53 protein-coding genes, 1 tRNA gene and 1 pseudogene (2 of these 55 cut by a window edge) are annotated in these 55925 nt (G+C 59.4%); 38 read left to right on the forward strand and 17 right to left on the reverse strand.

Annotation, left to right across the window (positions count from 1 at the left end):
• The 10 genes from KGA88_RS00560 to KGA88_RS00605 all read left to right on the forward strand — a co-directional run.
• Positions 1-226, forward strand: the end of a protein-coding gene (locus tag KGA88_RS00560; RefSeq protein WP_223588192.1) for a long-chain-acyl-CoA synthetase. The gene continues 1613 nt to the left of window position 1, outside the view; the window shows 226 of its 1839 coding nt (coding positions 1614-1839); its start codon lies off the left edge, out of view; the stop codon is at positions 224-226.
• Between the two features lie 97 nt (positions 227-323).
• On the forward strand, positions 324-842 hold the full coding sequence (locus KGA88_RS00565; protein WP_110659513.1) for an ankyrin repeat domain-containing protein: 519 nt from the start codon (positions 324-326) through the stop codon (positions 840-842).
• A gap of 221 nt (positions 843-1063) precedes the next feature.
• Positions 1064-1594, forward strand: coding sequence for a hypothetical protein (locus KGA88_RS00570; protein WP_223588194.1), 531 nt, complete (start codon positions 1064-1066; stop codon positions 1592-1594).
• 82 nt (positions 1595-1676) lie between these two features.
• Positions 1677-1868, forward strand: coding sequence for a PLDc N-terminal domain-containing protein (locus tag KGA88_RS00575; protein ID WP_103394878.1), 192 nt, complete (start codon positions 1677-1679; stop codon positions 1866-1868).
• A gap of 237 nt (positions 1869-2105) precedes the next feature.
• Positions 2106-2981, forward strand: a complete 876-nt coding sequence (speE, locus tag KGA88_RS00580; protein WP_223588197.1) for a polyamine aminopropyltransferase — start codon at positions 2106-2108, stop codon at positions 2979-2981.
• 216 nt (positions 2982-3197) lie between these two features.
• The gene (locus KGA88_RS00585) at positions 3198-3431 is read left to right on the forward strand and encodes a hypothetical protein (RefSeq protein ID WP_110659516.1); all 234 of its coding nucleotides are present in this window, start codon (positions 3198-3200) and stop codon (positions 3429-3431) included.
• Between the two features lie 210 nt (positions 3432-3641).
• A complete protein-coding gene (locus KGA88_RS00590; RefSeq protein ID WP_007971898.1) occupies positions 3642-3986 on the forward strand; it encodes a ribonuclease E inhibitor RraB in 345 nt (114 codons plus the stop codon).
• 357 nt (positions 3987-4343) lie between these two features.
• Complete coding sequence (locus KGA88_RS00595) at positions 4344-5753, forward strand: circularly permuted type 2 ATP-grasp protein (protein ID WP_110659517.1); 1410 nt, start codon at positions 4344-4346, stop codon at positions 5751-5753.
• A 12-nt stretch (positions 5754-5765) separates the two neighbouring features.
• Positions 5766-6716 carry an alpha-E domain-containing protein gene (locus KGA88_RS00600; protein WP_007971901.1) on the forward strand — a complete coding sequence of 317 codons (951 nt, stop codon included), beginning with the start codon at positions 5766-5768 and terminating at the stop codon, positions 6714-6716.
• Entirely contained in the window at positions 6713-7522 is an 810-nt protein-coding gene (locus KGA88_RS00605; protein ID WP_223588199.1) for a transglutaminase domain-containing protein, read from the forward strand. Before KGA88_RS00600 ends, KGA88_RS00605 begins: the two co-directional genes overlap by 4 nt.
• Before the next feature lie 118 nt (positions 7523-7640).
• On the opposite strand, the gene KGA88_RS00610 is transcribed toward KGA88_RS00605, so the two are convergent.
• The gene (locus KGA88_RS00610) at positions 7641-8462 is read right to left on the reverse strand and encodes a c-type cytochrome (RefSeq protein WP_223588202.1); all 822 of its coding nucleotides are present in this window, start codon (positions 8460-8462) and stop codon (positions 7641-7643) included.
• A gap of 604 nt (positions 8463-9066) precedes the next feature.
• Here KGA88_RS00610 and KGA88_RS00615 point away from each other — a divergent pair.
• From KGA88_RS00615 to KGA88_RS00625, 3 genes are all read left to right on the forward strand, one after another.
• A complete protein-coding gene (locus KGA88_RS00615) occupies positions 9067-10272 on the forward strand; it encodes an acetyl-CoA C-acetyltransferase (protein ID WP_223588204.1) in 1206 nt (401 codons plus the stop codon).
• Between the two features lie 24 nt (positions 10273-10296).
• A complete protein-coding gene (locus tag KGA88_RS00620) occupies positions 10297-12441 on the forward strand; it encodes a 3-hydroxyacyl-CoA dehydrogenase NAD-binding domain-containing protein (protein ID WP_223588206.1) in 2145 nt (714 codons plus the stop codon).
• 96 nt (positions 12442-12537) lie between these two features.
• Entirely contained in the window at positions 12538-13266 is a 729-nt protein-coding gene (locus KGA88_RS00625; RefSeq protein WP_110659492.1) for an amidotransferase, read from the forward strand.
• Between the two features lie 121 nt (positions 13267-13387).
• On the opposite strand, the gene KGA88_RS00630 is transcribed toward KGA88_RS00625, so the two are convergent.
• The 3 genes from KGA88_RS00630 to KGA88_RS00640 form a co-directional block, all read right to left on the reverse strand.
• Complete coding sequence (locus tag KGA88_RS00630) at positions 13388-14359, reverse strand: magnesium and cobalt transport protein CorA (protein ID WP_110659490.1); 972 nt, start codon at positions 14357-14359, stop codon at positions 13388-13390.
• A 161-nt stretch (positions 14360-14520) separates the two neighbouring features.
• Positions 14521-15243 carry a lysophospholipid acyltransferase family protein gene (locus KGA88_RS00635; protein WP_223588208.1) on the reverse strand — a complete coding sequence of 241 codons (723 nt, stop codon included), beginning with the start codon at positions 15241-15243 and terminating at the stop codon, positions 14521-14523.
• Between the two features lie 214 nt (positions 15244-15457).
• The gene (locus tag KGA88_RS00640) at positions 15458-16147 is read right to left on the reverse strand and encodes a crotonase/enoyl-CoA hydratase family protein (protein ID WP_110659488.1); all 690 of its coding nucleotides are present in this window, start codon (positions 16145-16147) and stop codon (positions 15458-15460) included.
• A 308-nt stretch (positions 16148-16455) separates the two neighbouring features.
• Between KGA88_RS00640 and KGA88_RS00645 the strand changes: the two genes are divergently transcribed.
• Positions 16456-16545, forward strand: a tRNA-Ser gene (locus KGA88_RS00645).
• A gap of 404 nt (positions 16546-16949) precedes the next feature.
• Positions 16950-17603 (forward strand): hypothetical protein, encoded by a 654-nt coding sequence (locus KGA88_RS00650; RefSeq protein ID WP_223588210.1) that lies wholly within the window; start codon positions 16950-16952, stop codon positions 17601-17603.
• Positions 17604-17645: 42 nt separating this feature from the next.
• On the opposite strand, the gene KGA88_RS00655 is transcribed toward KGA88_RS00650, so the two are convergent.
• A complete protein-coding gene (locus tag KGA88_RS00655) occupies positions 17646-18227 on the reverse strand; it encodes a hypothetical protein (protein WP_223588212.1) in 582 nt (193 codons plus the stop codon).
• A gap of 351 nt (positions 18228-18578) precedes the next feature.
• Between KGA88_RS00655 and KGA88_RS00660 the strand changes: the two genes are divergently transcribed.
• From KGA88_RS00660 to KGA88_RS00690, 7 genes are all read left to right on the forward strand, one after another.
• Positions 18579-19856, forward strand: coding sequence for a serine hydrolase domain-containing protein (locus KGA88_RS00660; protein WP_411740824.1), 1278 nt, complete (start codon positions 18579-18581; stop codon positions 19854-19856).
• Positions 19853-20173 (forward strand): YbjQ family protein, encoded by a 321-nt coding sequence (locus KGA88_RS00665; protein ID WP_085723181.1) that lies wholly within the window; start codon positions 19853-19855, stop codon positions 20171-20173. Before KGA88_RS00660 ends, KGA88_RS00665 begins: the two co-directional genes overlap by 4 nt.
• 148 nt (positions 20174-20321) lie before the next feature.
• Positions 20322-20510 (forward strand): hypothetical protein, encoded by a 189-nt coding sequence (locus KGA88_RS00670; protein WP_110659496.1) that lies wholly within the window; start codon positions 20322-20324, stop codon positions 20508-20510.
• Between the two features lie 310 nt (positions 20511-20820).
• On the forward strand, positions 20821-21189 hold the full coding sequence (locus tag KGA88_RS00675) for a bacteriocin (protein WP_110659484.1): 369 nt from the start codon (positions 20821-20823) through the stop codon (positions 21187-21189).
• A gap of 113 nt (positions 21190-21302) precedes the next feature.
• Complete coding sequence (locus tag KGA88_RS00680; protein WP_110659483.1) at positions 21303-21770, forward strand: glycine zipper domain-containing protein; 468 nt, start codon at positions 21303-21305, stop codon at positions 21768-21770.
• A 16-nt stretch (positions 21771-21786) separates the two neighbouring features.
• Complete coding sequence (locus tag KGA88_RS00685; protein WP_181432032.1) at positions 21787-21963, forward strand: hypothetical protein; 177 nt, start codon at positions 21787-21789, stop codon at positions 21961-21963.
• Between the two features lie 107 nt (positions 21964-22070).
• The gene (locus KGA88_RS00690) at positions 22071-22286 is read left to right on the forward strand and encodes a hypothetical protein (protein WP_110659482.1); all 216 of its coding nucleotides are present in this window, start codon (positions 22071-22073) and stop codon (positions 22284-22286) included.
• A gap of 89 nt (positions 22287-22375) precedes the next feature.
• Here the strand turns inward: KGA88_RS00690 and KGA88_RS00695 are convergent, their stop codons facing one another.
• On the reverse strand, positions 22376-25633 hold the full coding sequence (locus KGA88_RS00695) for an RHS repeat-associated core domain-containing protein (protein ID WP_223588216.1): 3258 nt from the start codon (positions 25631-25633) through the stop codon (positions 22376-22378).
• A 248-nt stretch (positions 25634-25881) separates the two neighbouring features.
• On the opposite strand from KGA88_RS00695, the gene KGA88_RS00700 reads away from it, so the two are divergent.
• Entirely contained in the window at positions 25882-26577 is a 696-nt protein-coding gene (locus tag KGA88_RS00700; protein WP_223588218.1) for an HAD-IA family hydrolase, read from the forward strand.
• A 122-nt stretch (positions 26578-26699) separates the two neighbouring features.
• On the opposite strand, the gene KGA88_RS00705 is transcribed toward KGA88_RS00700, so the two are convergent.
• On the reverse strand, positions 26700-27446 hold the full coding sequence (locus KGA88_RS00705; protein ID WP_110659479.1) for a 3-oxoacyl-ACP reductase family protein: 747 nt from the start codon (positions 27444-27446) through the stop codon (positions 26700-26702).
• A 124-nt stretch (positions 27447-27570) separates the two neighbouring features.
• Here KGA88_RS00705 and KGA88_RS00710 point away from each other — a divergent pair, with 124 nt between their 5' ends.
• Entirely contained in the window at positions 27571-28494 is a 924-nt protein-coding gene (locus tag KGA88_RS00710) for a LysR family transcriptional regulator (protein WP_223588220.1), read from the forward strand.
• Between the two features lie 131 nt (positions 28495-28625).
• Here the strand turns inward: KGA88_RS00710 and KGA88_RS00715 are convergent, their stop codons facing one another.
• The 3 genes and pseudogenes from KGA88_RS00715 to KGA88_RS00725 form a co-directional block, all read right to left on the reverse strand.
• Entirely contained in the window at positions 28626-29354 is a 729-nt protein-coding gene (locus KGA88_RS00715; RefSeq protein ID WP_110662053.1) for an aspartate/glutamate racemase family protein, read from the reverse strand.
• Positions 29355-29410: 56 nt separating this feature from the next.
• Positions 29411-30116 (reverse strand): annotated as a pseudogene (locus tag KGA88_RS00720) (cytosine permease).
• 582 nt (positions 30117-30698) lie between these two features.
• Positions 30699-31433, reverse strand: coding sequence for a phosphoadenylyl-sulfate reductase (locus KGA88_RS00725; protein ID WP_223588222.1), 735 nt, complete (start codon positions 31431-31433; stop codon positions 30699-30701).
• A 172-nt stretch (positions 31434-31605) separates the two neighbouring features.
• Between KGA88_RS00725 and thrH the strand changes: the two genes are divergently transcribed.
• Positions 31606-32223 (forward strand): bifunctional phosphoserine phosphatase/homoserine phosphotransferase ThrH, encoded by a 618-nt coding sequence (gene thrH / locus KGA88_RS00730; RefSeq protein ID WP_102702772.1) that lies wholly within the window; start codon positions 31606-31608, stop codon positions 32221-32223.
• A gap of 153 nt (positions 32224-32376) precedes the next feature.
• On the opposite strand, the gene pabB is transcribed toward thrH, so the two are convergent.
• From pabB to KGA88_RS00750, 4 genes are all read right to left on the reverse strand, one after another.
• Complete coding sequence (pabB, locus tag KGA88_RS00735; protein ID WP_223588225.1) at positions 32377-33720, reverse strand: aminodeoxychorismate synthase component I; 1344 nt, start codon at positions 33718-33720, stop codon at positions 32377-32379.
• Positions 33721-33946: 226 nt separating this feature from the next.
• Entirely contained in the window at positions 33947-34933 is a 987-nt protein-coding gene (locus tag KGA88_RS00740) for an alpha-L-glutamate ligase-like protein (protein ID WP_110661523.1), read from the reverse strand.
• On the reverse strand, positions 34933-36468 hold the full coding sequence (locus KGA88_RS00745; protein WP_110661525.1) for an inactive transglutaminase family protein: 1536 nt from the start codon (positions 36466-36468) through the stop codon (positions 34933-34935). The genes KGA88_RS00740 and KGA88_RS00745 overlap by 1 nt, the downstream gene beginning before the upstream one ends.
• 5 nt (positions 36469-36473) lie before the next feature.
• Entirely contained in the window at positions 36474-37010 is a 537-nt protein-coding gene (locus KGA88_RS00750) for an ATP-dependent zinc protease (RefSeq protein ID WP_110661527.1), read from the reverse strand.
• 297 nt (positions 37011-37307) lie between these two features.
• Here KGA88_RS00750 and KGA88_RS00755 point away from each other — a divergent pair, with 297 nt between their 5' ends.
• The 5 genes from KGA88_RS00755 to prpF all read left to right on the forward strand — a co-directional run bounded on the left by KGA88_RS00755 (position 37308) and on the right by prpF (position 44264).
• Positions 37308-38027 carry a GntR family transcriptional regulator gene (locus KGA88_RS00755; RefSeq protein WP_008048579.1) on the forward strand — a complete coding sequence of 240 codons (720 nt, stop codon included), beginning with the start codon at positions 37308-37310 and terminating at the stop codon, positions 38025-38027.
• Positions 38024-38914 (forward strand): methylisocitrate lyase, encoded by an 891-nt coding sequence (gene prpB / locus KGA88_RS00760; protein WP_007971535.1) that lies wholly within the window; start codon positions 38024-38026, stop codon positions 38912-38914. The genes KGA88_RS00755 and prpB overlap by 4 nt, the downstream gene beginning before the upstream one ends.
• Positions 38915-39079: 165 nt before the next feature.
• Complete coding sequence (prpC, locus tag KGA88_RS00765) at positions 39080-40207, forward strand: 2-methylcitrate synthase (protein WP_046042905.1); 1128 nt, start codon at positions 39080-39082, stop codon at positions 40205-40207.
• A gap of 205 nt (positions 40208-40412) precedes the next feature.
• On the forward strand, positions 40413-43007 hold the full coding sequence (gene acnD, locus KGA88_RS00770) for a Fe/S-dependent 2-methylisocitrate dehydratase AcnD (protein ID WP_110658864.1): 2595 nt from the start codon (positions 40413-40415) through the stop codon (positions 43005-43007).
• 66 nt (positions 43008-43073) lie between these two features.
• A complete protein-coding gene (prpF, locus tag KGA88_RS00775; protein WP_223588228.1) occupies positions 43074-44264 on the forward strand; it encodes a 2-methylaconitate cis-trans isomerase PrpF in 1191 nt (396 codons plus the stop codon).
• 116 nt (positions 44265-44380) lie between these two features.
• Here the strand turns inward: prpF and KGA88_RS00780 are convergent, their stop codons facing one another.
• Positions 44381-45199, reverse strand: coding sequence for a pyruvate, water dikinase regulatory protein (locus tag KGA88_RS00780; RefSeq protein WP_223588231.1), 819 nt, complete (start codon positions 45197-45199; stop codon positions 44381-44383).
• A gap of 174 nt (positions 45200-45373) precedes the next feature.
• Between KGA88_RS00780 and ppsA the strand changes: the two genes are divergently transcribed.
• The 8 genes from ppsA (at position 45374) to KGA88_RS00820 (ending at position 53557) form a co-directional block, all read left to right on the forward strand.
• Positions 45374-47749, forward strand: a complete 2376-nt coding sequence (gene ppsA / locus KGA88_RS00785; protein ID WP_110658868.1) for a phosphoenolpyruvate synthase — start codon at positions 45374-45376, stop codon at positions 47747-47749.
• 197 nt (positions 47750-47946) lie between these two features.
• Positions 47947-48936: an alpha/beta fold hydrolase gene (locus tag KGA88_RS00790; RefSeq protein WP_110658869.1), complete on the forward strand. Its 990-nt coding sequence runs from the start codon at positions 47947-47949 to the stop codon at positions 48934-48936.
• Positions 48937-49076: 140 nt separating this feature from the next.
• The gene (rraA, locus tag KGA88_RS00795; RefSeq protein ID WP_172435379.1) at positions 49077-49565 is read left to right on the forward strand and encodes a ribonuclease E activity regulator RraA; all 489 of its coding nucleotides are present in this window, start codon (positions 49077-49079) and stop codon (positions 49563-49565) included.
• A 26-nt stretch (positions 49566-49591) separates the two neighbouring features.
• The gene (locus KGA88_RS00800) at positions 49592-50587 is read left to right on the forward strand and encodes a zinc transporter ZntB (RefSeq protein ID WP_110658871.1); all 996 of its coding nucleotides are present in this window, start codon (positions 49592-49594) and stop codon (positions 50585-50587) included.
• 62 nt (positions 50588-50649) lie between these two features.
• On the forward strand, positions 50650-50898 hold the full coding sequence (locus KGA88_RS00805; RefSeq protein ID WP_103394917.1) for a CrfX protein: 249 nt from the start codon (positions 50650-50652) through the stop codon (positions 50896-50898).
• 2 nt (positions 50899-50900) lie between these two features.
• Positions 50901-51725, forward strand: coding sequence for a mechanosensitive ion channel family protein (locus KGA88_RS00810; RefSeq protein ID WP_007916401.1), 825 nt, complete (start codon positions 50901-50903; stop codon positions 51723-51725).
• Between the two features lie 90 nt (positions 51726-51815).
• Entirely contained in the window at positions 51816-52406 is a 591-nt protein-coding gene (gene sigX, locus KGA88_RS00815; RefSeq protein WP_095945166.1) for an RNA polymerase sigma factor SigX, read from the forward strand.
• Positions 52407-52513: 107 nt separating this feature from the next.
• Positions 52514-53557 carry an OmpA family protein gene (locus KGA88_RS00820; protein ID WP_110658873.1) on the forward strand — a complete coding sequence of 348 codons (1044 nt, stop codon included), beginning with the start codon at positions 52514-52516 and terminating at the stop codon, positions 53555-53557.
• Between the two features lie 75 nt (positions 53558-53632).
• Here the strand turns inward: KGA88_RS00820 and cobA are convergent, their stop codons facing one another.
• Together cobA and KGA88_RS00830 are read right to left on the reverse strand one after the other, a co-directional pair.
• Positions 53633-54397 (reverse strand): uroporphyrinogen-III C-methyltransferase, encoded by a 765-nt coding sequence (gene cobA / locus KGA88_RS00825; RefSeq protein WP_223588234.1) that lies wholly within the window; start codon positions 54395-54397, stop codon positions 53633-53635.
• 10 nt (positions 54398-54407) lie between these two features.
• Positions 54408-55925: the 3' portion of a nitrate reductase gene (locus KGA88_RS00830; RefSeq protein ID WP_223588283.1), read on the reverse strand. Its footprint extends 1200 nt past the window's final position; only the last 1518 of its 2718 coding nucleotides appear in the window; its start codon lies beyond the right edge, outside the window — the gene reads right to left on this strand; its stop codon occupies positions 54408-54410.

Genomic DNA, 55925 nt, shown 5'->3' on the forward strand with positions numbered 1-55925 from the left:
TGAGCAAATGCCGGCCTATGCGGTGCCGTTGTTCCTGCGGGTGAAAGTGAAAATGGAAACCACCGGGACGTTCAAATATCAGAAGACCCGACTCAAGGACGAAGCTTTCGACCCGGGTAGAACGGGAGATGACCCGATCTATGCCTGGCTGCCGGGGACCCAGACTTACGTGCAGGTCACGGAACAATTGTTGACTGATATTCACGGTGGCAAGTACCGCTATTGAATCTGGCTATGGTGGCCCATGAGAAAAAACAAGTGACAGTGCGGGGGGCGCTCGGGAAACTGTCGGCTTTTACGAATGACAGAAAAGGGAGTGCCCAATGTCAGACAAAAGCCGCCAGATGACCCCCGAAGAAGCCGCCGAATTTGCCGAACAGGTATTCAACAAGGCACGGGAGGGCGATGCGGCAATGATGGCCGCGCTGCTGACCAAGGGTTTGCCGCCGAACCTGCGTAACCACAAGGGCGATACCTTGTTGATGCTGGCCGCGTACCACGGTCATGTGGACACGGTAAAAGTCCTGCTGGAGCACAAGGCCGACCCGGAGATCCGCAACGACAACGGTCAGAGCCCGATTGCCGGCGCCGCCTTCAAGGGCGACCTGGCGGTGATCAAGGCCTTGGTCGAGGGTGGCGCGCAGGTTGAAGGTTCGTCCTTCGATGGCCGCACGGCGCTGATGATGGCGGCGATGTTCAACCGCGTCGAAGTGGTCGATTACCTGATCAGCAAGGGCGCCGACCCGAAAGCCAAGGACGCCAATGGCATCACCGCGCTGGACGCGGCCAAGACCATGGGGGCTTCCGATACCGTTGCGCAGCTGGAAAAACTGCTGGGCTGATGCGTCATCCTGTGGTGTGGGTGCTTTTGTGGCGAGGGGGCTTGCCCCCGTTGGGTCGCGAAGCGGCCCCAATGGCGGAATTCAGATAAACCGCGTCTGCCGGGTTTACGACTGCTGCGCAGCCGAACGGGGGCAAGCCCCCTCGCCACAGGTCCGCATTTCACTCAGTAATGCGCTATCCTTCGCGCCCTCAAAACTCCCCTCGCTACAGGATCCGCCCCATGAAAGCCGCACTCGTCGAACTCATCAGCAAAATCAGCTCCGGGTGCATGGGCGATGACGAAATCCTCAAGGTCGCGGATGAAGCAGCCCAGGCCTACGCCGATCCGCAGGCTTTTCTGAGCGCCAACGCGGACATCAACTACGATGACACTTTCCCGATCCCGCTCGGGGAGTGGGTGGTAGTCGGCAGCCTGCCGGAAACGGTACTGTTCCAGGCTGACACCTACATGGACCTGTTCGCTCAGGTCGTTGCCTCGTTCGGCCCGGGCGTGGAGTTCAATCTCAAGCCCAAGCAACTGGCCAAGACCGAAGCCCTGACCGCGCTCAACCGCATCCAGGTGCAGATGAGCAGCCTGAGCAAGGAAAACGGCGGCTACACGCTGATGAACTTCAGCCAGTTGCTCGATGACGAGTTGCAGGTGGTCCTGGTCTACGGCAATGACGTGCCACGCGTGCTGCAATTGTGCGCAGAAGTCGGCATCGCCGCCGCGCCATCCCTGGAAGCCCTGAAAGTAGCGATCCACGTCTGATAGCCAAATACTGTCAATAAAAGGGAACCCTCGCGACGACCGTCTATCCTAAGAGGGCAAATCACTCTTCAGGAGCGTCACCATGGGTTCCACGTTCAACAGTCTGGTTGCCTTGATCATTTTTGCCCTGGATATCTGGGCCATCATCAACGTATTCAAAAGCAGCGTCGGGACCGGGGCCAAAGTCCTCTGGGTACTGTTGATCGCGCTGTTGCCAGTGCTGGGACTGATCATCTGGGCCATCGCCGGGCCGCGGGGCAATGTCAAACTCTGACGGATTTCCCACTAACAACCCTGACCCTGTGGGAGCGGGCTTGCTCGCGAAAGCGGTGGATCAGTCAACCTTGATAGCGACTGACACCACGCCTTCGCGAGCAAGCCCGCTCCCACATTCGACCTGTCATGTTCCGCGACGTAGAATGCGCGCCTTTCCCGGTCAATCGAGACATTCGAATGGCCATCATGGGCGGGTAACCGTCCGTTGCCACCCGCATTCATCGGAGCACTTCCCATGAGCAACATCCCCACCAGCGACTACCTGGAAACCCTCTACGAAGGCTATGGCCAGCGTTTTCGCATGGAAAAACTGCTGCACGAAGTGCGCACCGAACACCAGCACCTGGTGATCTTCGAAAACCCGCGCATGGGCCGGGTGATGGCGCTGGACGGCGTGATCCAGACCACCGAAGCCGACGAATTCATCTATCACGAAATGCTCACCCACGTGCCGATCCTCGCCCATGGCACCGCCAAGCGCGTGTTGATCATCGGCGGCGGTGACGGCGGCATGTTGCGTGAAGTGGCCAAGCACCGCAGTGTCGAGCACATCACCATGGTCGAAATCGACGGCACCGTGGTCGACATGTGCAAGGAATTCCTGCCGAACCACTCCAAGGGTGCATTCGATGATCCACGCCTGAACCTGGTGATCGACGACGGCATGCGTTTCGTCGCCACCACCACTGAAAAATTCGACGTGATCATTTCCGACTCCACCGACCCGATCGGGCCGGGCGAAGTGCTGTTCTCGGAAAACTTCTACCAGGCCTGCCGCCGCTGCCTGAACGAAGGCGGCATCCTGGTGACCCAGAACGGCACGCCGTTCATGCAGATCGAAGAAGTGAAGACCACCGCCGGTCGCCTGCGCAGCCTGTTCCCGGACTGGCACTTCTACCAGGCCGCCGTGCCGACCTACATCGGCGGCTCGATGACCTTTGCCTGGGGCGCGACCAATACCGCTTATCGCAAGTTGTCCCGCGAAACCCTGCAACAGCGTTTCACGGGCAGCGGCATCATCACCCGCTACTACAATCCAGAAATCCACATCGGTGCGTTCGCCTTGCCGCAATACGTGTTGCAGGCAGTGAACAAGCCAAGCAACGACTGATGGGTTGAAACACAGACCTGTAGGAGCGAGCCTGCTCGCGATGGACGTGAACGATGACGCGGGATGTCTGATTTAACGCGGCGTTCTCAAGTTTTTCGCGAGCAGGCTCGCTCCTACAGAGATCTGCGATGGGTGCAGATCCACCGGAACAATTAGCCAGCTAACAAGGTCGAGATAGAGGTAAGCCCATCCATGGGTTTTATCGAGGAGGCACCAATGCAAAAGTGGAGAATCACTTTCGTGGATGATCATGGCGAGACCATCAACGAAGTCTTTGAGTGCGACGAGTGCCCAGATAAAGAGCAGGCTGCCAAGCTCATCAAGGCCCGGCTTCTTCCTGTCGCCGCCGAACTGGATCTGAACGATTTGGAGGGGCGGACCAGCGACGCGAGCGTCAAAGAACTCAAGTCCCAGAACAGCATTCAAATCCTCGGCATTACTCCAATCTGAACGACAGCTGTCGCATTCACATCCAGACCTTGGCAGAGGCTCTATCTTGGGGCTACTCTGCAAGCGAGATCAGCGAATGGATCGCTAAGGTCTGGTCTTGTCAGCTCCATGCTTGTTTCCCGCCGGCACATCGGTTGCCGTCGCTCGCGCTGTTCGGTTGCGGGTGAGGGAGTACGGAAAGTCTATCCATCGTTTTGAGGAGGACGTTTCATGAGCACAGCCTATCAAGAAGACATCAGCAGCAGCGTTCTGCGCCGCATGAAAGAAGGCGGTTTTGACTTTTCACGTTTTCATCCCATCGAGTTCTACGCCATTTTCCCGGACGAGGAGCGGGCGCGCAGGGCGGCAGGTCATTTCCACCGTGGTGAATCCCTGGATGCCCAAGTCAGTGTGCGTGACGACGGTGCCTGGGCGCTGGAATTATGCAAAGTCATGTATGCCACCTACGACGACATCGGCGATTTCGAACAGGGTTTCGAGGCTGTCGTTGAGCCGCTGGGCGGAATCATCGAAGGCTGGGGTGTGAAACAGGAGGTACGAGGGCGACTCGCATAACATTATGATCAGTGACAAACAGCGTTGACGGCTGACCCTCGGGTTGGCCGTTTTCATTATTACCGCCAATTAATTCAACACGACCTGGTAGGAGCTGGCTTGCCAGCGATGGCGTCCTCGAAGAACAACACATGACTTAACGGCCCTTCGCCAGCAAGCCGGCTCCTACGGACTATGCTGGTGACAGGCGTCTATCACGCCTTGCAATGAAGCGGGGGCAATCAGGTTGGGGCATTTGTCGCACAGGATTGGTGCGGCGCCTGCGCATTGATTATCCAACCGATTGAAATATAAGCGTTTATGCCGATGGCACGGGCCTTGCGAAGGTCTGGACGTCCGAGTGACAAGGAGTACGGCATGATCCGCACCTGTTTTGATGAGATGTACGATGCCGGCGGCCAGGTCCGCCCGCATTATCGGGAGTTTGCCCGTTGGCTGGCCGAGACGCCTGACGAGCTTCTGGCACAACGGCGACGCGAGGCCGATCTGTTGTTTCATCGCGCCGGGATTACCTTCACGCTCTACGGGGACGAGCAGGGCACAGAGCGCCTGATTCCCTTCGACACCATCCCCCGCAGCATCCCCGCCAGCGAATGGCGGATTGTCGAGCGCGGCTGCATCCAGCGGGTCAAGGCGTTGAACATGTTCCTCGCCGACCTCTACCATGAGCAGCGCATCATCAAGGCCGGCATCATTCCGGCCGAACAGGTGCTGGCCAACGAGCAGTATCAGTTGGCGATGCAAGGGCTGGATCTGCACCGCGATATCTATTCGCACATCTCCGGCGTCGATCTGGTGCGTGACGGCGATGGCACCTATTACGTGCTCGAAGACAATCTGCGTACGCCCAGCGGCGTCAGCTACATGCTCGAAGACCGCAAGATGATGATGCGCCTGTTCCCCGAACTGTTCGCGGCGCAACGCATTGCGCCTATCGACCATTACCCGAACCTGCTGCTCGACACCCTGAAAAGCTCCAGCCCGATCGATAACCCGAGCGTGGTGGTGCTGACGCCTGGCCGATTCAACAGTGCGTTCTTCGAGCATGCGTTTCTCGCACGGGAAATGGGTGTGGAACTGGTGGAAGGCGCGGACTTGTTCGTGCGTGACGACAAGGTCTACATGCGCACCACTGACGGGCCAAAAGCGGTCGACGTGATTTATCGTCGCCTCGACGACGCCTTCCTCGATCCGCTGGCGTTCAATCCGGAATCGATGCTCGGCGTGCCGGGGCTGCTGTCGTCCTACCGTTCCGGCAACGTGGTGCTGGCCAATGCGATCGGCACAGGGGTGGCGGACGACAAGTCGGTGTACCCGTTCGTTACCGACATGATCCGTTTCTACCTCGATGAAGAACCAATCCTGAAGAACGTGCCGACCTGGCAGTGCCGTAATCCGTCTGAACTTTCCCACGTGCTGGCCAATCTTCCAGAACTGGTAGTCAAGGAAACCCAAGGCTCCGGCGGGTACGGAATGCTGGTGGGGCCGGCGGCGACGGCGGCGGAAATCGAAGCCTTTCGCGCGCGCATCATCGCCAAGCCCCATGCGTATATCGCGCAACCGACGCTGTCGCTGTCGACCTGTCCGACTTTTGTCGAAAACGGCATCGCGCCACGCCACATCGACTTGCGGCCGTTTGTCCTGTCGGGTCGTGAAACCCGGGTTGTGCCCGGCGGCTTGACCCGTGTCGCCCTGCGTGAAGGCTCCCTGGTGGTCAATTCGTCCCAGGGTGGCGGAACCAAGGACACCTGGGTGGTCGAGGATTAAAGGAAGCCTGCCATGTTAAGTAGAACTGCCTCGGATTTGTATTGGATGTCGCGTTACCTGGAGCGGGCGGAAAACCTCGCACGGATGCTCGACATCAGTTATTCGCTGTCGTTGATGCCACAGGATGGCCGTGGCGACGGTTTGCACGAGCTGGCCATGCCGCTGTTGATCACCGGCACCCTTGACGATTACCTGGAGCGCCATGGCGAATTGCATGCCGAACGGCTGCTGCATTTCTTCGCCCTGGATGCGGCCAACCCGGCGAGCATCTACAGCTGCCTCGGGGCCGCGCGGGCCAGCGCCCATGCGGTGCGTGGGCGCATCACCGCCGACATGTGGGAAAACATCAATGCCACCTGGCTGGAGATTCGCGGCATTGCCGAACAGGGCTTGAGTCGCTACGGCATGAGCCGTTTCTGCGAGTGGATCAAGGAACGTTCCCACCTGTTCCGGGGCGCGTCCTACGGCACCATCATGCGTAACGATGCGTTTCGCTTCATCCGTCTGGGGACCTTTATCGAACGGGCGGACAACACTTTGCGGCTGCTCGATGCCCGCTACGAAATGGCCGGCGATCAGGCCGAGGCGGTCAGCGATGGCACCGCTCACGCGTATTACCAATGGAGCGCGTTGTTGCGGGCGTTGTCGTCGTTCGAGGCCTACACGGAAATCTACCGCGATGCCCCTGGTGCCCGGCATGTCGCCGAATTGCTGTTACTGCGGGCCGATGTACCGCGATCCTTGCGTGCCTGCACCGAAGAGATCGACCAGATTCTCGCGCAATTGCCGGGAGCCAACGGTCGTCCCGCACAGCGCCTGGCGGCAGAAATGGACGCGCGCCTGCGCTACACCGGCATCCATGAAATTCTCGAAGAAGGCCTGCACGCCTGGCTGACCGAGTTCATCCCGCTGGTGCGTCAGTTGGGTAACGCGATTCACAGTTCTTATCTGGAGGCCGCATGAGACTTTCCATTAGCCACGAAACCACCTATCACTACGAAGACAAGGTGCGGGCGAGCATCCAGTACCTGCGACTGACTCCTCACGACAGCGAGCGCCAGCACGTGCTCAGCTGGCAGCTCGACTTGCCGCGCCCGGTGCGCGCGCAACTCGATCCGTTTGGCAACATCCTGCACGTGTTGACCATGGACGAGCCGCACGAAGCAATCATCATCGGCGCCCGTGGCCAGGTGGATATCGACGAATTGCGCGAGGCCGAACACGAGAGCCAGTCGGCACTGCCGTTTCTGCGTTTCACTCGCCTGACCGAAGCAGACGCCGGCCTGCGTGCATTCGCCGAGAAGGCGTGCAAGCAACGCCGCGACCGCACGGCGCTGATCGATCTGATGCATGGTCTCAACCAGCACATGACCTATACGCCGGGCTCCACGGAAGTGGACACCAGCGCGGCCCAGGCCTTTGCCGGACGTTCCGGCGTGTGCCAGGACCACACCCACGCGTTTCTCGCCTGCACCCGCAGCCTGGGCATTCCCGCGCGTTATGTGTCGGGTTATCTGTACAGCGAAAACTGCGAACACCTGGCCAGCCACGCTTGGGCCGAAGCCTGGCTGGATGATGCCTGGTACAGCTTTGACGTGACCAACGAACTGGCCCGGCCGGAACGTCACCTGAAACTGGCGGTGGGCCTGGATTACCTGGATGCCTGCCCGGTGCGCGGAATGCGTCGGGGCGGCGGGTGTGAGCAGATGCATGCCAAGGTGCGGGTTTCACCGACACCGGCGCCGGTGATCTTGGTGCAGCAACAGTAGAATCGGGGATACCGCTTCGCGAGCAAGCCCGCTCCCACATTTGATCTGCGGCATGCACAGCAATTCCAATGTGGGAGCGGGCTTGCTCGCGAAGAGGCCAGTCCATGCAGCACAAGTCTCAGGGCTTAACCTTGCGCCCAACCATATGCTGCAAATACCCCACCAGCATCCCCAGATCCCCATCTGGCAACACTTCGGCTGAAAACCCGGGCATTTTCGCCTGTGGCCACTGACGCAAACTCTGTGGGTCGCGGATGTAGCGTTTGAGGAAGTCCGCGCCGAAATACTCGGTCGGGTTGTACGGAATATTCAGGTCCGGCCCGAACTGCGCGTCCCCGGCGCCATTGAGTCGATGACAGGCCAGGCAATTCTTCTGGAACAAGGCAAAACCCTTGTTCACTGGATCATCCGCCTTCAGGGCCGGATCGGGCAGCAGGGCGGGAAAGCGTTCGGCCACGGGCGCCAGGCGCTTGATGCTCGCTACCTGGAACGGCCATTGTTCAGGGCTGATGTTGCCGGCCTGCGGGTTGGTCCAGACCAGATAGAACGGCCCGGCCCCCGGCTTGTCTGCGGACAGCGGTGGCCAGGGTTTGGCCGGGTCTTCAATCGCCAGCCACGCCCGTGCGCCCTGGGTATTGAGCAGCGGCGCAGCGCTCATTTCGGCGGCAAAGCCATCCAGGGCCACGGCTTGCAGGTGGTCGTCAGGCTTTATACCGGTCAGCAGTGCGGACAGCGGCACGGCGCGGTAGCTCATGTCCCGTTTGTAGGAAACGTCGTTGCTGATGCTGATGGTTTGAGCCTGAGGGTGCTTGAGCAATTCCTCGGTCTGCCAGGTGCGATTGTTCGCGCCCAGCTCCAGGTTCAGCTGTGCGGCATACAGGGGCGAGCCGAACAGCAGGGCCCCGAGCAGAATGAGCATTTTCAAGTGATTGCCGTCCATGTCGTGGAAGTGCCATCAAGGTTGGCACAGCCACGCTGGCCCGGGTAGCGGGCCAGTCACATTTTGATAGTGGCAATTGAAAAAACTGTGACGCCGTATCTTTTAGACGCGACTAGCCGATGACCTTGGTCAGGTTCGGCAATATCAACAACAGCGTGGTGGCAAAAAGGATGAGCCCGGCTTGACGTACTTTCGATTGTTTGAACATGGCTTGACCGCCTTTATTGTTATTTCCTGATGCCTGCCTGCATAGCTCCATGTCGGCAGCGCGTTGCACTTCCTGTAGTGACGAGCGCCTCGGCAAAACCCGACGACAACTTCGTACAAGTTCACCTTAGAGCCCGCGCTGCGCTTGGTTTAGATCCATTTAGTATGGTGTCCTTGCGATTTGCTTTAAAAAAGGCATGAGGCCTATTGCCAGCTTCTTTGCCGCCCTTTGGCTAGACAGCTTGGTGTCCTGAAACGGTTAAACCGGTAGCTGACTACCGTCCGTCTGAGCGTGTGCGTCAACGTCTGTGAGCGCTGCGGTCATTGAATCAAACCCGGCTCGGGCCAACAGTGGGCACTCGGTATTTACCCACCTGCACTGCGGTTCGAGGATGTCATGACCCAAGCATTGATTTTCGACGCGTTACGCACGCCCCGTGGCAAAGGCAAGGCCGATGGCGCCTTGCACAGTGTCAAACCGGTGAACCTGGTTGCCGGGTTGCTGACCGCGCTGCAACAGCGCACGGCGCTGGACACCAGCCAGGTCGATGACGTGGTGCTCGGCTGCGTGACGCCGATCGGCGATCAAGGTTCTGACATCGCCAAGACGGCCGCTCAGGTGGCCGACTGGGATGTCAGTGTGGCGGGCGTACAGATCAACCGTTTCTGCGCTTCGGGGCTTGAGGCAGTCAACCTCGGCGCGATGAAGGTGCGCTCAGGCTTCGAAGACCTGGTGGTGGTCGGTGGCGTCGAGTCGATGTCCCGGGTGCCGATGGGCAGCGACGGCGGTGCCTGGGCGCTGGATCCGGCGACCAATCTGCACAGTCACTTCACACCACAGGGCGTGGGCGCCGACCTGATCGCCACCCTTGAAGGCTTCAGCCGCCAGGATGTCGATGCCTACGCGCTGCATTCCCAGCAAAAGGCTGCGCGGGCACGGGCCGACGGCTCGTTCAACAAGTCGCTGGTGCCGGTGCAGGACCAGAACGGCATCATCCTGCTCGATCACGATGAGTTCATCCGCGCCGAATCAACCCTGGAAGGCCTGGGCAAGCTCAAACCGAGTTTCGAGATGATGGGGCAGATGGGCTTCGATGCCACCGCACTGCGGGTCTACAGCCATGTGGAGCGGATCAATCATGTGCACACACCCGGCAACAGTTCCGGGATTGTCGATGGCGCGGCGCTGATGCTCATCGGCTCCGAAGCCAAGGGGCGGGCGCTGGGCTTGCAGCCACGGGCGCGGATTGTCGCCACGGCGGTCACCAGCACCGACCCGACCATCATGCTCACCGGCCCCGCGCCGGCGACCCGCAAGGCGTTGGCCAAGGCCGGGCTGCGGGTCGAAGACATCGATCTGTTCGAGGTCAACGAGGCGTTCGCTTCGGTGGTGTTGAAATTCATCAAGGACATGGCCATCGATCCGGACAAGGTCAATGTCAACGGCGGTTCCATCGCCATGGGCCATCCGCTGGGCGCCACCGGTTGCGCCATTCTCGGCACGCTGCTCGATGAACTGGAGGCCCGACACCTGCGCTACGGTCTCGCGACCCTGTGTGTCGGCGGCGGCATGGGTATTGCCAGCATCATCGAACGCCTCTGAGTCCGGACTTCAAGGAACCTAGATATGAGCGAAGCCATTCGTTACGAAAAAGGCCAGGACCAGATCGTTGTCCTGACCATCGACATGCCGGGCCAGAGCGCCAACACCATGAACGCGGTGTACCGCGAGGCCATGGCTGACTGTGTTGCGCGCCTGGTGGCCGATAAAGACAGCATCGCCGGGGTGATCATTACCTCGGCCAAGAAAACCTTCTTTGCCGGCGGCGACCTCAATGAACTGATCAAGGTCGGCAAGCCTGAAGCCAAAGCCTTCTACGACATGGTGCTGACCCTCAAGGGGCAGTTGCGCACCCTGGAAACCCTCGGCAAGCCTGTGGTCGCGGCGATCAACGGCGCGGCACTCGGCGGCGGCTGGGAAATCTGCCTGGCCTGCCATCATCGCGTGGCACTGGACAATCCATCGGTGCAACTCGGCCTGCCGGAAGTCACCCTCGGCCTGCTGCCGGGCGGCGGTGGCGTGGTGCGCATGGTGCGCATGCTCGGGATCGAAAAGGCCCTGCCGTATTTGCTCGAAGGCAAGAAAGTTCGTCCGCAACAGGCGTTGCAGGCTGGGTTGATCGACGAATTGGCGACCGATCACGAAGACCTGCTGGCCAAGGCGCGGGCGTGGATTCACGCCAACCCGGTGGTGGTGCAGCGCTGGGATGTGAAGGGCTACCAGATTCCGGGCGGCACACCGTCAAGCCCGAAAGTCGCGCAGATGCTGGCGATTGCGCCGTCGATCCTGCGCAGCAAAACCCAGGGCACGATGCCCGCGCCGGAGAAAATCCTCTGTGCGGCGGTCGAGGGCGCCCAGGTGGATTTCGACACGGCGCACCTGATCGAAACCCGTTATTTCACCGAACTGACCACCGGCCAGGTCTCGAAGAACCTGATTGGCACGTTCTGGTTCCAGCTCAACGAAATCAATGCCGGTGGCTCGCGGCCTAAAGGGTTTACGCCTTATGTCACCCGCAAGGTCGGCGTGCTCGGTGCCGGGATGATGGGCGCCGGTATTGCATTTGTCAGCGCATCGGCCGGTATCGAGGTGGTGCTCAAGGACATCAACCTCGCCGCGGCGCAGAAGGGCAAGGCGCATTCGGCGGCGCTGCTGGACAAGAAAGTCGCTCGCGGACAAATGAGCATCGAGCAACGCGACACCGTGCTGTCACGCATTCAACCCAGCGAAAGCGATGCCGATCTCGCCGGTTGCGACCTGATCATCGAGGCCGTGTTCGAAGATCGTGAGTTGAAGGCCAAGGTCTCGCTGGCCGCCCAGAAAGTCGTCGGCGCGCACGCGGTGATCGCCTCCAACACCTCGACCTTGCCGATCAGCGGCCTGGCTTGCGCCGTGCCCGACCAGAGCAAGTTCATCGGCCTGCATTTCTTCAGCCCCGTGGAAAAAATGCCGCTGGTGGAGATCATCAAGGGCGCCAATACCAGCGATGAAACCCTGGCCCGCGGGTTCGATTTCGTCCTGCAAATCAAGAAAACCCCGATTGTGGTCAACGACAGCCGTGGTTTCTTCACCTCAAGGGTGTTCGGTACCTTTACCAATGAAGGCATCGCCATGCTGGGCGAAGGCGTGAACGCGGCGATGATCGAGACTGAAGCGCGCAAGGCCGGCATGCCTGTAGGACCGCTGGCGATCTCTGACGAAGTTTCCCTCAGCCTGATGAGCCATATCCGCCTGCAAACCGCCAAGGACCTGCACGCAGAAGGCAAACCGCTGATAGAACATCCGGCATTCGCCGTGATTGACTTGCTGCTCAACGAATACAAGCGTCCGGGCAAGGCTGCCGGTGGCGGTTTCTACGAGTACCCGGCGGGCGCCCAGAAACATCTGTGGCCTGAGTTGAACACGCGTTTCGAAAAAGTCGACGGGCAGATTTCGCCGAAGGATGTACGTGATCGCCTGCTGTTCGTGCAGGCCATCGAAACCGTGCGCTGTGTGGAAGAGGGCGTGTTGACCTCGACGGCGGATGCCAACATTGGCTCAATCTTCGGCATCGGTTTCGCCGCCTGGACCGGCGGTGCGCTGCAGTTCATCAACCAGTACGGCGTGCGGGACTTTGTTGCCCGCGCCGAATATCTGGCCAAGCAGTATGGCGAGCGGTTCGCGCCGCCCGCATTGCTGCTGGAGAAGGCGGCCAAAGGGGAGGCGTTCTAAGGGCCCGATGACACATTTCGGGGCTTGCCTTGTCACCGTGTTTCAAGGCAGGCTCTGGGGGTGTGCATTATTCCCATCACGTGTCAGGTATTTTTTATGTCGTTACGCATCTGCATTCTGGAAACCGACCACCTGCGTCCGGAATTGGTTGACCAATATCAGGGCTACGGGCAGATGTTCAAACACCTGTTTTCGCAGCAACCGATTGCCGCCGAGTTCACGGTCTACAACGTGGTGCAGGGTGAATACCCAAGCGACGACCTGACATTCGACGCTTACCTGGTGACGGGCAGCAAGGCCGACTCCTTCGGCACCGACCCGTGGATCGAAACCCTCAGGAAATATCTGCTGACTCGCTACGAGCGTGGCGACAAGCTGTTGGGCGTCTGCTTCGGTCATCAGTTGCTGGCGCTGCTGCTCGGTGGCAAGAGCGAGCGTGCAACCCAGGGCTGGGGTGTCGGCACCCACAACTACAAGCTGGCCGCCAAGGCTCCGTGGATGAACCCGGTGCGCGAGGAACTGACACTGCTGATCAGCCACCAGGATCAGGTCACGTCGCTGCCGGAGAACGCCACGGTCATCGCATCCAGCGATTTCTGCCCATATGCCGCCTACCACATCAATGATCAGGTGCTGTGCTTCCAGGGGCATCCGGAATTCATCCACGACTACTCCCGCGCCCTGCTGGAGATTCGTCAGGAGGCTCTGGGCGAACACATTTACTCAAAAGGCATTTCGAGCCTTGAGCACGAGCACCACGGCGCGACGGTTGCCGAGTGGATGATGCGGTTTGTTGCGCACAAGCCAGAAGCCAAAGCGGTTTAAAAGCTAGAAGCTTCGCGAGCAAGCCCGCTCCCACAGTGGATCTTTGGTGTTGCAGAGATCCACTGTGGGAGCGGGCTTGCTCGCGAATGGGGCAACCGGATTGCACCGTGGAAACGCAGTCCTACAACCACCCCGACTTCTTGAAACTTGCCCACAACCCCACGCAGCCCACCGTAATAAACCCCAGCACCCCGAAATACCCGTAGTGCCAGCTCAATTCCGGCATGTTCTGGAAGTTCATCCCGTAAATCCCCGCCACTGCCGTCGGGAAGGCCAGAATCGCCGCCCAGGCTGCAAACTTGCGCTGCACCACACTCTGGCGTGAAGCCTCCAACAGGACACCGACCTCAATCGTCTGGCTGGCAATGTCCGCCAGGGTCGTCAGGTCTTCCATCTGCCGCGTTACATGGATTTGCACGTCGCGAAAGTACGGGCGCATGTTTTTGTCGATGAACGGGAAGCTCAACTTTTGCAGTTCTTCACCGATTTCCACCATCGGCGCGGCAAACCGGCGCAAGCGCAAGACATCGCGACGCAGACTGTGAAGCTTTTGAATATCGCGCTCATTCAGCGCGCTGCACATCACGTTGCGTTCCAGCTCATCGATCTCGGCGTGGATCGCTTCGCCCATCGGCTGGTAGTTTTCAATGACGAAATCGAGGATGGCATAGAGTACGAAATCTTCCCCGTGCTCAAGCAACAGCGGACGTGCCTCGCAACGCTGGCGGACGTAGGCGTAGGACGCCGAATGACCATTGCGTGCGGTAATGATGTAACCGTTACCGGCAAAAATATGGGTCTCGATGAACTTGAGCTTGTCGTCTTCCCTGATGGGCGAATACGTCACGATGAACAGCGCATCGCCGAAGGTTTCCAGCTTCGGCCGGCTGTGCTTTTCCAGGGCGTCTTCAATGGCCAGTTCGTGCAGGTTGAACTGGCGTTGCAGGTTGTAGAGTTCCTCGGCGTTCGGCTCCTCGAGGCCGATCCAGACAAAGTGCCCGGGCTTTGCCGCCCAGGCTGCGCCTTCGTCGAGGGTGATATTGGTGACTTTCTTACCGGCGCTATAAACCGCAGCAGCAACAACTCTACCCATGATGGTGGTTCACTTCTTTGGCAGCTTTCAATTGGCAACAAATGCAATGGCAGTGTTGATCAGCTTAGCCTCGCAAGTGTTTGAGAGTCAGTTAAATCTGCCGAGTTCGCCGGTAAAGATTCGCAGGCAAAAGAAAACCCGCATCGGGCGGGTTTTCCAGTTCAGGCGGCTTGCAGTTGCCGGTCCATCGAATCGATGCATTCACGCATCTGCTCGCGGCACTGGGCAATCAGCATGGGCATGTCGTCCAGGCTCAATCCAACGGTAGGAATCGCCGGCAACGAGCGAATCAGAATTTTCCCGCTGCGCCAGCGGTTCAATCGCATGTGTTTGACGTAACTGCTGACACACACCGGAACGATCGGCACCCCGGCGGCGATGGCCATCTGGAAGGCGCCTTTCTTGAACGGCAGCAAGTCTTCACCCAGGTTGCGCGTGCCCTCCGGGAAGACCCAGATCGAGGTGTCCTTGTTCTGCAGGGTGTGGGTGGTGGTCAACATCGACTGGCGCGCCTTTTGCGCATTGCCACGGTCGATCAGCACATTGCCGGCCAGCCAGAACAACTGCCCGAACAGTGGCACCCATTTCAGGCTTTTCTTGCCGATGCACACGGTACGGCGGGGCACCACGTTGCCAAACACAAACAGGTCGTAGTTGGACTGGTGATTGGCGATGATCACGCAGCTGTCAGGTTTATCCATCAACGGCCCGACTTCGGCCTTCACCCGCAAACGCAAGATACACATGGCCGGCCATGCGTACAGGCGTGCGCACAGGCGGCTGTTGTCCGGGTTGAATGGTCGGCACAGGCCAAGAATCACACCCAGCACACCCGCCACGATAAAGTGCAGACCCATCAATGACATACGCAACAAAAACAGCATTTACAGGCCCCACCGGGACAAAAGGTGGCGCAGTGTACGGATGTGCACTGTTTTCGGCAATTGCTGCCCGGGAAGAGGGAGATAGCCGATGTTTGTGCTGATGTTTCCGACTAATCGGTAAGATGCTGTCTAGAGCGGTTACAGACGTTTAACAAACCGATGTATGAAAAAGCCCGACACGGCGGTCGGGCTTTTCGATGCAGCAGGTCCGGGCTTAACCCAGATGTTCCTGGTCCTGGATGATCGCGTTGTCCAATGCCTCCAGCAGCGCTTTGCGTACCTTCAACTTGGTGTTCTTGTGTGCGGTCATGTTGATCTTCTTCAACTGACGGGCCGCCGCCAGGGCCGCGCCCTGCAGTTCCTCGGCCGACACCACCACATCAAGGAAACCGGCAGCCACGGCGCCTTGTGGATTGAACATCTCGCCGTTGACCACCGAACGCTGCAGCGCCACCTTGTTCAGGCGATCACGTGCGATCTCGATGCCCGCGTGGTGCATGGTCATGCCGATCTGCACTTCGTTAAGGCCAATGCTGAACGCGCCGTCTACGCCGATGCGATAGTCCGCCGACAACAGCAGGAACGCACCCTTGGCCACCGCATGCCCCGGGCACGCCACAATCACCGGGAAGGGGTGCGACAGCAGGCGACGAGCCAGGGTCGAGCCGGAAGTCACCAGCGCCACCGCCTCTCTAGGGCCGGATGTCATCACCTTCAGGTCATAACCGCCGGAGAGAATGCCCGGCTGGCCGGTAATGATCACCACCGCACGATCAGCCACGGCCTGATCCAGCGCAGTGTTGAACGCGGCAATCACATCCGGGGAGATGGCATTGACCTTGCCATTGCTCAAGGTCAGGGTCGCGATACCGTCTTCGAGATGGTAAGAGATCAACTCACTCATGACGCTATTCCTTTCAATAAAGTTGGGCAGACGTTACCCACCGCCGCAGGCCAGGTAAAGCGCCGTGACTGACCCGCCAGTCACCCTTTGCCCGCCCGCCAGGCGTAACCCGCCGCGCCTGCCGCGCATTCCCCCCTATATAGAAGAGGTCACGAAGCCGGAGATTGGCCGGTTTGCCATGGCCCGGAACGACGGCAAACGCTGAATCGCGTTAACCGCATGAAAATTCTGAAAAAAATGTTTGCCATCGGAAAAGCTTTCGACTACATTAGCGCGCCTCGACAGACAGAACATGTTTGAAGAGATACGGTGAAGTGTCCGAGTGGCTTAAGGAGCACGCCTGGAAAGTGTGTATACAGGAAACTGTATCGAGAGTTCGAATCTCTCCTTCACCGCCACATTCTGTAAACACAAACCCCTGATTTTCCTAGAGAAAGTCGGGGGTTTGTGGTTTTTGGCGTCTGAAAAAGGGCGATATGGGAATACCGGGGACTTTTTGGCTCTTCTCGGCTTAACAAGCCCGGTTGCTGAATGTGCAGCGACGCTTGGAGAGTATCCCGCCGAAATTAAGGCTGGCAGGGTAGTGACCAGCCAAAAACGCAGTAAGCGTACCGTCTTACGCAACTCTCGGAGTTTGCCTACAACTTCAGCAGGGGCCACCGGATATTCTTGTACCCGCCCCGAACAGAATCTGAATCTCAGACACGAAAACGCCGCTTTCCTATTGCTGGATTGATTGCGGTATCTGGTTAGGTGTGACTGCGGAACCTGACTGCAGTATTGAATAGGGCTTGTCGCAAGAATGAGAATTGAACTAAAGAACCTTATCAAAGCTGCTCTGTTGATTTTTGCGGTGTGGCTCGCGCAGTTCATTGAGCATGAAACACTGACAGTATTCATCTTTACCACTGTATTTTCATGTGGTGGGTATTTTGCTGTTCGCAATCGCAAGAATATCAGTGCTTTTGCAAGAAAGTGGCCAAGCTCACTGGTCTTCACCGCATTCATTTTTTACATTTGCAAAATCGTGGCAGAAAAAACCATCAACGCTACCACTGGCATTGAAGTCGAAAATATCAGGTACGCCTCGACCATCGGCGGCTTCATTTTATCTATCCCGGTATCACTGCTTTTCATCAGCATTTGCATGCTCGTTTGTTGGCAGATAAAAGAGTTGTTTGGTGTGCGGATATGCGAGTCTTCCGAAGAGCACGTACCAGGGCTGAAGATCTTCTTCATCGGGGCCCTGATGGGAGTCGGCATGCTCGCTTCATCACAAGTTGATCCTTTAATACGGTATGCGGTTCTCGCTGACGCGTCGAAGGTCACGACCTGCGGGCCACTGGAAAATGACGTTGTCTACATCCGAAAAAATCCGGATACCTGTTCTAAAATCCACGTGAATCTTTCTAAGGGCATCTATAACTTTACCGATGTACCTGTGAAATCCAATTGAAGTGCGTCAACGTACCGTCGCCCGGGCCTTGACGGTTCTCTACTACGTTAGCTCAAGTCGCTCTTGCGCATAGTCCTTGCCTGCCAAGGTAAGTTCAAAAGTGGTGGCGCCGAACGTACCCCGTGTGACGTTTTGCTTCACAAGATGTTTAACCTGGAGTTGTTTCAGGCCATCTTCAACTTCCAGCTTGCTGAGTGAGACAAGCTTGCAAATTGAGTCTAGATTTGCAATTTTCCTGAAGTTAGCATGATAGGCCAAAGCCTCCATCAGCAGCGTTTGGTTATCTGTCAATTGCGGAAACTGAGGGTTGTTGTTTTTGTAGATTTTTCGCTCTATCTCATGTAGCTCGGTGTTAGCTCCGTCAGTGCTGCGGAAGTAGTAAATCGCTATAGACATAGTGCTGACTAACACCGCGATAATCATCAGCAGCAACCAGTTCGGCATTGGCGTTTCCAGCGAAAGCCAGTTCCATGCACGTAGCAGCCAGTCCTTGGTATCTGCCAGTAACGTCAGGTGGAAGTAGGTGTCGAGCAGTTTTGTGGCAGCCCAAGCAACAAGGAGGCCTCCAGCCAGGTAGGCCATAGTCTTGAACATGAACGGGGAATTCTTGTCTTCTGCTGCCATGCTGCTCGCCCCCAGTGCAGGAAACAGATCTTATTAGCATAGCAGTGGAAAAGCGCAGCTCTGGCATTGGTGCGGGTGGGGGAGGAATTGCTACAGGTAGGAGGGCGCTTTAGGGCCTGCCAGAGGCGTTTTAAACGCGAAGCTATGGACGGAGCGGTTGCACCGGCTGGTCTGGTGATTGGGGTTTGAATTTCAGGTGGGGCAAACAAGGGGCTTTCCGCGCTAGCGGTGACCAGGCCGATCCGGCTGTTAGACTGCTCAATCTCCTCGAATGGAATCGACCTCATGTTCCGTCCTCGCGCCAGCTTTCGCGGTGCAGCCAAGTTCATCGCGGCTGTGTCGATTGTTGCCATGTCACCACTGGCTCTCGCATCCGCTCCCGCAAACTTTCCCGACGCTCAAGCCAGCGACCCCGCCAGGCTGGGCTGGATGGTCGGCTCTCCACCCCCCGCTGATCGCACCGTGCGTTTTGAAGACGGCAGCTATTTCCGGTTCCCGGCAATGCGCTGGAGTGTTTCGAACTTTCGGCAGCTGATGCCGACGATCAACGTTTCACACGGCCTGGGTGCTCCGGCTCCACTGGAGATGGCGCTGCGCAAAGAGATCGACGGGATCAGTTTCGTCCCGCTCGGCGCCACTGCGCCGATGACCTGGGAGCAATCCCTCGCGGCGACCTACACCGATGGCATTGTGGTCATGCATCGCGGAAAAGTTGTCTACGAGCGCTACTTCGGCGTGTTGAAACCGGACGGCCAGCATGCTGCGATGTCGGTGACCAAGTCCGTGGTCGGCACGCTGGGCGCCCTGTTGGTGGCGCAGGGGCAGCTCGATGCTGGCAAGCGCGTTGCCGAATATGTACCGGAGCTGGCGGATTCTGCGTTTGGTGGCGCCACGGTACGCCAGGTGCTAGACATGACCACGGGCCTCAAGTACAGCGAGGACTACGCGGACCCGGATGCCGAGGTCTGGGCCCATGCCAGGGCAGGCAGTCCGCTGCCCAAACCCAAGGGTTATGAAGGCCCTCGCAGTTACTACGAGTTTCTGCAGACGGTGCAACCGCAAGGTGAGCACGGCAAAGCGTTTGCCTACAAAACCGTCAATACCGACGTGTTGGGCTGGGTCATCGCGCGCGCCACCGGTCGCAACGTTGCGCAACTGCTGTCGGAGAAAATCTGGAGCCGCTTGGGCGCCGAACAGGACGCCTATTTTACCGTGGATTCCATTGGCACGCCGTTCGCCGGTGGTGGCCTGAACACGGGGTTGCGGGACCTGGCGCGGTTTGGCGAGATGTTGCGTAACGGTGGTCGGTTCAATGGTCAGCAGATCGTGCCACAGGCAGTGGTCGATGATATCCGTGGCGGCGCTGATAAACAGGCGTTCGCCAGCGCGGGATACACATTGCTCAAAGACTGGAGTTACCGCTCGATGTGGTGGGTGACGGACAAGGAGGGCGGGGCGTTCATGGCGCGTGGGGTCCATGGGCAGCGCATCTATGTCGACCCGAGGGCCGAAATGGTCATCGTCCGCTACGCATCCCATCCGGTGGCCAGCAACTCGGCCAATGATCCCGTCACTTTGCCGGCGTTTGATGCGCTGGCTGAATATCTGAACAGGAATAGACAGCAATGATCACAACGACAACCCACTCCATCGAAGGCCGGCAAATTACCGCCTACCTGGACATCGTCAGCGCCGAGTCGGTGCAAGGGATCAACGTTGTCCGCGATGTGTTTGCCGGTATGCGCGACTTTTTCGGCGGGCGTTCCCAGACACTCGAGCGAGCGTTGAAGGAAGCACGCATTCAGGCCACCGATGAGATCAAGGAGCGGGCACGGGCGCTTGCGGCGGATGCGGTGGTTGGGCTTGATTATGAGATCAGCATGCCAGCCGGCAAAGGCGGGATGGTCGTGGTGTTTGTGACCGGGACGGCGGTCAAGTTGAGGTGAAAGGTGTGAAGCCATTCGTCGGTCACGGAAGAATCAGAACGGCAGGTCCATTAGTGACCGACTAGTCTCAAAAGCCTTGGCGATCGATATTCTTTCAGGCAAAGGGCTTGCCGGTGTCGATATCGCATTTTTGAACGGGGGTGAAGAGATGGCTGATCCGTATATCGAGGACGATGGCGCAGAGTTTCCGATCAACAATTCCGTGCGGTGTGGCCAGACCCAGTATGTGGCCAGTTTCGGCGAGGACCAGACCGAGGTCGACAAGATCAAGACCAGGGCGTGCCGGGTACTGAAGGGCAAATTCCTGCCCAAGGTGACAGCACCGGCCAGGAAGTAATCCACTACCGACAGACCCCGTCATTGAGCGGGGTTTTTCATGACTGAAAGGGATTTATGACAAGTTTTTTAAGGTGGTGATCGTTCACAAACTTTTCACAACACCCTACGTAGTCTCGACTCATCCGTTAGAAAGCAACACCTGGCCCGTTTCCCCAGCGGGCTTTTTTTTGTCCGCGATAAAACCTTTTCCAAAAATGCTGTCCAACCGTCGCCAATCGCGAAGTTGGACCAGCGCGCTGGACTTTGTCCGCGCAAAAGCATTCAATCGCGCCCCCTTTTTGTGTACCCCTATTTTTGAGGTTTTTGTCATGCGTTTAACACTGCCCGCTCTGGTTCTGGGGCTTATGGTCGCTCAAGGTGCAATGGCGGGTGACGGCACTGCCGCACTGGGCGGTGGCCTGGGTGGCGCATTGGGTAACGTGGTCGGCCAGAAAATGGGCGGCAGCACTGGTGCAGCGATTGGTGCGGGCGTGGCTGGCGCGGCGGGCAGCGCAGTTGCCGCCAAAAAAGGTCATCGCACCAGCGCTGCTATCGGTGGCGGTGTCGGTGCAGCCGGTGGTTCGGTGATCGGTAACAGCCTTGGTGGCAAGTCCGGTGCCACCATCGGTGCAGGCCTGGGCGGTGCATTGGGCGGCGGCGTGGGCAGCAACCTGGCCCATGGTCACAAGCGTCACTGATCCTGATCCTGATTTGAAAAGAGCCCGGCTTGATGCCGGGCTTTTTTGTATCTGAACGATTTACGCCGTAGCGGCTCAAATCTTCCATACCCTAGAAGAATGTGAGGCGTGCCATGAACCCGAAAACCAACGGCAAAAAAAACGCAAGCCAGAGTGCTCGACGCTTGATGTTGCCTGCGATTGTTTTTGGATTGCTGGTCTCTCAGGCGGTGCTGGCCGGAGGTAACGGAGATGCCGCTGTAGGCGGTGGTCTTGGCGGGGTGCTGGGCAACGTTGTCGGTGGCCAGGTGGGCGGCAGTACTGGCGCAGCGATCGGTGCGGGCGTCGGCGGAGCGGCCGGCGGTGCCATTGCCGCGCCCAAAAACAGCCGCACCGAGGCGGCGGTTGGCGGTGGTTTGGGCGCCGCGGGTGGCTCGGTGGTCGGCAACAGTCTTGGCGGTTCGACCGGATCGGCCATCGGCGCAGGTCTTGGCGGTGCGGCGGGCGGTGCGGTCGGCAATAACCTGGGGAGTGACAGCGGCCATTCCCATTCCGGTGGCGGTCATAAACATTCGAATAAGCACCACAATAAGCATCACTAGTTAAGCGAGGCATGCCATGAAAACCGCAGGCAAGGAAGAAAAAGGCCCGGGCGGACAGACGTATATCAACGATCCCGGCAATGAAGACCCGGGATCGTTGATGGATGATGCGACGGTGCCGCTTAACGATGCTGATGATGCGGGCGATGTCGGGAATATTGAGTTTGAAGATGAGGAAGAGGACGAAGACTGATCGAACCGTGTTGCAGCATTGACCGGTTGTCTACTTGATCGAGCGCGTCCATCGCCCAGTCCTCGATAGGCCGTGGCCTGCACTTCAGGTCACTGCGGAGGTGCGAAATGAACACTGATCCGAAAATCTTCGACGTTGATGAAACACCGGAGTATCCGCTGCCATCTCCTACTGACTCCTTGAGCCGCGACCAACGACCGCCGGACGATGATGATGCCGGCGTGGAGCAGGTTCCGAGCGACGACAACATTGAGGCAGACTCGGAAGATCGAGACGATGCGGGCGGTGATGACTCGGGTGAGCCGGCTATTTCGCCGCGATAGTGAGAAAACCCAAGTCCCGATTACTTCTTTAAGGAGTCGATCCGAAGGGGGGCATATCCGCCTCCAGAAGTTTCCAGGGTCCTCCATTATTACAAGTGCTTGTATCGATGTTTTGGAGAGGGTGCGTCAGGCTCGCCTTCATCAACTGTTGCCATTCTCTGCGAATCCGTCACCGAGCATCCCGGCTCGTTGGCCGGCGGGAAACTGCCGCTCAACCCCAATGGATTCACCCACCCCGTCGGGTTTCGGGTGTACTGATACGGGGTCAGCCCAGCGGCCAACCTGAGCGGATTTGGTGTCAGATAACGACCAATGTCCGGATGGTAGTAGCGATGCCGGTTGTAGTGCAGGTCGCTCTCAGCGTCGAAGTATTGCCCTTGGAACCGTAGCGGCTGTTCGAGTCGTTCGCCGTTGCCGTGGCTCAGTTTGCGTAGTTTGCCGTGGGCGTTGTATTTGGCCGACCAGACGATGGCGCCGCTGTAGCTGGTCAGCTCCTGTGGGGTGCCGAGGTGGTCGAGTTGGTAGTAGAACGGGCAGGCGTCTGCCCGGCCTTTGCCATCGAGCAGCGCCAGCGGGCGAAAGCTGCCAGGTTCGTAGACATAGCTGCGGTAGTGCCGGGGACTGCTTTCGGCGATGAGCTGGTCGCCTTGCCAGAAGAATTGCGTGGTGTGGTCGTCTACGGTTTTGCTGGTGCGCCTGCCGAAGGCGTCGTAGCGGTAGCTGACACTTTTACCGTCCGTGGTGCTGACGCCGATAAGACGGTGCTGGCTGTCGTAGGAGTATTCGGTGTCCTGGGGCGGCGTACCGCGGCGTTCGCGAATCAGGTTGCCGAAGGCGTCGTAGTCGTAGTGGTTGTCGTCACAGCGGTGCAGGCGGTTGCCCTGGAGCACACACGGGCCGGGGCGATTGTGGATCAGCAGGTTGCCGGTCGGGTCGTGAGCGAAGTTCTCTGCGCACTGGTCACGGGCGTGACGTACGTCGGTCAGGCGGTCGAGTGCATCGTATTGATAGCGGCTTGGGCCGTGGCGGCTGTCGATGATCTGCAGGAGGTTGCCCTTGGCGCTGTAGGCATACTGGCGGCGGTACAGTGGTCGTTGTTTTTGGCTGACGATATGGGCCTGCAAACGGCCTTGCTCGTCGTAGGCATAATCGCTGAGCAGCAGGCCCTGTTGGCGTTGCTGTTCGCGCCCGCCGACAACTCGATGGGTGGTCAGGCGCGTGCCGTTCAGGTCGATGGCAGTGAGGGCGCCCCCCTTGGCATGGTGGTAGTCGAGGACACAGGCGTCCGGCAGGCGCAGGCGCTTGAGCCGACCGCAGGCGTCGTAGTCGTAACGCAGGGTAGCCCAGCCTTGATGCTCGGTGATCAACCGGTCCTGGCGGTCGTATTCGAACGCCAGCGGGTGGTCCTGGCCGTCGTTAACGCTGACCAGCCGTCCGAGGCCGTCGTAGCAGTACTCGACCTTGATCCCGTCGGGCAAGGTTTTGACCAGTAACCGCCCGGCGCTGTCACGTTGATAACCGGTAACCAGTTGCGAACCGTCGTCACCAAACTCGGTTTTCTCCAGCAACTGGCCATTGAGGTTGTAGTTGTAGGTGGTACGACGGCCATCGAGGCCGGTTTCCTGTCTGATCAATCCACCCGGGGTGTAGTCCAGCTGGTAAGTGTCGCCGACCTCGTTTTCGATCTCTGTGAGCAATAACTGCCCATGGTCGTAGCGGTACTTCAGCATACTGCCGTCGGGGTTAATCCGACGGCTGATCAAATGCAGGTCGTCGGCGTATTCGTAACGGGTTACCCGTCCCAGTTCATCGGTGTCGGCGGTGACCCGGCCGTGGGCGTTGTAGCGATAGGCACGGTACGCACCGGTGGGCAGCGTGGTCCGGGTCAGTCGACCCAGGGCATCCCACTCATATCGGGTGATGGCGCCGTGTTCGTCCTGCCGAGTAATCCGCTGCCCCAACGCGTCGTAGGAAAAAACGCGCTGAGCAGCATCCGGCAGCGTCTCTTCCAGCAATTGCCCCAAGGCGTTCCAGACAAATCGGTGACCGCTCTGGTCGGGGAACCGGATCGTCAGCAAGCGCCCCGGCGAATCGTAGAAATAGCGGGTGATCTGCCCGTCGGGATCGGTGACGGCAGTGATATCACCCTGGGTATTGCGCTGGTAGCGCCACGTCGCCTGAGCGCGGGTGCAGCTGTGCAGGAAACCGTGGCGATACTCGTAGAACATGGGCGCCTGATCCGGCGCTAGCAGCATGATCAGTTGGCCGAGTTCGTCATAATGATATTCGGTGACGGTGCCGAGGGCGTCCTGCTCGGCGATCAGACGGCCCTGATCGTCGTAGGCCTTATGCCGTTCACCGCCGTCCAGCCCGATCTGGCGCACCAGCCGTGTGCGGTCGTGATGAACGTAAACCTCTTCGCTACCGTCGGCGTTGCGCACCGTCACGCAGCCTTGATCGTCCCAGGCGTAGCGCGCTTCGATCTGCGCAAACGAGGCCCAGTGATGGACGCAACGGGCGCTCTTGCCGCAGCGTTCCCACGCCCAGAAGAAGCTCGCGCCGCCGGCCAGTTGTCGTTGCAGGATGACGTGCTGCTCGTCGTAGTCATAGCGCTCGCTTTCCCCCGCGGCGTTGGTGACCTCGATCAAGCGCTGGCGGGCGTCGTAGCGGTAGCTGACCAGTGTCTGTTCGGTGTGCCAGGTATTCGCCTCGCAGTCGCTGCGCTGAAACACCTGATAGTCGACGGCCAACAGATGCTTGAGGTCATAACGCAGCAGCAAGGCGCGGCCGGCGCCATTGTCCAGGCGTTGAATCCGGTCAACGCTGTCGCGCTGTACCGTCAGGCGGTTGCCGTAGGCGTCGCTGATCACACTGAGCCGGCCATCGCGGAAATGATAAAAACGCGCCGCGTCGCCGGCCAGGACGAGAATCAGTTCGTCCGGCTCCTCGCCAAGGTAAATTGCCGCCCGCGACAGGCTGTGGCGGATCACCGGGCGCGCCGCCCTCGGCCATGGAAAAGACGTGCGGCGATTTTCAGGGTCGATCCACAGCACCTGCTCGCCGTGGAGTTCCAGGTGTTGGGACAGCGAATGGCTCCAGCCAAATCCGAGGCCGTTGTCGAGTTCGACGGCTCTGGTGCGATAGAGGCGGGTGAAGTCGAATGACAGGATCCCGTCGAGGGTGCCGTCCGTGAGGGTCAGCAGTACTTCGCCGGTGACCATCGACACTGGGCAGTGGTGGGGGGCGGAGCGCTCGATGGTGTCGGCATTGGCGACGACTTCGAACCGATGCACCCGATTCAGGGAGCCGCAGGCGGGGCATGCCAATACCTTTTGGGGATCGAACATCTGCAGACTTTCGCTTGGCGGAATGTAGGACGTGAGACTGTGCGGAGGATCTTCAAGAAAAGCAGTCGGGAAAGTTGGTGTTTGGTGTAGGGCGATTCGTTAAATCATACAGAGCCATTCAGCGCGAATCGGGATTTCATCGTTGCTCCAGGCCAGCAGCGCTCGTTATGCTGCTGAATCCTTTAATCCATTCGGGAGCGAGCCTCACCTGCGCCGCTCGGGATGCCTCGGAAAACGGATCAGATGCGATGAATGCACCACTGAAAGCATTCGGCCCGATCAAGGCCGTGATATTCGATATGGACGGCTTGTTGCTGGATACGGAGGGCATCTACACCGAAGTCACGTCCATCATCGCCGCGCGTTACGGCCGAACGTTCGACTGGAGTATCAAGCAGAACATCATCGGTCGCGGTGCAGGTGATCTGGCGTGCTATGTGGTTGAAGCGCTGGACCTGCCGATTACCGCCGAAGAATTCCTGGTGATCCGCGAGCCGCTGATGCGCGAGCGTTTTCCTACGGCGCAAGCGATGCCTGGCGCACAGGAGCTGGTACGGCATCTGAAGGCCAACAATATTCCCATTGCCGTCGGCACCAGTTCTTCAAGCCAGTCGTTCGGCCAGAAGACCACCTTGCACCGCGACTGGTTCGCCTTGTTCGACTTCATCGTCACCGCCGATGACCCGGAGGTGGGCGCGGCAAAACCGGCACCGGATATTTTCCTGACGGCGGCACGGCGCCTGGGCGTCGCGCCCGAGGATTGCCTGGTGTTCGAGGATTCGCCCTTCGGCGTCACCGCGGCGAAAGCGGCGGGGATGACGGCGATTGCGATTCCGGATGTGGCAATGGCCGACGCCAGGTACGCACACGCTGATGGCATTCTTCGTACGTTGAAGGCGTTCGAGCCGGGTGCTTTTGGGTTGCCGGCGCTTGAATGGACCTGACACCAGATAAAAAATGTGGGCTTGCTCGCGAAAGCGCTGAATCAGACGACATCAATGTTGCCTGACACAGCGTCTTCGCGAGCAAGCCCGCTCCCACAGTTATTGCAGTTGGCTGACAGGCATCAGGCGCCGAAACCACCGTCGATGGTCAGGCTGGCCCCGGTGATGTAGCCGGCTTCGGGACTGACGAGGTAGGCAACGAAGCTGGCGATCTCTTCGGCCTTGCCGTATCGGCCCACGGCCATCAGCGGGATCAGGCTTTCCGCAAAGTCACCGTGGGCCGGGTTCATGTCGGTGTCGACCGGGCCCGGTTGCACGTTGTTGATGGTGATGCCTTGCGGGCCGAGATCACGGGCCAGGCCTTTGGTCAGGCCGACCAGTGCCGACTTGCTCATGGCGTACGGGCCGCCACCGGCAAAGGGCATGCGGTCGGCGTTGGTGCTGCCGATGTTGATGATGCGACCGCCTTCGGTCATGTGTCTGGCGGCGGCCTGGGTGGCGATGAACACGCTGCGCACGTTGATGGCCAGGGTCTGGTCGAAGTCTTCGAGTTTGAATTCGGCCAGCGGTGCGACCGCCAGTACGCCGGCATTGTTGACCAGGATATCCAGGCGACCGAAGGCTTCTACCGTGGCGGACACGGCACCGCGGATGGCGTCGGCGTCGGCGCTGTCGGCCTTGATGGCCAGGGCCTTGCCGCCCTTGGCGGTGATGCTGTCTTGCAGTTCTTCAGCCTTGGCCGTCGAACTGACATAAGTGAAGGCAACGGTCGCGCCTTCAGCGGCCAGGCGCTTGACGATGGCTGCACCGATACCGCGGGAACCACCTTGAATCAATGCCACTTTGCCGCTGAGGTTCTGAGTAGTCATGTCGGTCTCCAAGTTCCGAGGCGAGATGTCCCGGTTGATGGAGCCTAGTATCGATTCAGGATTAAGTGCTGTGTAGACCATAATTGCGATAGTCTGTGTAAACCAAAAGTTTATAGTGGCGCTTATGGAAACCTTCAGCAGTATCGAATGCTTTGTGCGCAGCGCCGAGGTTGGCAGCTTCGCTGAAGCTGCGCGGCGCTTGAGCCTGACACCGGCGGCGGTGGGCAAGAGCGTCGCCAAGCTCGAAGCGCGGCTGGGCGTCAGACTGTTCCAGCGCAGCACGCGCAGCCTGACGCTGACGGAGGCCGGCCAGTTGTTTCTTGGCGAAGTCAGCGGCAGCCTGCACACGATCCAGAATGCCGTGGCCAATCTTGCCAGTGCCGGAGGGCAGCCAGCGGGCACCTTGAAAGTCAGCATGGGGACGGTATTCGGCTGCCTGTACATTGTGCCGATGCTCGGCGAGTTTCTGCGGCGATTTCCGGCGATCAACCCGGACTGGCACTTCGACAACCGCCAGGTCGATCTGATCGGGCAGGGTTTTGACGCGGCAATCGGCGGTGGCTTTGAACTGCCCCAGGGCGTGGTGGCGCGCCGGCTGAGTCCCGCGCATCGGGTATTGGTGGCGACGAAGGACTATCTGGAGACACATGCGGCAATCAGCGAGCCGGACGACCTCAAGCACCATGACGGGATTCTAATCCGTTCGCCGCAGACCGGTCGGGTGCGCTCCTGGCAGTTGACCCATCGCAATCAGCAACACAGCCCGTTGACGCTCAAGGCGCGGATGACCATGAGCGATTCCGAGGCCGCCTGCGCCACGGCCGCGCAGGGGCTGGGCATTGCGCTGGTGAGCATGCCGTTTGCCTCGGGCTATCTGGAGTCGGGCAGGTTGCAGCGGGTATTGCCGGACTGGTACATCGACGACGGCTACACCTCTATCTATTATGCCGAACACAAACTGCTGCCCGGCAAGACCCGGGCGTTTGTCGAATTCGTCATTGAGCAGTTTGCCGAGCGGGGGTTGGGGCAGAGGTTCAGTGCGGTTTGAGTCAGGCTCCAGACCGAGTTGCCTTCTTCGCGAGCAAGCCCGCTCCCACATTTGATCTGTTGCGAATGCAAAAATTGTATTCACTGGAGATCCAGTGTGTGCGGGCTTGCTCGCGAAGGGGGCGCCGCAATCTACCGGGCAAACCGCGCCGGCCAGCCAATGATGTTTTTCGGCCGCGGCGTCGCATAGGTCCGCACTTTCGAGGTCGACAGGCCCAACCGCACCAGCGATTCGGCAATGGTCACTGCCGCCGTCACGCCATCCACCACCGGTACGCCAGTACGTCGGCGAATCTGCTCGTCCAGCCCGGCCATGCCGCCGCAGCCCAGGCAAATCACTTCGGCCTTGTCCTGGCTCACCGCCAGTTCGGCCTGATGCACGATGGCTTCCAGTGCGCGCTGCGGTTCGTGCTCCAGCTCCAGCACCGCCAAACCACTGGCCCGTACCGAGGCGCAGCGGTCCCAGAGGCCGGAGAGCTTGAGGCGATCTTCGATCAGCGGCACGGTGCGGTCGAGGGTGGTGACCACGGAATAGGCGTGGCCGAGAAACATCGCCGTGCTGGCGGCGGCATCGGTGATGTCCACCACCGGCACGTTGAGCAGTTCTTGCAAACCTTCACGGCCGTGCTCGCCGTAGCCGGCCTGGATCACCGCGTCGAAAGGCTGGTCGTAGGACATTACCCGGTCCATGACCGCGATCGCCGCCAGGTAACTTTCGAAATTGCCCTCGATGGAGTCGGCGCCGAAGTGCGGGGTGAGGCCGACGATTTCCGTGCCGGGCGACGCGACGGCCTGCGCCGAGCGGGCGATGGCCTGGGTGATGGATTCGGTGGTGTTGACGTTGACCACGAGAATGCGCATGGGGAGTCCTTATTGCAGAGGGTTCTGCGGCCCGACAACGCCGGGCCGCGACAGGATTAATGACTGACGTTGTCGACCGCGATGGCTTCGCCGCTGACATCGGCGTAGTGCGGTTGGCGTTTGGCGATGATCAGGTAGAGCATCCCGGCGATGCCGGCACCAATCAGCCAGGAGAACGGCGAGACGCGGTGAAAACCTGGCACCAGGGCCAGGACGATGGCGATCAACGCTGCAGGAATGAACGCCGCCACCGCGCGCAAATTGACGCCGCGGCTGTAGTAGTACGCGCCGTTGGGGTCTTCGCTATACAACTGCGGCACATTGACCTGGCCTTTTCGTACCAGCCAGTAGTCGACCATGATCACGCCGTACAACGGGCCGAGCAGCGCACCGAGGCCGGACAGGAAGTACACGATCACCAGCGGGCTGTTGTAGAGGTTCCACGGCAGGATCAGCACGGCGATGGTCGCGCTGATCAGCCCGGCGCGGCGGAAGGTCAGGTACTCAGCCACCCAGGCCCAAAGCGTACAGACCGATGGCGAACGAGTAGTTGGCAATGTTGTGAACGTCGTTGGTCCACAGGGCAAAGATGCTGTAGCGGCCCCAGCGCCGACCTTCGGACTTGGTCGGTGCCAGGTCCTTGTTGTGCAACCTGGGACTGAGCACCACGGGGGCGTGATGCGCCTGATTGTCGGCGGTGTGGGTGGAATGGGAGGAGGGTAGATCCAGCGCGATATTGTTATTGGAGAGACTAGTACGCATTCCGGCAGGCTCCTGATGCTCGACATCGCGATGACTGTGCATGAGCGTTGGCTCGACAAATCTTCGTCGCGGGCGGCGAATATCATTGGTTACGGGGCATCTGCAGCCTGTACGGGATAGGGCGCTTCAGGCTTGCGGATCTAAAGTGTGTGTATGTTTTGAGATAATTGTATACAAAACATGTATGCACTTAAGCTAGATCCATGCCAGTCGGACGTTCTATGAAAAGCGCTACTCATTTCGTTTTGTTATGGCTTTGCGCCAAGTTATTGAAAAAAAGACAATATAAATTGACCGATTGAACAGGTATTTATTTTGTAGCGGGAATTCAGGAGGGAGTGCGGGGGCAAGGCAGTCGGAGGGATGTAACTTTTGGGGGCGTAGAAAAAAAAGTGCACACATAAATGGTACCGATGGTGACATTCCTGTGTACACATTTTTTTTGGCTGTCACACCACTAATGTGGGAGCGGGCTTGCTCGCGAATGCGGTGTATCAGTCAGAAAATATATCGACTGACACTACGTTTTCGCGAGCAAGCCCGCTCCCACAGGGGGGATTTCACAGGGCAGGAAATCGAGGGTTATGCCTTGCTGATGATATTCCCTGCATGCAACCCGCATTCTTTCTGCGTCGCTTCTTCCCACCACCAGCGGCCTTCACGCTCATGCTGGTTCGGCAGTACCGGGCGGGTGCAGGGTTCGCAACCGATGCTGATGAAGCCGCGTTCATGCAGGCTGTTGTACGGCAGTTCGAGCATGCGGATGTAGCCCCAGATCTCTTCGCTGGTCATTTGCGCCAGCGGGTTGAACTTGTACAGGGTGCGTTCCGGGGTGGAGAACGCGGTGTCGATCTCCATCACCGCCACAGCGCTGCGGGTGCCGGGGCTCTGGTCCCGGCGCTGGCCGGTGGCCCAGGCTTTTACGCCGGACAGCTTGCGACGCAGCGGCTCGATCTTGCGGATGCCGCAGCATTCGCCATGGCCGTCCTTGTAGAAGCTGAACAGGCCCTTTTCCTTCACGAAGGGTTCGAGTTTGGTGTGGTCCGGCGACACCAGTTCGATGTCGATCTTGTAGTGCTCGCGCACCTGATCGATAAAGCGGTAGGTCTCGGGGTGCAGGCGGCCGGTGTCGAGGCTGAACACCTTGACGTTCTTGTTCAGCTTCCAGGCCATGTCCACCAGCACCACATCCTCGGCGCCGCTGAAAGATATCCACAGGTCATCGCCGAACTCGGCAAACGCGAGTTTCAGGATGTCCTGGGCGGATTTGTTGGCATGGGTCGTGGCGAGTTCCACGACGTCGAACGTTGGGCTCATCAGGGCGGCTTCCTACAGGTCGGTGGCGCTGGGCGCTCTATATGGGCCGATGGTAACAAAAAGCTGCACGGGCCGGGGCATCCTCTGCGTTGCGCAGGCAGGCCCGAGTCGCTAGAGTTCGGCAGTCTTTTTGCTCGCTCGACTCAATAATCAATACAAATGGGAGTGTCTTGTGGAAATTGCCTGTCTGGATCTTGAAGGTGTGCTGGTCCCGGAAATCTGGATCGCCTTCGCTGAAAAAACCGGGATCGAATCCCTCAGGGCCACCACCCGGGACATTCCCGACTACGACGTGCTGATGAAGCAGCGCCTGCGGATTCTCGACGAGCACGGCCTGAAGCTCTCCGACATCCAGGAAGTGATCGCTACGCTCAAGCCGCTGGACGGTGCGATCGAGTTCGTCGACTGGCTGCGCGAGCGCTTCCAGGTGGTGATCCTGTCGGACACTTTCTATGAGTTCTCCCAGCCGTTGATGCGCCAACTGGGCTTCCCGACTTTGCTCTGCCATCGCCTGATTACCGACGACAGCGGGCGAGTCACGGGCTACCAGCTGCGTCAGAAAGATCCCAAGCGTCAGTCGGTCCTGGCCTTCAAGAGCCTCTACTACCGGGTGATCGCGGCGGGGGATTCCTACAACGACACCACGATGCTGGGCGAGGCCGATGCCGGGATTCTGTTCCATGCACCGGATAACGTGATTGCCGAGTTCCCGCAGTTCCCGGCGGTGCACACGTTTGAGGAGCTGAAGCAGGAGTTCATCAAGGCTTCGAACCGGACCTTGAGCCTGTAACCCGATCCCCTGTGGCGAGGGGGCTTGCCCCCGTTGGGTCGCGAAGCGACCCCAAAACCTGACACTGCGCATCCTCAAATAGAGCGCGTGTAACGGTTTGCGACTGCTGCGCAGCCGAACGGGGGCAAGCCCCCTCGCCACAAAAGCGCTGTGTCAGAGGTTTTGCAGGGTATCGAGCAGCACCTTCACCTTGGTGATCGACTCCTGATACTCGGCCTGCCACTCGGAATCCGCAACAATCCCGCCGCCGCCCCAGCAACAGACCTGGCCATCCTTGACCAGCAAGCTGCGAATTGCGATCGAGCTGTCCATCTCGCCGCGCACGTCCAGGTACACCAATGAACCGCAATACAGCCCACGTCGGGTCGGCTCCAGTTCGTCGATGATCTGCATCGCCCGAATCTTTGGCGCGCCGGTAATCGAGCCGCCGGGGAAGCTGCCGGCGATCAGGTCCAGGGCGTCGCGGTCATCCGCGAGTTCGCCGGTGACGCTGCTCACCAGGTGATGCACGTTCGGATAGCTTTCCAGGCTGAACAATTCCGGCACCCGTACCGAACCTGTGCGGCAGGTGCGGCCGAGGTCATTGCGCAGCAGGTCGACGATCATCAGGTTTTCCGCGCGGTCCTTGGGACTGGCCAGCAGCTCGGCGGCGTTCGCGGCGTCTTGCCCGGGCGTCAGGCCACGAGGTCGAGTGCCCTTGATCGGGCGGGTCTCCACATGACCTTGGCTGACTTTGACGAAGCGTTCCGGTGAGAGGCTGAGTACAGCGTTGCCGTCAGGCAAGCTCTGGAAACCGGAAAAAGGCGTCGGGCACGCTGCGCGCAATGCGCAGTAAGCGGCCCACGAATCACCCTGGCAGGGCGCGCGAAACCGTTGGGCGAAGTTGACCTGGTAACAGTCGCCGGCCTGAATGTACTGCTGGATGCGTTCGATGGCCTGTTGATACTCGTCAGCGCTCAAGTCGGCGGTCATCGGGGTGAGCAGTTTGAAGGGGCCGACCACTTCCGCTACCGGCTGGCTGAACAGGTCGATCAGGCGCTGGCGTTCGCTGGCGGGCAGTGCCGGGTGGAACACCAGTTGGCTGGTCAGCGCAAGGTGATCGCTGATCAATGCCCAGCCATACAGGCCGAAACGCGCGTCAGGCAGTTGCAGGTCGTCCCGGGACTGGCTCGGCAGGCGCTCCAGATGGCGGCCGAAATCGTAACTCAGGTAGCCGATCAACCCGCCGGCAAACGGCAACTCATAAGGTGCTGGCAGAGAGGCTTCACCCAGGCGTGTCAGGTTATCGCGCAAGCGTTGCAGGAAATCTTCGCCACTTTCGTCGAGCGCTACCGTCAGCTGTTCCAGCGGCCAGGCGCTGAGCAGGTCATAACGGCCCCGGTCGGCGCTGGGGCGGCCGCTGTCGAGCAGCACGGCACCGGGGGCATGGCGAATCGCCGCGAAGTATTGGGCGGGGTTGGCACGATAGGGCAGCGGGTGTACGGAACAAGTCAGCATGGGCGGGGGAAATCAGCCATCGAGGCGGGGTGGCGATTGTAGTCCTCTGCAGGATTTGGTCCTAGAGGGATGTCGGAAAGAAGTATGTGGCCGCACATTCATGTGGCGAGGGGGCTTGCCCCCGTTGGGCTGCGCAGCGGCCCTCTGGTTTGTCAGGTAGACCAAGTCAGCCGGGGTTGCGACGGCTGCGCCGCCGAACGGGGGCAAGCCCCCTCGCCACAAGGGATCAAATCTCAACCGTAGGAATATGCCCGAACATCTCCTGCACAAACGCCACGCGCTCTTCGACCGTTTCAGTCACGCCACGAGCCTTTAGGTCTTCCAGTCGTGCTTCCACCGCATGCGTTCGTAACGTCAGCCCGCAATCGTTGGCAATCTGAATATTCAACCCCGGCCGGGCGTTGAGCTCCAGAATCAGCGGGCCTTTTTCCTGGTCCAGGACCATGTCGACACCGATGTAGCCCAACCCGCACAACTCATAACAGCCCGCGGCGAGTTTCATGAAACCGTCCCAGTAGGGCAGTTGCACGCCATCCACCGCGTTGGTGGTGTCCGGGTGTTTGTTGATGATGTTGTTCAGCCAGGTGCCGCGCAGGGTCAGGCCGGTGGCCAGGTCGACACCGACACCGATGGCGCCCTGGTGCAGGTTGGCCTTGCCGTTGGACTGGCGCGTCGGCAGGCGCAACATGGCCATGACCGGGTAGCCCATCAAGACAATGATGCGGATGTCCGGCACGCCTTCGTAACTGATGCTCTTGAAGATCTGGTCCGGAATCACGCGGTATTCAATCAGCGCGCGGTCGCGGTGACCGCCCAGGGAGTACAGGCCGGTCAGGATGCTGGAAACCTGGTGTTCGATTTCTTCGTGGCTGATGATCTTGCCGGACACCGTGCGGTACCGTCCCTCGAAACGGTCGGCAATCACCAGGATGCCGTCGCCACCGGCGCCCTGGGCCGGTTTGATCACGAAATCGTTGCGTCCGCCGATGATCTCGTCGAGATTGTCGATTTCCTTCTCGGTGGAGATCACGCCATACAACTCGGGCACATGGATGCCGGCGGCGATGGCGCGCTCCTTGGTGAGGATCTTGTCATCGACGATCGGGTACAGGCTGCGTTTGTTGTACTTGAGCACGTAGTCTGCATTGCGCCGATTGATCCCCATGATGCCCCGGGCTTCCAGGGCCTTCCAGGTCTTCCAGAGGCCGAACATCAGGCGTCAGCCTTCTTCAGGAAAGCCTTGAAGCGCACCAGTTCGGTCAGGCGATATCCGCGATAACGACCCATGGCCAGCATGAAGCCCACCAGGATCAGCAGGATTGCCGGGAAAGTGAACACGAAGTACACCAGTTCCGGAACGGTCATGATCAGGTGCGCCAGGGACGCGGCGAACAGCGTGCCGATGGCCACTTTCATGGCATGGCCGCCGCCGCGCTCTTCCCAGGTAATCGACAGGCGTTCGATGGTCATGGTCAGGATCACCATCGGGAACAGCGCCACCGACAAGCCTCGCTCCAGGCCGAGTTTGTGGCTGAACAGGCTGATCGCCGCGATCAGCACCACCACGAACGTCAGTACCACCGACAGCCTCGGCAGCATTTGCAGCTTCAGGTGTTCGAGGTAGGACCGTAGCGACAGGCCCAGCGCCGTGATGATGGTAAACAGCACGATGCCGAAGCCGAGCTGGGTTTCGCGGAAGGCCAGGGCGATCAGCACCGGGGTGAAGGTGCCGAGGGTCTGGATGCCGATCAGGTTGCGCAGGATCAGGATCACCAGCACGCCGATCGGGATCATCACCATGATCATGAAGGTCTGCTGGGTTTGCAGCGGCAGGCCGTACAGCGAGTACTCGAGGAAGTTGGCGTCGGTGTTTTCGTCGGTCAGCTTGGCCAGGCGAATGGCGTTCATTTCGCTGTTGTTCAGGCTGAAGGTCACGTTGGCTTTCTTGCCGCCATCGACGGTGATCAGGTTTTCGTCGCCGGTCCACCACAGCAGGCGGTCGGTCGGCAGGCCCTGTTCACCGGTTTCCGGGTTGAAGTACAGCCAGTCGGTGCCATTGAAACTGCGCAGCCACAGTTCCGGTACTTGCGGCTGGTCGGCCACCAGGCGGATGGTGTGGACCTTCTCGATCGGCACGTGGGCGATGGACAGCAGCAACTCGACGATTTTCGCCTTGTGCGCGGTGGATGGATCACCGGCCAGCAACAGTTTCACGTTGTCGTCGTTGAGATTGTTGACCCGCTTGATCGCTTCGCCGACGAAGGTTTCGACGTCGGCCGAGTGCTGGCGAATGGGGGCGAGCAGGGCTTCGGCGGCGATCTTTTCCGGCCCTTCGATGGCGACGCTGTCACGGAAGGTCGGGCCTTTGATCTTGGCTTTCTCGCCGGAGTAACGCTTGGTCAGCACGAGGCGGTAGTAAAGCGTCTGATTGCCTTTGGCCCGGCGCGCCGACCAGGTGACCTTGCGGTTGCCGTCGACCCGGTTCACGGCCACGCCGTAATTATTGGAGATGAAGCTCTCGTTGAGGCTGACGAAGTCGCGGCTTAGCGGCGGCACGAACATCTGGATCTTGACCGGATCCTTGGCGCTGGCGACGAACTCGACCTTGGCGTCGATGTTCCACAGGTCGTCAGTGGCGTCTTCGGTCACCGGGATGCCCAGTACGAAGATCTGATAGGCCGTAACTGAAATGCCCAGCACCACCAGGATGGCGATCAGCAGTTTCAGATGAAGGGTAAGAGAGCGCATTTAAATTACTCGGCGGTATAAGCGTCGGTGGTGCAGGCGGGTTTGCCGGCAGCATATTTAAGGCTGGGGTCAACCAGTGCATCGAAGCGTTTGAGTGCTTCGGAGCCAATCAGGAGCGGGTATTGGAAAGCGCTGCGGTCGGTCAGGTTCACTTCGATGCTGCGCAGGGCCGAGCCCATGCAGATGTCCAGTTCGATCACGGGGCGGGCGGTGTACTTCTTGCCTTCCTCCGGGTCGTAGTCGCCGGCCCGGCGCTTGATCTTGCTGACACGGGCCAGTGGGCGTTCGATCGGGTGCGAATGGGCGGCGTCGATGGCCAGGTAAAAGCGCACCCACGACTCGCCGTTGCGTTTGAAGCGTTTGATATCCCGTGCACTCAGGGAAGCGGTTTTCGCCCCGGTGTCGAGTTTGGCCGCCACTTCCAGATCGATGCCATTGAGCGAGGCGTACTCATTCAGGCCATACACGGTCTTTTCCCCGGCCATTGCGAAGCCGGGCAGGCATAAGAAATAAAGAAAGGTAGGGAAGGGCTTGAGTCTCATAAATCCTGGTGCGCAGCGGTCCGACTTGATTCAAGGCCCTGGCATTGCTGCGCAAGCTCCCTCGTATGCCTATCAGGGTTTCGTGACAGACAGTGCAGATGTGACAAACAAATGCGGGCGGCATTCTAGCACGGTGGTTTGATGGCGCCAGCGCTGGCCGGTGGCTATAAATAGACGGGTTGCTTCGTTATGGTGCAACCGGTTATCAGAAGATTGTCGACAATATCTATTTATCCTTTGACTGATGCGCCTGTATTCGTTAGTTTTTACGGCATTGGCTTACAAGGTGTCGACAATATGCTGGATCAACTCGATCCCCCGGTTTCTACGCAAGACGATACGGAGACGCTTTCCGAGAACGTCTTCCGCCGCATTCAGGCGGCTATCGTCAAAGGCGATATCGCCCCGGGCAGCAAAATCTCCGAACCGGAACTGGCACGCACCTACGGCATCAGCCGTGGCCCGTTGCGCGAGGCCATCCACCGTCTGGAAGGCCAGCGCCTGCTGGTTCGCGTGCCGCATGTCGGCGCCCGGGTGGTGTCGCTCAACCACGCCGAACTGATTGAGCTATACGAAATCCGCGAATCCCTGGAAGGCATGGCCTGTCGCCTGGCCGCCGAGCGCATGAGCCTCGAGGAAATCGACGAACTGCGTCGGGTCCTGGAAACCCACGAGCGCGATGAGGCGTTTCAGGCAGGGCGTGGCTACTACCAGCAGGAAGGCGATTTCGACTTCCACTACCGAATCATCCAGGGCAGCGGCAACCGCACGCTGACCCAAATGCTCTGTGGCGAGCTGTATCAACTGGTGCGCATGTACCGCATCCAGTTTTCCACCACGCCCAATCGCCCGCACCAGGCGTTCGCCGAGCACCACCGCATTCTCGATGCCATCGCCGACCGTGACGGTGAGCTGGCCGAGTTGTTGATGCGCCGTCATATCGGCGCCTCCAAACGCAACATCGCCCGTCATTACCAGGACGGCGCTAACCCGACAGCCAAACGAGGTGAGTCATGAGTTTGAACAAGAGCACTCCAGGCCAGCGTTTCCGCGATGCGGTCGCCAGCGAGCATCCATTGCAAGTGGTCGGCGCGATCAACGCCAACCACGCGCTGCTGGCCAAGCGCGCCGGTTTCAAGGCGATCTACCTGTCGGGTGGCGGGGTGGCTGCCGGCTCCCTGGGCCTGCCTGACTTGGGCATTACCGGCCTGGATGACGTGCTGACTGACGTGCGCCGTATCACTGACGTCTGCGACCTGCCGCTGTTGGTGGACGTGGACACCGGTTTCGGTTCCTCGGCGTTCAACGTGGCCCGTACCGTGAAGTCGATGATCAAGTTCGGCGCGGCGGCGATTCACATCGAAGACCAGGTTGGCGCCAAGCGCTGCGGCCACCGTCCTAATAAAGAGATCGTGACCCAGCAGGAAATGGTCGACCGCATCAAGGCCGCCGTCGATGCCCGTACCGACGACAGCTTCGTGATCATGGCCCGTACCGACGCCCTGGCGGTGGAAGGTCTGGAATCTGCCCTGGATCGCGCCGCCGCGTGCATCGAGGCGGGCGCCGACATGATCTTCCCGGAAGCCATCACCGAACTGGACATGTACAAGCTGTTCGCCAGTCGTGTGAAAGCGCCGATCCTGGCCAACATCACCGAGTTCGGCGCGACCCCGCTGTACACCACCGAGCAACTCGCCGCTGTCGACGTGTCGCTGGTGCTGTACCCGCTGTCGGCCTTCCGCGCCATGAACAAGGCGGCGGAAAACGTCTACACCGCACTGCGCCGCGATGGCACGCAGGCGAACGTCATCGACACCATGCAGACCCGCATGGAGCTTTACGATCGCATCGACTACCACACCTTCGAGCAGAAGCTCGATGCGTTGTTTGCCGCGAAGAAGTAAACACCGTGTACCTGTAGGAGCGAGCCTGCTCGCGATGGACGTCAACGATAACGCGGGTAGCCTGATGCCCCGCAGTGCAGCGTCCACCATCGCGAGCAAGCTTGCTCCTACAGGAAGCGAGATAAGTTTCTCTGACAAATTCAAGAAAAATTGGAGACAGCACAAATGGCCGAAGCAAAAGTACTCAGTGGCGCCGGGCTCCGTGGCCAGGTTGCCGGGCAAACCGCACTGTCCACCGTGGGCCAGTCGGGTGCCGGTCTGACCTATCGTGGTTATGACGTTCGTGAACTGGCGGCTGACGCACAGTTTGAAGAAGTCGCTTACCTGCTGCTGTACGGCGAACTGCCGAGCAAAGCGCAACTGAACGCCTACATCACCAAGCTGAGCAAGCTGCGTGACCTGCCGCAAGCGCTGAAAGAAGTGCTGGAACGCATCCCCGCCGACGCCCACCCGATGGACGTGATGCGCACTGGCTGCTCGTTCCTGGGTAACCTGGAACCGGAGAACAATTTCTCCGAGCAGCACGACAAGACCGACCGCCTGCTGGCGGCGTTCCCGGCGATCATGACCTACTGGTATCGCTTCAGCCACGAAGGCAAGCGCATCGATTGCGTGAGCGACGAGCAGTCCATCGGCGGCCACTTCCTGCACCTGCTGCACGGCAAGAAACCGAGCGAGCTGCACGTCAAGGTGATGAACGTTTCGCTGATCCTCTACGCGGAGCACGAGTTCAACGCATCGACCTTCACCGCACGTGTCTGTGCGTCGACCCTGTCCGACCTGTATTCGTGCATCACTGCGGCCATCGGCTCGCTGCGCGGCCCGCTGCACGGCGGCGCCAACGAAGCGGCGATGGAAATGATCGAGCGTTTCTCTTCGCCGGAAGACGCGATCAAGGGCACCCTCGGCATGCTCGAGCGCAAGGACAAGATCATGGGCTTCGGCCACGCGATCTATAAGGACAACGATCCGCGCAATGAAGTGATCAAGGGCTGGTCGAAAAAACTCGCTGACGAAGTAGGCGACAAGGTGTTGTTCCCAGTGTCCGAAGCCATCGACAAGACCATGTGGGAACAGAAGAAACTGTTCCCGAACGCCGACTTCTACCATGCCTCGGCGTACCACTTCATGGGCATTCCGACCAAGTTGTTCACACCGATTTTCGTTTGCTCGCGCCTGACCGGCTGGGCTGCACACGTGTACGAGCAGCGCGCCAACAACCGCATCATCCGTCCAAGCGCCGAGTACACCGGCGTTGAACAGCGCAAGTTCGTACCAATCGAACAACGCTGAATGGTGGAGGCTACCGCACGGGTTACTGACTGAACCGGGAACTACTGTGGGAGCGGGCTTGCTCGCGAAGACGGACTGACATCCAACATTGATGTTGACTGATACACCGCTTTCGCGAGCAAGCCCGCTCCCACATTTGACCGAGTCCAGTTCAGTACCGGTGCCAGGCCCCGCCTTTTGTAACTACCGTGACCGAGTCCTGACGATGAACACACAATTCCGTAAACCGCTGCCCGGCAGCCACCTGGATTACTTCGATGTCCGCGCAGCGGTCGAGGCGATCCAGCCTGGCGCCTACGACACCCTGCCGTACACCTCCCGTGTGCTGGCGGAAAACCTTGTGCGTCGCTGCGACCCGGCCACGCTCACCGAATCCCTCAAGCAATTCATCGAACGCAAGCGCGACCTCGATTTCCCGTGGTTCCCGGCCCGCGTGGTGTGCCACGACATTCTTGGCCAGACCGCGCTGGTCGACCTCGCCGGCCTGCGTGACGCCATCGCCCTGCAAGGCGGTGACCCTGCGCAAGTCAACCCGGTGGTGCCGACGCAGTTGATCGTCGACCACTCCCTGGCTGTCGAGCGTGGTGGCTTCGATCCGCAGGCGTTCGAAAAGAACCGCGCCATCGAAGACCGTCGCAACGAAGATCGCTTCCACTTCATCAACTGGACCAAGAAGGCGTTCAAGAACGTTGACGTGATCCCGCCGGGCAACGGCATCATGCACCAGATCAACCTGGAGAAAATGTCTCCGGTGATCCAGGTGCGTGACGGCGTGGCGTTCCCCGACACTTGCGTCGGCACCGACAGCCACACTCCGCACGTCGATGCACTGGGCGTGATCGCCATCGGTGTCGGTGGCCTTGAAGCCGAAAGCGTGATGCTCGGCCGCGCATCGTGGATGCGTCTGCCGGAAAGCGTTGGCGTCGAACTGACTGGCAAGTTGCAACCGGGCATCACCGCCACCGACATGGTGCTGGCGCTGACCGAGTTCCTGCGCAAGCAAAAAGTGGTTGGCGCATGGCTGGAGTTCTTCGGCGAAGGCGCATCAAGGCTGACCCTCGGCGACCGCGCGACCATTTCCAACATGGCTCCGGAATACGGCGCCACCGCGGCAATGTTCTACATCGACCAGCAGACCATCGACTACCTCAAGCTCACCGGCCGTGAAGACGAGCAGGTGCAGTTGGTCGAGAACTACGCCAAGCAGGTCGGCCTGTGGGCTGACAGCCTTAAAGGCGCGCAATACGAGCGCGGCCTGACCTTCGACCTGTCCTCGGTCGTGCGCAACATGGCCGGCCCGAGCAACCCGCACGCCCGTGTAGCGGTTTCCGATCTGGCAGCCAAAGGCATTTCCGGCCAATGGGACGATGTGCCGGGCCAAATGCCGGATGGCGCGGTGATCATTGCCGCCATCACCAGCTGCACCAACACCAGCAACCCGCGCAACGTGATCGCCGCCGGCCTGCTGGCGCGCAACGCCAACAAGCTCGGCCTGACCCGCAAGCCATGGGTCAAGTCGTCCCTGGCACCAGGTTCGAAAACCGTGGCGCTGTACCTCGATGAAGCCGGCTTGACCGATGAGCTGGACAAGCTCGGTTTCGGCGTCGTCGCCTTCGCCTGCACCACCTGCAACGGCATGTCCGGCGCACTGGACCCGGTGATCCAGCAAGAGATCATCGACCGCGACCTGTACGCCACTGCGGTGTTGTCCGGCAACCGTAACTTCGACGGCCGGATTCACCCGTACGCCAAGCAGGCCTTCCTCGCATCGCCGCCACTGGTGGTCGCTTACGCCATCGCCGGCACCATCCGTTTCGACATCGAAAAAGACGTGCTGGGCGTGGTCGATGGCAAGGAAATCCGCCTGAAGGACATCTGGCCGAGCGACGAAGAAATCGACGCCGTGGTGAAAGCTTCGGTGAAGCCTGAGCAATTCCGTCAGGTCTACATCCCGATGTTCGCCATCCACGAAGACACCGGTCCGAAAGTCGCGCCGCTGTACGAGTGGCGCGAAATGAGCACCTACATCCGCCGTCCGCCGTACTGGGAAGGTGCGTTGGCCGGAGCACGTCCGCTCAAGGGTATGCGTCCGCTGGCCGTGCTGCCGGACAACATCACCACCGATCACCTGTCGCCGTCCAACGCGATCATGATGGACAGCGCCGCTGGCGAATACCTGGCGAAAATGGGCCTGCCGGAAGAGGACTTCAACTCTTACGCGACGCACCGTGGTGACCACCTGACCGCGCAGCGCGCGACCTTCGCCAACCCGAAACTGTTCAACGAAATGGTTCAGGAAAACGGCAAGGTCAAGCAGGGTTCGCTGGCCCGTGTCGAGCCGGAAGGCAAAGTGATGCGCATGTGGGAAGCGATCGAGACCTACATGGATCGCAAGCAGCCGCTGATCATCATCGCAGGTGCCGATTACGGTCAGGGTTCGTCCCGCGACTGGGCGGCCAAGGGCGTGCGCCTGGCGGGTGTGGAAGCGATTGCCGCCGAAGGTTTCGAGCGCATTCACCGCACCAACCTGGTGGGCATGGGCGTGTTGCCGCTGGAATTCAAAGCGGGCACCAACCGCCACACCCTGGCCATCGACGGCAGCGAAACCTACGACGTGATTGGCGAGCGCACCCCGCGTGCCGAGCTGACACTGGTGATCCATCGCAAGAACGGCGAACGCGTCGATGTGCCGGTGACCTGCCGCCTCGACACCGCCGAAGAAGTGTCGATCTACGAGGCCGGCGGCGTGTTGCAACGCTTCGCCCAGGACTTCCTCGAAGAATCGGCGGTCGCCGTCTAACACACGCTTTGCAGACACGGGACCTTGAGTCCCGTGTCTGTTTTCAGATCAGGAGTAAGCAGCACCATGGCTCACGCAGCTCAGATCAAGATTCCCGCGACCTACATGCGCGGCGGCACCAGTAAAGGTGTGTTTTTCAGCCTGAAGGATTTGCCTGAAGCCGCACAGGTCCCAGGCCCGGCCCGCGACGCGTTGCTGCTGCGCGTGATCGGCAGCCCCGATCCGTATGACAAGCAAATCGACGGCATGGGCGGCGCGACCTCCAGCACCAGCAAAACCGTGATCCTGTCGAAAAGCATCAAGGCCGATCACGACGTTGATTACCTGTTCGGTCAAGTCTCCATCGACAAGCCATTCGTGGACTGGAGCGGCAACTGCGGCAACCTGTCGGCGGCCGTCGGTTCGTTCGCGGTCAGCAACGGTCTGGTCGACGCCAGCCGCATCCCGCACAACGGCGTGGCCGTGGTTCGCGTGTGGCAGGCCAATATCGGCAAGACCATCATCGCCCACGTGCCGATCACCAATGGTGAAGTGCAGGAGACCGGTGATTTCGAACTCGACGGCGTGACCTTCCCGGCCGCAGAGGTGCAGATCGAGTTTCTCGATCCGGCGGCGGAAGAAGAGGGTGGCGGCGGTTCGATGTTCCCTACCGGCAACCTGGTGGATGACCTGGAAGTACCCGGCGTCGGGACCTTCAAGGCGACCATGATCAACGCTGGCATCCCGACAATTTTTATCAATGCCGAAGACATCGGCTACAAGGGCACCGAGTTGCAGGGCGCGATCAATGGCGACCCGAAAGCCTTGCAGATGTTCGAAACCATTCGTGCTTATGGCGCACTGCGCATGGGCCTGATTGCCAAGGTCGACGAAGCGGCCAAGCGCCAACACACGCCGAAAGTCGCCTTCGTGGCCAAGCCGGCGGACTACGTTTCGTCCAGCGGCAAAGCCGTTGCGGCAGGCGATGTCGACCTGCTGGTGCGTGCGCTGTCCATGGGCAAGCTGCACCACGCGATGATGGGCACGGCGGCAGTCGCAATCGGCACGGCGGCAGCGATCACCGGCACTCTGGTTAACCTCGCAGCGGGTGGCACCGAACGCAACGCAGTGCGCTTCGGCCACCCGTCCGGCACCTTGCGCGTCGGCGCCGAGGCCAGCCAGGTCAACGGCGAATGGACCGTGAACAAGGCGATCATGAGTCGCAGTGCGCGGGTGTTGATGGAAGGGTTTGTGCGGGTGCCGGGGGATTCGTTCTGATCGGCACATAACATTGTAGGAGCGAGCTTGCTCGCGATGGAGTGTCATTCACATTGGTGTCGACTGACACACCATCGCGAGCAGGCTCGCTCCTACAGTTGATCTTCGCTGGAGATTTACTTGAAACGCCGCTCCACACCTTTCTCCACGAGTATCTTCGCGGAGATCTCTTCCACGGAGAAATGCGTGGAGTTGATGTTCGGAATGTTTTCGCGGCGGAACAGGTTCTCCACCTCGCGCACTTCGAACTCGCACTGGGCGTAGCTCGAATAGCGGCTGTTGGGCTTGCGCTCGTTGCGGATCGCGGTGAGGCGGTCCGGGTCGATGGTCAGGCCGAACAGTTTGTGCTGGTGGGCGCGCAGGGCGGGCGGCAGTTGCAGACGCTCCATGTCGTCTTCGGTCAGCGGGTAGTTGGCTGCGCGGATACCGAATTGCATCGCCATGTACAGGCACGTCGGCGTCTTACCACATCGCGACACGCCCACTAGTATCAGGTCGGCCTTGTCGTAATAGTGCGTGCGGGCACCGTCGTCGTTGTCGAGGGCGAAGTTAACGGCCTCGATACGCTCCATGTAATTGGTATTGGCACCGATGGAATGGGATTTGCCCACGGTGTAGGAAGAATGCTCGGTCAGTTCCTGTTCAAGCGGTGCCAGGAACGTCGAGAAAATGTCGATCATGAAACCATTCGAGGTAGCGAGAATCTCACGAATGTCCTGATTGACGATGGTGTCGAAGATAATCGGACGGAAGCCGTCGGTTTCGGCGGCTTTGTTGATTTGTTGTACCATGGCCCGCGCTTTGTCCACGTTGTCGATGTACGGCCGCGTGACTTTGCTGAAGGTAATGTTTTCGAACTGCGCCAGAAGGCTTTGACCCAGGGTTTCGGCGGTAATGCCGGTACCATCGGAGATAAAGAAAGCAGATCGTTTCATTTGCACCTTGGGCCTTAAGCTAGTGACGAATCTTGGATATGATAGGCGCGATTTGCCGGCCGCCAATGGCCCGCATTCTCACTTATTTTCCAGGTCCAGGCCATATAGCCGGCAAATGCTCACTTAAGCAGCCGGTTTCTGAGCTTATCCAACACAGTTAGTGGAGAGATCACCTTGGTAGAGTACGTAGTTTCCCTCGACAAGCTCGGCAAAGACGACGTTGAGCACGTGGGGGGCAAGAACGCATCCCTGGGCGAGATGATCAGCAACCTTGCAGGTGCCGGTGTATCGGTGCCCGGTGGCTTCGCCACGACCGCTCAGGCGTATCGTGATTTCCTGGAACTGAGCGGCCTGAATCAGCAGATTCACGACGCGCTCGATGCTCTCGACGTCGATGACGTGAATGCCCTGGCCAAGACCGGTGCCCAGATCCGTCAGTGGATCATGGAAGCCGAGTTCCCTGAAAAATTGAATGCCGAAATCCGTACCGCGTTCGCCGCGCTGTCCGCCGGCAACCCTGACGTGGCCGTGGCCGTGCGTTCTTCCGCCACCGCCGAAGACTTGCCGGACGCTTCCTTCGCCGGCCAGCAGGAAACCTTCCTGAACATCCGTGGTGTCGAAAACGTCATTCGCGCGGCCAAAGAGGTGTTCGCCTCTCTGTTCAACGACCGCGCCATTTCCTATCGCGTGCACCAGGGCTTCGACCACAAGTTGGTTGCCCTGTCCGCTGGCGTGCAGCGCATGGTCCGTTCGGAAACCGGCACTGCCGGCGTGATGTTCACCCTCGATACCGAATCGGGTTTCCGTGACGTGGTGTTCATCACCGGCGCCTACGGCCTGGGTGAAACCGTCGTACAAGGCGCGGTGAACCCGGATGAGTTCTACGTCCACAAAGGCACGCTGGCCGCCGGTCGGCCTGCGATCCTGCGCCGCAACCTGGGCAGCAAGGCCATCAAGATGATCTACGGCGACGAGGCCAAGGCCGGTCGTTCGGTCAAGACCGTCGATGTGGACAAGGCTGAGCGCGCACGTTTCTGCCTGACCGACGCTGAAGTCAGCGAGCTGGCCAAGCAGGCGATGATCATCGAGAAGCACTACAAGTGCCCGATGGACATCGAGTGGGCCAAGGACGGTGACGACGGCAAGCTGTACATCGTGCAGGCCCGTCCGGAAACCGTGAAGAGCCGCACCCAGGCCAACGTCATGGAACGTTACCTGTTGAAAGAGACCGGCACCGTGCTGGTGGAAGGTCGCGCTATCGGCCAGCGCATCGGCGCCGGCAAGGTGCGCATCATCAAGGACGTGTCCGAGATGGACAAGGTCCAGCCAGGTGACGTACTGGTTTCCGACATGACCGACCCGGACTGGGAACCGGTCATGAAGCGCGCCAGCGCCATCGTCACCAACCGTGGCGGCCGTACCTGCCACGCGGCGATCATCGCCCGTGAACTGGGTATTCCAGCGGTAGTAGGTTGCGGCAACGCCACCCAGCTGTTGAAAGACGGCCAGGGCGTGACCGTTTCCTGCGCTGAAGGCGACACCGGTTTCATCTTCGAAGGCGAACTGGGCTTCGATATCAAGAAAAACTCCGTCGACGCCATGCCGGACCTGCCGTTCAAGATCATGATGAACGTCGGCAACCCGGACCGCGCCTTTGACTTCGCGCAACTGCCGAACGCCGGTGTGGGCTTGGCCCGCCTGGAGTTCATCATCAACCGCATGATCGGCGTGCACCCTAAGGCACTGCTGAACTACGACGGCTTGCCGCTGGAAATCAAGGAAAGCGTCGACAAGCGCATTGCCGGTTACGACGATCCTGTCGGTTTCTACGTCGAGAAACTCGTCGAAGGCATCAGCACCCTGGCTGCAGCGTTCTGGCCGAAAAAGGTCATCGTGCGTCTGTCGGACTTCAAGTCCAACGAATACGCCAACCTGATCGGCGGCAAGCTCTACGAGCCGGAAGAAGAAAACCCGATGCTGGGCTTCCGCGGTGCGTCGCGCTACATCAGCGAATCGTTCCGTGATTGCTTCGAACTCGAATGCCGCGCCCTCAAGCGTGTGCGCAACGAGATGGGCCTGACCAACGTTGAAATCATGGTGCCGTTCGTCCGTACCCTGGGCGAAGCGAGCCAGGTGGTCGACCTGCTGGCAGAAAACGGCCTGGCCCGTGGCCAGAACGGCCTGCGCGTGATCATGATGTGCGAACTGCCGTCCAACGCCATCCTGGCGGAAGAATTCCTGGAATTCTTCGACGGTTTCTCCATCGGCTCCAACGACCTGACTCAGCTGACCCTGGGCCTGGACCGTGACTCCGGGATCATCGCGCACCTGTTCGATGAGCGTAATCCGGCGGTCAAGAAGCTGCTGGCCAACGCCATTGCCGCCTGCAACAAGGCCGGCAAATACATCGGCATCTGCGGCCAGGGTCCTTCGGACCACCCGGACCTGGCCAAATGGCTGATGGAACAGGGTATCGAAAGTGTTTCGTTGAACCCGGACTCCGTACTGGAAACCTGGTTCTTCCTGGCAGAAGGTCAAGCTTCGGCCTGATCCTGTAAAAACGGACCGCTCCCCCTGTAGGAGCGAGCCCGCTCGCGATGGACGTCAACGATAACGCGTTTATTCTGGATAAACGCGGTGTCCTGAAGTGCTTCGCGAGCAAGCTCGCTCCTACAGGGGAGTGGTCTTTTTGAGATTCAAGCAGGGCGGGCTCCATCTGGATGCCGCCCTTTTTTGTGCAAGAGATTATGCAAAGCAGCAGCAACCTATTTCCTGTCGCCCTGATCAGCGCCGAACGGCGCGGCGATCTGAGCGAAGATGTGTATCGTTTGAAACCCGGCAACAGCCCCGACTTCACCGTCGAGTTGGCAGTGACGCGTCTCGGCATGGCCGATGAGTCGTCTTCCCGTGGCGTGCCGGTGATCCTGCTGCACGGCAGCTTCTCCAATCGCCGGTTCTGGTTTTCTCCCAAGGGCTTGGGATTGGGCGCTTATCTGGCCCGCCTGGGGTTCGATGTCTGGATTCCGGAAATGCGCGGTCACGGCTTGTCCCAGCGTAACCACGACTACCGCAAGAACCGCGTGGCCGACTACGCTCGCTATGACCTGCCGGCCATTGGCGCGTTCGTGCGTGAGCAGAGCGGGCAGGTTCCGCACTGGATCGGTCACTCGCTGGGCGGTATTACATTGGCGGCGGCGCTGGGCGGCGAGTACATCGGTGAGCCGGTGGTGGCCTCGGCGGCGTTTTTCGGTACCCAGGTCAGTCGTACCTACTGGCCTTTGAAGATTCCGCCGGTGGAGTGGGGCGGTCGCTTCATTCTCAAGCGGTTTGCCCAGTTGTCCGGCTCAAGGCTCAAGCGCGGCCCGGAGGACGAGCCTATCGGCCTGGCCCTGGAAAGCATGCGCTGGTTCGGTCTGTTCGGGCGATTTGGCGATGCCGATAAAAACTGGTGGGCCGGTTTGGCCGAGGTCAAGTTGCCGGTGCTTGCCGTGAGCGCGGCGGGTGATCATCAGGATCCTGCGTGGGCGTGCCGCAAACTGTTCGAGCAGTTCGGTTCCGAGCACAAGCAATTCATCAATCTGGGGCGCGAGCAGGGCTTCGGCGACAATTTCGGTCACGTTGAAATGCTCGTCAGCAAGCCTGCCCAGGCCGAAGTCTGGCCGCTGGTGACCCGCTGGCTGGCGGATCAACAGGCATCACTGTTGGGCGATCAACGGGATTTGGCCGCGGCGGTTTGAGCCTGATGCTCTAACAAGGGCATTTCGCTCTGATCAGCTTGCGGCTAAGATATGACGCATTGAGCTGTTCCGGTCATTTTGCGTGACCGAGTCATCACTGATGTTCGTGCTGTCTTCCTCTTTACAGGAGTTTCTCGATGATCCATTACCTCACGCCTGACCTGTGCGATGCCTATCCGGAACTGGTGCAGGTGCTGGAACCGATGTTCAGCAATTTCGGCGGCCGTGATTCCTTCGGTGGCGAAATCGTGACCATCAAGTGCTTCGAAGACAACTCGCTGGTCAAGGAGCAAGTCGAGCTCAAGGGCGATGGCAAGGTTCTGGTGGTCGATGGCGGTGGTTCCCTGCGCCGCGCGCTGCTGGGTGACATGCTCGCCGAGAAAGCGGCCAAAAATGGCTGGGAAGGCTTGGTGATCTACGGTTGCATCCGTGACGTCGACGTCATTGCGCAAACCGACCTGGGGGTTCAGGCGCTGGCCAGCCACCCGATGAAAACCGACAAGCGCGGTATCGGCGATCTCAACGTTGCCGTGACCTTCGCTGGCGTGACCTTCCATCCGGGTCATTACATCTATGCGGACAACAACGGCGTGATCATCTCGCCAAGCCCGCTGAAAATGCCTGAATAAAGCGCTGGCCGACTAAAGGAGTGCGGATGTTCGAGGAAGAAAACGCGCAATGGGGGCTGGTGCATGCCCTGGTGCTTGACGGTAGAGGCGGCGCGCGTTCGATTGCCCGGACTGAACTTGACGACTTGCAACTGCAGGCCCATGAAAGCCTGTGGTTGCACTGGGATCGCAGTCATCCGCAAACCCACACCTGGTTACGCAAATCCAGCGGTCTGAGCGAATTCAGCTGTGACCTCCTGCTCGAAGAAAACACCCGTCCGCGGCTTTTACAGCTTTCGGACAGCGAACTGCTGCTATTTTTGCGTGGGGTAAACCTTAATCCGGGTGCCGAGCCTGAGGACATGGTGTCGGTACGGATCTTCGGTTCCGCACAGCGTGTCATTTCCCTGCGTTTGCGTCCGTTGCGCGCCACTGAAGAACTGCTGGTGCAACTGGCCGATGGCAAAGGGCCGAAAACCGCCTCCGAACTCATTCTTTGCATGGCGCAGTACCTCACCAACAAGGTGCAGGATCTGGTCAGCTGTCTCTCGGAAGTGGTCGATGAGGAAGAAGAAAAGCTGGATGCCGACGAACGGTATACTCCTGAGCACGGATCGGTTTTGCAGATTCGTCGCCGGGCGGCTGCGTTGAAGCGCTTTCTTGCTCCGCAGCGGGACATTTTCGGGCAGCTGACGCGGATCAAGTTGCCGTGGTTCGTCGAGGACGATGGGGATTACTGGAACGAATTGAACAACAGCCTGACCCGTTATCTCGAAGAGCTGGAATTGACCCGGGAGCGGGTGGGGCTGGTCCTGGAAGCTGAAGACCGTCGCTTGAGCGTGCGCATGAATCGCACGATGTATCGCTTCGGGATCATCACCGGGATATTTTTGCCGATGAGTTTTCTGACCGGGCTTTTGGGGATCAACGTCGGTGGAATTCCGTTCTCTGCCAGCCCTTATGGCTTTCTGATCGCCTGCCTGATGATGGTCTCGGTGGCGCTGGGGCAGTGGTGGTTGTTCCGACGTTTGCGCTGGGTCTGAGGGCAACCATGTGACCCGACCAAAACTGACCGCGTCTCCCACAGACATCACGAGAGGTGCGTATGCACGATCCGTTTGAACAGTCTTTACGCGATATGCTCAATGCCTCGCCGTCCACCCGGGACGACGATGCGTGCCTGGGGCGTGTACTGAAAACCGCCAACCGCCAGGTCGGCGCAGGTGATTTGTTCAGCCTGCTGGGGCGTTGGTTGCCCGCACTGATGATTGCCCTTAATAACGGATCGGCCCATGTCGCGCCGGTATCCCGTCTTCGTAAATCCGCTGCCCGCACTGCTGATAAGGCTGATTGAATATGGAACTTGATCTCTGGACTCAGAGCCTCGTCACTGCAATGACTGCGTTGTGGACCAAGGTTGCGAACTTCATTCCGAACCTGTTCGGCGCACTGGTTGTGCTGCTGTTGGGTTTTGTCGTGGCCAAACTGCTGGACACCTTGCTCTCCAAACTGCTCGCCAAATTGGGCCTCGACCGCTTGATGGGCGGCACTGGCCTGACCAAGCTGATGTCCCGCGCTGGATTGCAAGTTCCTATCTCGACCCTGATCGGCAAGATCGTCTATTGGTTCGTTCTGCTTATTTTTCTGGTTTCTGCCGCAGAATCCCTTGGACTTGAGCGAGTATCAGCTACGCTGGATATGCTTGCGTTGTATTTGCCGAAGGTATTTGGCGCCGCGCTGGTGTTGCTGGTGGGTGTTTTGCTGGCGCAACTGGCCAATGGGCTGGTGCGCGGGGCGGCAGAAGGCGTAGGTCTGGACTATGCTTCGGGACTTGGACGAATTGCCCAGGGCCTGGTGATCATCATCAGTATTTCGGTGGCGATCAGCCAGTTGGAGGTCAAGACTGACCTGCTGAACCATGTGATCGTGATCGTGTTGATAACCGTTGGTCTGGCGGTAGCGCTGGCGATGGGTTTGGGAAGCCGGGAAATTGCCGGCCAGATTCTTGCGGGAATCTACGTGCGTGAGCTGTACCAGGTTGGGCAACAAGTGCGTGTTGGCGAGGTCGAAGGCCAGATCGAAGAGATCGGCACGGTTAAAACCACATTGCTGACCGATGAGGGTGAGCTAGTCTCTCTTTCCAATCGGATCCTCCTTGAGCAGCATGTGAGTAGCCGCTAACCCGGCAAACCCTGCTAATGTATGCCGCCGCAAAATGCCTGCTGACGCTGGCTGCGGCGGACATTGACCTGACTGTCGGCCCGACTTGTTTTGAATAAAGCCCAATCGCTATCCATGCGCTACGACCCCCGCGAGCTCTCTGATGAGGAGTTGGTCGCGCGCTCGCATTCCGAGCTGTTTCACGTAACACGCGCCTATGAAGAACTGATGCGGCGTTACCAGCGGACATTATTTAATGTGTGTGCAAGATATCTCGGGAACGATCGTGATGCAGACGATGTCTGTCAGGAGGTCATGTTGAAGGTGCTGTATGGCCTGAAGAACTTCGAGGGGAAATCGAAGTTCAAGACATGGCTATATAGCATCACGTACAACGAGTGCATCACGCAGTATCGGAAGGAACGGCGAAAGCGTCGCTTGATGGACGCATTGAGTCTTGACCCCCTCGAGGAAGCGTCCGAAGAAAAGACGCCGAAACCTGAGGAAAAAGGTGGACTTGATCGCTGGCTGGTGTATGTGAATCCGATCGACCGGGAGATTCTGGTGCTACGATTTGTCGCAGAGCTGGAGTTTCAGGAGATCGCAGACATCATGCATATGGGTTTGAGTGCAACAAAAATGCGGTACAAACGCGCTCTAGATAAATTGCGTGAGAAATTTGCAGGCATTGCTGAAACTTAGTTCAGCGCAAATATCTCTTACGTGTAGGCAAGTTCTGTTAGACTTGCCGCCGAGTTGTCCCCCGGTTTGCGGGACTGCTTCACAATCACCAGATGGGGATTTAACGGATGAAACTGAAAAACACCTTGGGCTTGGCCATTGGTACTCTTATTGCCGCTACTTCGTTCGGCGCATTGGCACAAGGCCAAGGCGCAGTTGAAGGCGAGCTCAACTACGGGAAGAAGTACAACGACAGCGTTAAGAACGTTGAAGACGGCTACACTCCTGGCGCCTCCATCGGTTACTTCTTGACCGACGACGTATCGTTGAACTTGACCTACAACAATGACGACCACACCCGTTCGAACAACGGTACTGGCCATCAGAAAATCGAGGGCGACCAGTTCGGTCTGAACGCTCAGTACCACTTCAACAACGCTGGCGACGCTCTGCGTCCTTACGTTCAAGGTGGTGTTAAGCACGGCAGCATGACCAACGTAGCCGCTGACGGCCACACCGGTCGTGACCAGTCGACTTTCCTGACTGCAGGCGCTGGCCTGAAGTACTACTTCCTGGAAAACGTCTACGCTCGTGCTGGCGTTGAAGCTGACTACAAGCTGGACAACGGCAAGTGGGACTACATCCCGTCCGTAGGCCTGGGTGTTAACTTCGGTGGCGGCAACAAGCCTGTTGCTGCAGCTCCAGCTCCAGAAGTTTGCTCCGACAGCGACAACGATGGCGTTTGCGACAACGTTGACAAGTGCCCGGACACCCCAGCCAACGTAACTGTTGACGCTGATGGCTGCCCAGCTGTTGCTGAAGTCGTACGTGTAGAGCTGGACGTGAAGTTCGACTTCGACAAGTCGGTAGTCAAGCCAAACAGCTACGGCGACATCAAGAACCTGGCTGACTTCATGAAGCAGTACCCATCCACCACCACTACTGTTGAAGGTCACACTGACTCCGTCGGTCCTGACGCTTACAACCAGAAACTGTCCGAGCGTCGTGCAAACGCCGTTAAACAAGTTCTGACCAACCAGTACGGTGTTGAATCGTCCCGCGTTCAGTCTGTTGGCTACGGCGAATCCCGCCCAGTTGCCGACAACAAAACTGACGCTGGCCGCGCTGTTAACCGTCGCGTAGAAGCGCAGGTTGAAGCTCAAGCTAAGTAATTAGCTCGCCGCTCTGAGAAAAGCCCGGCTTAGGCCGGGCTTTTCTTTGTCTGCGATTTGGTGAAACAGGTGAAGCTACGCTGACTGATCTGCCGCCATCACAGGCAAATCACACTCCCACAGGGATTGAGTTGCGCAGGCCGCTACCGCGCCGATCACCAGGATGGCAGGGCTTTTCAGCTGAAATCTGCAGGCAGCTTCGTCCATCGCTGTGAGAGTACTCCGACATTCCCGCTGATGAGGCAAGGACGCGTTTTCAATCATGGCCACGGGTGTGCCCGTTGCCATGCCGCCAGCCAATAGCTGTTCGCGGATTTCACCGAGCTTGGCCACTCCCATGTAAATCACCAGCGTCGTTCCGCCTTGGGCCAGCGCCTGCCAGTTCAACTGGCTGTCGTCCTGGGTGTGTGCGGTGACCAGGGTCACGCCGCGGGCCACACCGCGCAAGGTCAGCGGGATATCACATTGCGTTGCCCCCGCCAGTCCGGCAGTGATGCCATTGACCAACTCGGCTTCGACTCCACGCTCACGCAACCACTGCGCCTCTTCACCTCCACGGCCGAAAATGCACGGATCGCCACCCTTGAGCCGCGCCACGCATTTACCCTGGCGGGCATAACGAAGCATCAGGCGATGGATGAACGCTTGCGGGGTGGAGCGGCAGCCACCACGCTTGCCCACCGGGATGATCCGCGCCCGAGGGCAATGCTCGAGTACCGCGACATTGACCAGGTCATCGATCAACACCACATCGGCTTCGCGCAAGGCGCGTACCGCTTTCAACGTGAGCAACTCCGGATCACCCGGGCCCGCACCTACCAGCCAGACTTTTGCACTCATAGTGTTTTCCTCACGAGAAGACGGTGATTGGCCGCGCCGTGGCAGCCAGCAAGCGTTTGATTTCCGGAACGCAGGACCCGCATTGCGTGCCGCAACCCAGTTCTTGCTTGAGTCCCTGCAAGTCCAGGCCACGACTGATGCCGGCGCAGATCGCGTTTTGGCCGACGTTCTTGCAATTGCACAGGATCTTGTTCGCGTTGACGGGCGCGTCGAGATTGCCCGGTGGTGCGCTCAGCGGCGCAAGCAGCCAGCGCCGCAGTTGCTGGTCCGCGCGACCTTCGAGCCACAGCCCCTGCAACCAGTGTTGGGCCAGGGTTTCACCGGCCAGTCGAATGGCAGTGATCCGGCCATTTTCGATCCGCACGCGCTTGCCAATGGCTCGGCGAGGGTCGTCGTAAACCAGCACCGGGCCGTCATCGAGCGCCAGGCTTTTATCGATTTCGCTTAGCAGCTCTGCCGACGGTGCTGAAGCATTGGCCGCCCGTACCAGCAGAGCAGGGCGCTCACGGCCAACCAGGCTAAGGCTGACGTAGGAAAACGCCTCGCAGAGCGGTCGTAGCGTCTCGAAATGCCGTTGAACATCGCCCTCGATCAGTGCGAACAGTTTCCAGGGCAAATCGACCGGATCCAGGCGAACGCCGCTGTGTTTGAGTTCGGGCTGTTTCGACAAAGGATCGAATGCGGACAAGGTGAGGCTGTTCACTCCGCCCTTGAGAAAGCGATCGCCCCAATGCATCGGCAAAAAGGCCTGGCCAGGACGCACGCTGTCATCGCTGGCGACCGCAACGATGACCGCACCGCGCCGGCTTTTCAGGCTGACCAGATCCCCAGGCTGCAAGCGATGGCGGCGCAGTTCGTCCGGGTGCAGGCTCACCTGCGCTTCACCGACATGACCGAACAGCTGCGCGGCGGTGCCGGTGCGGCTCATGCCGTGCCATTGATCGCGCAGGCGGCCGGTGATCAGGGTCAGCGGGAAGCGTGCATCGCGTTGCTCTTTGGCGGCGTGGTATGGGTCGGCCACGAACTGCGCGCGACCATTGGCAGTGGCAAATACCCCGTCGACGTAAAGGCGTGCCATGCCCTCTACGGCTCCGGCAGGGAAGGGCCACTGCTGCGGACCGAGACGATCGATCAACGCATGGCTGATACCGGACAGGTCCAGATCACGTCCGCGAGTCAGCAGTTTGTATTCGTCAAAGACCTGGGCGGGATTATCAAAATCAAACAGGCTGGTTTGGCCGGGGCGCAGATATTTTTCCAGGCGTTGTGCGAAATCTACCGTAATTGTCCAGTCCGGCCGCGCCTCACCCGGTGCGACGATTGCCTGGCGTACGTGGGAAATGCGCCGTTCGGAGTTGGTGACGCAACCTTCCTTTTCCCCCCAGCTGGCGGCGGGCAGCAGTAGGTCGGCGAACTTCGCGGTTTCAGTGGTGCGAAAGGCTTCCTGCAACACCACGAAGGGGCAGGCCTGCAGCGCTTCGCGCACTGTCGTCTGGTCCGGCATGGATTGCGCGGGGTTGGTGCAGGC

Origin of the sequence: Pseudomonas sp. A-R-19, from assembly GCF_019956575.1 — a bacterium.
Taxonomy (GTDB): domain Bacteria; phylum Pseudomonadota; class Gammaproteobacteria; order Pseudomonadales; family Pseudomonadaceae; genus Aquipseudomonas.

Excerpts from the sequence above, each read along its gene's own strand:
- KGA88_RS00565 (WP_110659513.1), top strand. The coding sequence starts at position 324 with ATGTCAGACAAAAGCCGCCAGATGACCCCCGAAGAAGCCGCCGAATTT.
- KGA88_RS00570 (WP_223588194.1), top strand. The coding sequence starts at position 1,064 with ATGAAAGCCGCACTCGTCGAACTCATCAGCAAAATCAGCTCCGGGTGC.
- KGA88_RS00575 (WP_103394878.1), top strand. The coding sequence starts at position 1,677 with ATGGGTTCCACGTTCAACAGTCTGGTTGCCTTGATCATTTTTGCCCTG.
- speE (WP_223588197.1), top strand. The coding sequence starts at position 2,106 with ATGAGCAACATCCCCACCAGCGACTACCTGGAAACCCTCTACGAAGGC.
- KGA88_RS00585 (WP_110659516.1), top strand. The coding sequence starts at position 3,198 with ATGCAAAAGTGGAGAATCACTTTCGTGGATGATCATGGCGAGACCATC.
- KGA88_RS00590 (WP_007971898.1), top strand. The coding sequence starts at position 3,642 with ATGAGCACAGCCTATCAAGAAGACATCAGCAGCAGCGTTCTGCGCCGC.
- KGA88_RS00595 (WP_110659517.1), top strand. The coding sequence starts at position 4,344 with ATGATCCGCACCTGTTTTGATGAGATGTACGATGCCGGCGGCCAGGTC.
- KGA88_RS00600 (WP_007971901.1), top strand. The coding sequence starts at position 5,766 with ATGTTAAGTAGAACTGCCTCGGATTTGTATTGGATGTCGCGTTACCTG.
- KGA88_RS00605 (WP_223588199.1), top strand. The coding sequence starts at position 6,713 with ATGAGACTTTCCATTAGCCACGAAACCACCTATCACTACGAAGACAAG.
- KGA88_RS00610 (WP_223588202.1), bottom strand. The coding sequence starts at position 8,462 with ATGGACGGCAATCACTTGAAAATGCTCATTCTGCTCGGGGCCCTGCTG.
- KGA88_RS00615 (WP_223588204.1), top strand. The coding sequence starts at position 9,067 with ATGACCCAAGCATTGATTTTCGACGCGTTACGCACGCCCCGTGGCAAA.
- KGA88_RS00620 (WP_223588206.1), top strand. The coding sequence starts at position 10,297 with ATGAGCGAAGCCATTCGTTACGAAAAAGGCCAGGACCAGATCGTTGTC.
- KGA88_RS00625 (WP_110659492.1), top strand. The coding sequence starts at position 12,538 with ATGTCGTTACGCATCTGCATTCTGGAAACCGACCACCTGCGTCCGGAA.
- KGA88_RS00630 (WP_110659490.1), bottom strand. The coding sequence starts at position 14,359 with ATGGGTAGAGTTGTTGCTGCTGCGGTTTATAGCGCCGGTAAGAAAGTC.
- KGA88_RS00635 (WP_223588208.1), bottom strand. The coding sequence starts at position 15,243 with ATGCTGTTTTTGTTGCGTATGTCATTGATGGGTCTGCACTTTATCGTG.
- KGA88_RS00640 (WP_110659488.1), bottom strand. The coding sequence starts at position 16,147 with ATGAGTGAGTTGATCTCTTACCATCTCGAAGACGGTATCGCGACCCTG.
- KGA88_RS00650 (WP_223588210.1), top strand. The coding sequence starts at position 16,950 with ATGAGAATTGAACTAAAGAACCTTATCAAAGCTGCTCTGTTGATTTTT.
- KGA88_RS00655 (WP_223588212.1), bottom strand. The coding sequence starts at position 18,227 with ATGGCAGCAGAAGACAAGAATTCCCCGTTCATGTTCAAGACTATGGCC.
- KGA88_RS00660 (WP_411740824.1), top strand. The coding sequence starts at position 18,579 with ATGTCACCACTGGCTCTCGCATCCGCTCCCGCAAACTTTCCCGACGCT.
- KGA88_RS00665 (WP_085723181.1), top strand. The coding sequence starts at position 19,853 with ATGATCACAACGACAACCCACTCCATCGAAGGCCGGCAAATTACCGCC.
- KGA88_RS00670 (WP_110659496.1), top strand. The coding sequence starts at position 20,322 with ATGGCTGATCCGTATATCGAGGACGATGGCGCAGAGTTTCCGATCAAC.
- KGA88_RS00675 (WP_110659484.1), top strand. The coding sequence starts at position 20,821 with ATGCGTTTAACACTGCCCGCTCTGGTTCTGGGGCTTATGGTCGCTCAA.
- KGA88_RS00680 (WP_110659483.1), top strand. The coding sequence starts at position 21,303 with ATGAACCCGAAAACCAACGGCAAAAAAAACGCAAGCCAGAGTGCTCGA.
- KGA88_RS00685 (WP_181432032.1), top strand. The coding sequence starts at position 21,787 with ATGAAAACCGCAGGCAAGGAAGAAAAAGGCCCGGGCGGACAGACGTAT.
- KGA88_RS00690 (WP_110659482.1), top strand. The coding sequence starts at position 22,071 with ATGAACACTGATCCGAAAATCTTCGACGTTGATGAAACACCGGAGTAT.
- KGA88_RS00695 (WP_223588216.1), bottom strand. The coding sequence starts at position 25,633 with ATGTTCGATCCCCAAAAGGTATTGGCATGCCCCGCCTGCGGCTCCCTG.
- KGA88_RS00700 (WP_223588218.1), top strand. The coding sequence starts at position 25,882 with ATGAATGCACCACTGAAAGCATTCGGCCCGATCAAGGCCGTGATATTC.
- KGA88_RS00705 (WP_110659479.1), bottom strand. The coding sequence starts at position 27,446 with ATGACTACTCAGAACCTCAGCGGCAAAGTGGCATTGATTCAAGGTGGT.
- KGA88_RS00710 (WP_223588220.1), top strand. The coding sequence starts at position 27,571 with ATGGAAACCTTCAGCAGTATCGAATGCTTTGTGCGCAGCGCCGAGGTT.
- KGA88_RS00715 (WP_110662053.1), bottom strand. The coding sequence starts at position 29,354 with ATGCGCATTCTCGTGGTCAACGTCAACACCACCGAATCCATCACCCAG.
- KGA88_RS00725 (WP_223588222.1), bottom strand. The coding sequence starts at position 31,433 with ATGAGCCCAACGTTCGACGTCGTGGAACTCGCCACGACCCATGCCAAC.
- pabB (WP_223588225.1), bottom strand. The coding sequence starts at position 33,720 with ATGCTGACTTGTTCCGTACACCCGCTGCCCTATCGTGCCAACCCCGCC.
- KGA88_RS00740 (WP_110661523.1), bottom strand. The coding sequence starts at position 34,933 with ATGTTCGGCCTCTGGAAGACCTGGAAGGCCCTGGAAGCCCGGGGCATC.
- KGA88_RS00745 (WP_110661525.1), bottom strand. The coding sequence starts at position 36,468 with ATGCGCTCTCTTACCCTTCATCTGAAACTGCTGATCGCCATCCTGGTG.
- KGA88_RS00750 (WP_110661527.1), bottom strand. The coding sequence starts at position 37,010 with ATGAGACTCAAGCCCTTCCCTACCTTTCTTTATTTCTTATGCCTGCCC.
- KGA88_RS00755 (WP_008048579.1), top strand. The coding sequence starts at position 37,308 with ATGCTGGATCAACTCGATCCCCCGGTTTCTACGCAAGACGATACGGAG.
- prpB (WP_007971535.1), top strand. The coding sequence starts at position 38,024 with ATGAGTTTGAACAAGAGCACTCCAGGCCAGCGTTTCCGCGATGCGGTC.
- prpC (WP_046042905.1), top strand. The coding sequence starts at position 39,080 with ATGGCCGAAGCAAAAGTACTCAGTGGCGCCGGGCTCCGTGGCCAGGTT.
- acnD (WP_110658864.1), top strand. The coding sequence starts at position 40,413 with ATGAACACACAATTCCGTAAACCGCTGCCCGGCAGCCACCTGGATTAC.
- prpF (WP_223588228.1), top strand. The coding sequence starts at position 43,074 with ATGGCTCACGCAGCTCAGATCAAGATTCCCGCGACCTACATGCGCGGC.
- KGA88_RS00780 (WP_223588231.1), bottom strand. The coding sequence starts at position 45,199 with ATGAAACGATCTGCTTTCTTTATCTCCGATGGTACCGGCATTACCGCC.
- KGA88_RS00790 (WP_110658869.1), top strand. The coding sequence starts at position 47,947 with ATGCAAAGCAGCAGCAACCTATTTCCTGTCGCCCTGATCAGCGCCGAA.
- KGA88_RS00800 (WP_110658871.1), top strand. The coding sequence starts at position 49,592 with ATGTTCGAGGAAGAAAACGCGCAATGGGGGCTGGTGCATGCCCTGGTG.
- KGA88_RS00805 (WP_103394917.1), top strand. The coding sequence starts at position 50,650 with ATGCACGATCCGTTTGAACAGTCTTTACGCGATATGCTCAATGCCTCG.
- KGA88_RS00810 (WP_007916401.1), top strand. The coding sequence starts at position 50,901 with ATGGAACTTGATCTCTGGACTCAGAGCCTCGTCACTGCAATGACTGCG.
- KGA88_RS00820 (WP_110658873.1), top strand. The coding sequence starts at position 52,514 with ATGAAACTGAAAAACACCTTGGGCTTGGCCATTGGTACTCTTATTGCC.
- cobA (WP_223588234.1), bottom strand. The coding sequence starts at position 54,397 with ATGAGTGCAAAAGTCTGGCTGGTAGGTGCGGGCCCGGGTGATCCGGAG.